Annotated in this window: 53 protein-coding genes (2 of these 53 running past the window's edge); 22 read left to right on the forward strand and 31 right to left on the reverse strand. The window is 57.6% G+C overall.

The features are described from left to right. The 4 genes in view from yihX to fabY are tightly spaced (at most 32 nt apart) and all read left to right on the forward strand, a layout consistent with a single transcriptional unit that may run on beyond the window. A protein-coding gene (gene yihX / locus ACL2XP_RS26780) for a glucose-1-phosphatase (protein ID WP_413736452.1) crosses the window boundary here: on the forward strand, window positions 1-351 show its 3' portion. 237 nt of this gene lie to the left of the window's left edge; only the last 351 of its 588 coding nucleotides appear in the window; its start codon lies off the left edge, out of view; the stop codon is at window positions 349-351. Between the two features lie 29 nt (window positions 352-380). Next, on the forward strand, window positions 381-1,250 hold the full coding sequence (locus tag ACL2XP_RS26785; protein WP_413736453.1) for a virulence factor BrkB family protein: 870 nt from the start codon (window positions 381-383) through the stop codon (window positions 1,248-1,250). Further along, window positions 1,250-1,687 (forward strand): D-aminoacyl-tRNA deacylase, encoded by a 438-nt coding sequence (dtd, locus tag ACL2XP_RS26790; protein WP_413736454.1) that lies wholly within the window; start codon window positions 1,250-1,252, stop codon window positions 1,685-1,687. Before ACL2XP_RS26785 ends, dtd begins: the two co-directional genes overlap by 1 nt. Before the next feature lie 32 nt (window positions 1,688-1,719). After that, window positions 1,720-2,661 carry a fatty acid biosynthesis protein FabY gene (gene fabY / locus ACL2XP_RS26795; protein ID WP_413736455.1) on the forward strand — a complete coding sequence of 314 codons (942 nt, stop codon included), beginning with the start codon at window positions 1,720-1,722 and terminating at the stop codon, window positions 2,659-2,661. 48 nt (window positions 2,662-2,709) lie between these two features. Here the strand turns inward: fabY and ACL2XP_RS26800 are convergent, their stop codons facing one another. The 8 genes from ACL2XP_RS26800 to ACL2XP_RS26835 all read right to left on the reverse strand — a co-directional run bounded on the left by ACL2XP_RS26800 (window position 2,710) and on the right by ACL2XP_RS26835 (window position 13,599). Continuing rightward, entirely contained in the window at window positions 2,710-4,401 is a 1,692-nt protein-coding gene (locus tag ACL2XP_RS26800) for an AsmA family protein (protein ID WP_413736456.1), read from the reverse strand. A 135-nt stretch (window positions 4,402-4,536) separates the two neighbouring features. After that, the gene (locus ACL2XP_RS26805; protein WP_413736457.1) at window positions 4,537-5,922 is read right to left on the reverse strand and encodes a nucleobase:cation symporter-2 family protein; all 1,386 of its coding nucleotides are present in this window, start codon (window positions 5,920-5,922) and stop codon (window positions 4,537-4,539) included. A 168-nt stretch (window positions 5,923-6,090) separates the two neighbouring features. Further along, the gene (gene recG, locus ACL2XP_RS26810) at window positions 6,091-8,172 is read right to left on the reverse strand and encodes an ATP-dependent DNA helicase RecG (protein ID WP_413739305.1); all 2,082 of its coding nucleotides are present in this window, start codon (window positions 8,170-8,172) and stop codon (window positions 6,091-6,093) included. Between the two features lie 114 nt (window positions 8,173-8,286). Beyond that, window positions 8,287-10,407 (reverse strand): bifunctional GTP diphosphokinase/guanosine-3',5'-bis pyrophosphate 3'-pyrophosphohydrolase, encoded by a 2,121-nt coding sequence (gene spoT / locus ACL2XP_RS26815; RefSeq protein ID WP_413736458.1) that lies wholly within the window; start codon window positions 10,405-10,407, stop codon window positions 8,287-8,289. An 18-nt stretch (window positions 10,408-10,425) separates the two neighbouring features. Beyond that, window positions 10,426-10,701, reverse strand: a complete 276-nt coding sequence (gene rpoZ, locus ACL2XP_RS26820; RefSeq protein ID WP_323479615.1) for a DNA-directed RNA polymerase subunit omega — start codon at window positions 10,699-10,701, stop codon at window positions 10,426-10,428. 55 nt (window positions 10,702-10,756) lie between these two features. Then, entirely contained in the window at window positions 10,757-11,380 is a 624-nt protein-coding gene (gene gmk, locus ACL2XP_RS26825; protein ID WP_413736459.1) for a guanylate kinase, read from the reverse strand. A 567-nt stretch (window positions 11,381-11,947) separates the two neighbouring features. Then, a complete protein-coding gene (locus ACL2XP_RS26830) occupies window positions 11,948-12,373 on the reverse strand; it encodes a MarR family winged helix-turn-helix transcriptional regulator (protein ID WP_413736460.1) in 426 nt (141 codons plus the stop codon). A gap of 731 nt (window positions 12,374-13,104) precedes the next feature. Continuing rightward, the gene (locus ACL2XP_RS26835; RefSeq protein WP_413736461.1) at window positions 13,105-13,599 is read right to left on the reverse strand and encodes a DUF523 domain-containing protein; all 495 of its coding nucleotides are present in this window, start codon (window positions 13,597-13,599) and stop codon (window positions 13,105-13,107) included. Window positions 13,600-13,767: 168 nt separating this feature from the next. Between ACL2XP_RS26835 and ACL2XP_RS26840 the strand changes: the two genes are divergently transcribed. Then, a complete protein-coding gene (locus ACL2XP_RS26840; protein WP_413736462.1) occupies window positions 13,768-14,193 on the forward strand; it encodes a VOC family protein in 426 nt (141 codons plus the stop codon). On the opposite strand, the gene ACL2XP_RS26845 is transcribed toward ACL2XP_RS26840, so the two are convergent. From ACL2XP_RS26845 to ACL2XP_RS26870, 6 genes are all read right to left on the reverse strand, one after another. Beyond that, window positions 14,177-14,650 carry an ureidoglycolate lyase gene (locus ACL2XP_RS26845; protein WP_413736463.1) on the reverse strand — a complete coding sequence of 158 codons (474 nt, stop codon included), beginning with the start codon at window positions 14,648-14,650 and terminating at the stop codon, window positions 14,177-14,179. The genes ACL2XP_RS26840 and ACL2XP_RS26845 overlap by 17 nt on opposite strands. After that, entirely contained in the window at window positions 14,650-15,567 is a 918-nt protein-coding gene (locus ACL2XP_RS26850; RefSeq protein ID WP_413736464.1) for an allantoinase PuuE, read from the reverse strand. The genes ACL2XP_RS26845 and ACL2XP_RS26850 overlap by 1 nt, the downstream gene beginning before the upstream one ends. A 36-nt stretch (window positions 15,568-15,603) precedes the next feature. Next, window positions 15,604-16,614, reverse strand: a complete 1,011-nt coding sequence (locus ACL2XP_RS26855) for an ABC transporter permease (RefSeq protein WP_413736465.1) — start codon at window positions 16,612-16,614, stop codon at window positions 15,604-15,606. An 18-nt stretch (window positions 16,615-16,632) separates the two neighbouring features. Next, entirely contained in the window at window positions 16,633-18,201 is a 1,569-nt protein-coding gene (locus ACL2XP_RS26860) for a sugar ABC transporter ATP-binding protein (RefSeq protein WP_413736466.1), read from the reverse strand. Continuing rightward, window positions 18,186-19,262, reverse strand: coding sequence for a sugar ABC transporter substrate-binding protein (locus ACL2XP_RS26865; protein WP_413736467.1), 1,077 nt, complete (start codon window positions 19,260-19,262; stop codon window positions 18,186-18,188). The genes ACL2XP_RS26860 and ACL2XP_RS26865 overlap by 16 nt, the downstream gene beginning before the upstream one ends. A gap of 364 nt (window positions 19,263-19,626) precedes the next feature. Continuing rightward, the gene (locus tag ACL2XP_RS26870; RefSeq protein WP_413736468.1) at window positions 19,627-20,364 is read right to left on the reverse strand and encodes a GntR family transcriptional regulator; all 738 of its coding nucleotides are present in this window, start codon (window positions 20,362-20,364) and stop codon (window positions 19,627-19,629) included. Window positions 20,365-20,675: 311 nt separating this feature from the next. On the opposite strand from ACL2XP_RS26870, the gene ACL2XP_RS26875 reads away from it, so the two are divergent. The 8 genes from ACL2XP_RS26875 to ACL2XP_RS26910 all read left to right on the forward strand — a co-directional run bounded on the left by ACL2XP_RS26875 (window position 20,676) and on the right by ACL2XP_RS26910 (window position 30,563). Then, complete coding sequence (locus tag ACL2XP_RS26875; protein ID WP_413736469.1) at window positions 20,676-21,620, forward strand: ABC transporter permease; 945 nt, start codon at window positions 20,676-20,678, stop codon at window positions 21,618-21,620. 2 nt (window positions 21,621-21,622) lie between these two features. Beyond that, complete coding sequence (locus ACL2XP_RS26880) at window positions 21,623-22,543, forward strand: ABC transporter permease (RefSeq protein WP_413736470.1); 921 nt, start codon at window positions 21,623-21,625, stop codon at window positions 22,541-22,543. Beyond that, window positions 22,543-23,511 carry an ABC transporter ATP-binding protein gene (locus ACL2XP_RS26885; RefSeq protein WP_413736471.1) on the forward strand — a complete coding sequence of 323 codons (969 nt, stop codon included), beginning with the start codon at window positions 22,543-22,545 and terminating at the stop codon, window positions 23,509-23,511. Before ACL2XP_RS26880 ends, ACL2XP_RS26885 begins: the two co-directional genes overlap by 1 nt. Beyond that, window positions 23,504-24,514 (forward strand): ABC transporter ATP-binding protein, encoded by a 1,011-nt coding sequence (locus ACL2XP_RS26890; protein WP_413736472.1) that lies wholly within the window; start codon window positions 23,504-23,506, stop codon window positions 24,512-24,514. The genes ACL2XP_RS26885 and ACL2XP_RS26890 overlap by 8 nt, the downstream gene beginning before the upstream one ends. A gap of 11 nt (window positions 24,515-24,525) precedes the next feature. Next, on the forward strand, window positions 24,526-26,088 hold the full coding sequence (locus ACL2XP_RS26895) for an ABC transporter substrate-binding protein (protein ID WP_413736473.1): 1,563 nt from the start codon (window positions 24,526-24,528) through the stop codon (window positions 26,086-26,088). A 110-nt stretch (window positions 26,089-26,198) separates the two neighbouring features. After that, a complete protein-coding gene (locus tag ACL2XP_RS26900; protein WP_413736474.1) occupies window positions 26,199-27,452 on the forward strand; it encodes an MFS transporter in 1,254 nt (417 codons plus the stop codon). Window positions 27,453-27,484: 32 nt separating this feature from the next. Then, window positions 27,485-29,497 carry a CocE/NonD family hydrolase gene (locus ACL2XP_RS26905; RefSeq protein ID WP_413736475.1) on the forward strand — a complete coding sequence of 671 codons (2,013 nt, stop codon included), beginning with the start codon at window positions 27,485-27,487 and terminating at the stop codon, window positions 29,495-29,497. 97 nt (window positions 29,498-29,594) lie between these two features. Beyond that, window positions 29,595-30,563 (forward strand): GlxA family transcriptional regulator, encoded by a 969-nt coding sequence (locus ACL2XP_RS26910; RefSeq protein WP_413736476.1) that lies wholly within the window; start codon window positions 29,595-29,597, stop codon window positions 30,561-30,563. 15 nt (window positions 30,564-30,578) lie between these two features. Here ACL2XP_RS26910 and ACL2XP_RS26915 read toward each other — a convergent pair whose 3' ends face one another. Both ACL2XP_RS26915 and ACL2XP_RS26920 read right to left on the reverse strand, forming a co-directional pair. Then, on the reverse strand, window positions 30,579-31,349 hold the full coding sequence (locus ACL2XP_RS26915) for a nitrilase-related carbon-nitrogen hydrolase (protein ID WP_413736477.1): 771 nt from the start codon (window positions 31,347-31,349) through the stop codon (window positions 30,579-30,581). Continuing rightward, window positions 31,349-33,367: a CocE/NonD family hydrolase gene (locus ACL2XP_RS26920; RefSeq protein WP_413736478.1), complete on the reverse strand. Its 2,019-nt coding sequence runs from the start codon at window positions 33,365-33,367 to the stop codon at window positions 31,349-31,351. The genes ACL2XP_RS26915 and ACL2XP_RS26920 overlap by 1 nt, the downstream gene beginning before the upstream one ends. Window positions 33,368-33,573: 206 nt before the next feature. On the opposite strand from ACL2XP_RS26920, the gene ACL2XP_RS26925 reads away from it, so the two are divergent. Next, entirely contained in the window at window positions 33,574-34,020 is a 447-nt protein-coding gene (locus tag ACL2XP_RS26925) for a GNAT family N-acetyltransferase (RefSeq protein WP_413736479.1), read from the forward strand. Window positions 34,021-34,083: 63 nt separating this feature from the next. Here ACL2XP_RS26925 and ACL2XP_RS26930 read toward each other — a convergent pair whose 3' ends face one another. Further along, window positions 34,084-35,127, reverse strand: a complete 1,044-nt coding sequence (locus tag ACL2XP_RS26930; protein ID WP_413736480.1) for a type III polyketide synthase — start codon at window positions 35,125-35,127, stop codon at window positions 34,084-34,086. A gap of 639 nt (window positions 35,128-35,766) precedes the next feature. Here ACL2XP_RS26930 and ACL2XP_RS26935 point away from each other — a divergent pair. Continuing rightward, entirely contained in the window at window positions 35,767-36,606 is an 840-nt protein-coding gene (locus ACL2XP_RS26935; RefSeq protein WP_413736481.1) for an AraC family ligand binding domain-containing protein, read from the forward strand. Between the two features lie 47 nt (window positions 36,607-36,653). Next, window positions 36,654-37,112, forward strand: a complete 459-nt coding sequence (locus tag ACL2XP_RS26940) for a DUF2000 domain-containing protein (RefSeq protein ID WP_413736482.1) — start codon at window positions 36,654-36,656, stop codon at window positions 37,110-37,112. A 27-nt stretch (window positions 37,113-37,139) separates the two neighbouring features. Here the strand turns inward: ACL2XP_RS26940 and ACL2XP_RS26945 are convergent, their stop codons facing one another. Then, on the reverse strand, window positions 37,140-37,955 hold the full coding sequence (locus ACL2XP_RS26945; protein ID WP_413736483.1) for a MipA/OmpV family protein: 816 nt from the start codon (window positions 37,953-37,955) through the stop codon (window positions 37,140-37,142). 264 nt (window positions 37,956-38,219) lie between these two features. Between ACL2XP_RS26945 and ACL2XP_RS26950 the strand changes: the two genes are divergently transcribed. Continuing rightward, window positions 38,220-38,930, forward strand: coding sequence for a response regulator (locus ACL2XP_RS26950; protein ID WP_413736484.1), 711 nt, complete (start codon window positions 38,220-38,222; stop codon window positions 38,928-38,930). After that, a complete protein-coding gene (locus ACL2XP_RS26955; protein WP_413736485.1) occupies window positions 38,927-40,300 on the forward strand; it encodes an ATP-binding protein in 1,374 nt (457 codons plus the stop codon). Before ACL2XP_RS26950 ends, ACL2XP_RS26955 begins: the two co-directional genes overlap by 4 nt. Window positions 40,301-40,325: 25 nt before the next feature. Here ACL2XP_RS26955 and ACL2XP_RS26960 read toward each other — a convergent pair whose 3' ends face one another. From ACL2XP_RS26960 to ACL2XP_RS26975, 4 genes are all read right to left on the reverse strand, one after another. Next, complete coding sequence (locus tag ACL2XP_RS26960; RefSeq protein ID WP_413736486.1) at window positions 40,326-41,546, reverse strand: hypothetical protein; 1,221 nt, start codon at window positions 41,544-41,546, stop codon at window positions 40,326-40,328. Continuing rightward, window positions 41,546-42,535: an iron-containing redox enzyme family protein gene (locus ACL2XP_RS26965; protein WP_413736487.1), complete on the reverse strand. Its 990-nt coding sequence runs from the start codon at window positions 42,533-42,535 to the stop codon at window positions 41,546-41,548. Before ACL2XP_RS26965 ends, ACL2XP_RS26960 begins: the two co-directional genes overlap by 1 nt. Before the next feature lie 17 nt (window positions 42,536-42,552). Further along, a complete protein-coding gene (locus ACL2XP_RS26970; RefSeq protein ID WP_413736488.1) occupies window positions 42,553-43,527 on the reverse strand; it encodes a hypothetical protein in 975 nt (324 codons plus the stop codon). A 686-nt stretch (window positions 43,528-44,213) separates the two neighbouring features. Continuing rightward, on the reverse strand, window positions 44,214-45,155 hold the full coding sequence (locus ACL2XP_RS26975; protein ID WP_413736489.1) for a LysR family transcriptional regulator: 942 nt from the start codon (window positions 45,153-45,155) through the stop codon (window positions 44,214-44,216). Window positions 45,156-45,242: 87 nt separating this feature from the next. On the opposite strand from ACL2XP_RS26975, the gene ACL2XP_RS26980 reads away from it, so the two are divergent. Next, window positions 45,243-46,100, forward strand: coding sequence for an EamA family transporter (locus tag ACL2XP_RS26980; protein WP_413736490.1), 858 nt, complete (start codon window positions 45,243-45,245; stop codon window positions 46,098-46,100). A 38-nt stretch (window positions 46,101-46,138) separates the two neighbouring features. Here the strand turns inward: ACL2XP_RS26980 and ACL2XP_RS26985 are convergent, their stop codons facing one another. The 8 genes from ACL2XP_RS26985 to ACL2XP_RS27020 form a co-directional block, all read right to left on the reverse strand. Beyond that, window positions 46,139-46,855, reverse strand: a complete 717-nt coding sequence (locus ACL2XP_RS26985) for an ArsR/SmtB family transcription factor (protein ID WP_413736491.1) — start codon at window positions 46,853-46,855, stop codon at window positions 46,139-46,141. A gap of 2 nt (window positions 46,856-46,857) precedes the next feature. After that, window positions 46,858-47,250: an amino acid-binding protein gene (locus ACL2XP_RS26990; protein ID WP_413736492.1), complete on the reverse strand. Its 393-nt coding sequence runs from the start codon at window positions 47,248-47,250 to the stop codon at window positions 46,858-46,860. Window positions 47,251-47,254: 4 nt separating this feature from the next. Then, entirely contained in the window at window positions 47,255-47,566 is a 312-nt protein-coding gene (locus ACL2XP_RS26995; RefSeq protein WP_413736493.1) for an antibiotic biosynthesis monooxygenase family protein, read from the reverse strand. 249 nt (window positions 47,567-47,815) lie between these two features. Next, window positions 47,816-48,508: a TetR family transcriptional regulator gene (locus ACL2XP_RS27000; RefSeq protein WP_413736494.1), complete on the reverse strand. Its 693-nt coding sequence runs from the start codon at window positions 48,506-48,508 to the stop codon at window positions 47,816-47,818. Between the two features lie 14 nt (window positions 48,509-48,522). Continuing rightward, entirely contained in the window at window positions 48,523-49,440 is a 918-nt protein-coding gene (locus ACL2XP_RS27005; RefSeq protein WP_413736495.1) for an ABC transporter permease, read from the reverse strand. Beyond that, entirely contained in the window at window positions 49,437-50,528 is a 1,092-nt protein-coding gene (locus ACL2XP_RS27010) for an ABC transporter permease (protein WP_413736496.1), read from the reverse strand. The genes ACL2XP_RS27005 and ACL2XP_RS27010 overlap by 4 nt, the downstream gene beginning before the upstream one ends. After that, complete coding sequence (locus tag ACL2XP_RS27015; RefSeq protein WP_413736497.1) at window positions 50,525-52,072, reverse strand: ABC transporter ATP-binding protein; 1,548 nt, start codon at window positions 52,070-52,072, stop codon at window positions 50,525-50,527. Before ACL2XP_RS27015 ends, ACL2XP_RS27010 begins: the two co-directional genes overlap by 4 nt. 5 nt (window positions 52,073-52,077) lie before the next feature. After that, window positions 52,078-53,055 (reverse strand): BMP family protein, encoded by a 978-nt coding sequence (locus ACL2XP_RS27020; protein ID WP_413736498.1) that lies wholly within the window; start codon window positions 53,053-53,055, stop codon window positions 52,078-52,080. A gap of 158 nt (window positions 53,056-53,213) precedes the next feature. On the opposite strand from ACL2XP_RS27020, the gene ACL2XP_RS27025 reads away from it, so the two are divergent. Together ACL2XP_RS27025 and ACL2XP_RS27030 are read left to right on the forward strand one after the other, a co-directional pair. Next, window positions 53,214-54,032, forward strand: a complete 819-nt coding sequence (locus tag ACL2XP_RS27025) for a cysteine hydrolase family protein (protein ID WP_413736499.1) — start codon at window positions 53,214-53,216, stop codon at window positions 54,030-54,032. Continuing rightward, window positions 54,029-55,189, forward strand: a complete 1,161-nt coding sequence (locus tag ACL2XP_RS27030) for an amidase (RefSeq protein ID WP_413736500.1) — start codon at window positions 54,029-54,031, stop codon at window positions 55,187-55,189. The genes ACL2XP_RS27025 and ACL2XP_RS27030 overlap by 4 nt, the downstream gene beginning before the upstream one ends. A gap of 37 nt (window positions 55,190-55,226) precedes the next feature. Here the strand turns inward: ACL2XP_RS27030 and ACL2XP_RS27035 are convergent, their stop codons facing one another. Next, window positions 55,227-56,183, reverse strand: coding sequence for an AraC family transcriptional regulator (locus tag ACL2XP_RS27035; RefSeq protein WP_413736501.1), 957 nt, complete (start codon window positions 56,181-56,183; stop codon window positions 55,227-55,229). Window positions 56,184-56,292: 109 nt separating this feature from the next. Here ACL2XP_RS27035 and ACL2XP_RS27040 point away from each other — a divergent pair, with 109 nt between their 5' ends. Further along, window positions 56,293-56,797 carry the beginning of an SDR family NAD(P)-dependent oxidoreductase gene (locus tag ACL2XP_RS27040; protein ID WP_413736502.1) on the forward strand. 512 nt of this gene lie beyond the right edge of the window, so 505 of the gene's 1,017 nt are visible here — the first part of the coding sequence; the start codon lies at window positions 56,293-56,295; its stop codon lies off the right edge, out of view.

A 56,797-nucleotide genomic window follows, 5' to 3' on the forward strand; every position in this document is an offset into this window, starting at 1 on the left:
GCCGTCTTTGTCGGCGTGCGCCCCGAGGTGATTGAGATCATTCAGGGTCTGCGCGAGCAGGGGAACCGGGTGGTGATTTTATCCAATACCAACCGCTTACATTGCGACTACTGGCCCAGCCAGTATCCGGAAGTCCAGCAAAGCGTGGATAAACTCTATCTGTCGCAAGATCTCGGCATGCGCAAACCCGACCCGGCGATTTATCGTTATGTTCTGGAGCAGGAAGGCGTGAACGCGCAGGACGCGGTATTCTTTGATGATAACGCGGAGAATATCGCCGCCGCGAAAAGCGTGGGATTACCTGCGATACATGTTACCGATCGTGGCGTGGTGCCCGCTTATTTTGCGTGAATGGCGCGAAAATCGGGGGAGGCGCGGCGATGAAACGTCCTGGTTTTAAAAAAATGACCCGGTTTTATTCCTTCAGCAAGTTTTTGTATCAACGCAGCGATCATGATGGCCTGACCATGCTGGCCGGCCATCTGGCCTACGTTTCGCTGCTTTCCCTGGTGCCGCTGATTACCGTGGTGTTTGCGCTGATTGCCGCTTTTCCGGTGTTTTCCGATGCGAGCGTACAGCTAAAGAGCTTTATATTTAATAACTTTTTGCCGGCCACCGGTAGCGTTATCCAGCGCTATCTTGAGCAGTTTATTCTCAATACCAGCAAAATGACGGCGGTAGGCACCTGCGGATTGATCGTCACCGCCCTGCTGCTGATTTATTCGGTGGATACGGTGCTTAACAGCATCTGGCGCAGCAAAAAAAAACGGCCCATTATCTTTTCGTTCGCGGTGTATTGGATGGTGTTGACGCTGGGGCCGATACTCACCGGCGCCAGCATGGCCATCAGCTCTTATCTGTTTTCCCTGACCTGGCTGAATAATACCGGGACCACCACGATTATTACCGTGGTGCTGAGAATCTTTCCGCTGGTGCTTTCCTGCACGTCGTTCTGGTTATTATACTGCGTGGTGCCCACGGTACGCGTGCCGGGCCGGGATGCGCTGATTGGCGCGCTGGTGGCGGGCCTGCTGTTTGAACTGGGCAAAAAAGCCTTCGGCATGTATGTCACCATGTTCCCCTCCTACCAGCTGATTTACGGCGTGCTGGCGGTGATCCCCATCTTATTCCTCTGGGTATATTGGAGCTGGTGTATTGTATTGCTAGGGGCGGAGATCACCGCCTCGCTAACCGAATACCGGGCGTTGGCGCAGGAAAAACCGCAAGTACCGGACCAGGAGGCGCACTGATGATAGCCCTGATCCAGCGGGTGCTGAACGCCGGCGTGACCATCGCGGGCGAGCCGGTGGGCGCCATCGGCCCGGGGTTGCTGATCCTGCTGGGCGTGGAGCGTGGGGACGACCCGGACAAGGCCGCAAAATTGTCCGAGCGCGTATTGAGCTATCGGATCTTTAGCGACCAGCAGGGTAAAATGAACCTGAATGTCCGCCAGGCCGGCGGCAGCGTGCTGGTGGTATCGCAATTCACCCTCGCGGCGGATACCGACAAGGGGCTGCGGCCCGGCTTCTCGCGCGGCGCTCCCCCGGCGGAGGCGGAGCGCTTATATGACTATTTTACCGACTGTTGCCGTCAGGCCGACATCAGGACTGAAACCGGCCGGTTCGCGGCGGATATGCAGGTCTCGCTGGTGAATGACGGGCCGGTGACCTTCTGGCTGCAGGTCTGAAATGGTCGGGATCTTTAAAGAGAGGGTATGGCATGTATCACTTGCGCGTCCCGCAGAATGAACAAGAACTCAACGACTACTATCAGTTTCGCTGGGAAATGCTGCGCCAGCCGCTGCACCAGCCCCATGGCTCCGAACGTGATGCCTATGATGCGATGGCCCATCACCAGATGGTAGTGGACGAAGAGGGTAAGCCGGTAGCCATCGGCCGGTTGTATATCAACGCCGATAATGAAGCCGCCATCCGTTTCCTGGCGGTGCACCCGCAGGTACGGGACAAAGGCCTGGGCACCCTGGTGGCCATGACGCTGGAATCGGTGGCCCGCCAGGAAGGGGCGAAACGCGTGGTCTGTAGCGCCCGCGAGGATGCGGTGGAGTTCTTCGCCAAGCTGGGGTTTATCAACCAGGGTGAAATCACCGTGCCGTCCACCACCCCGATACGCCATTTTTTAATGATCAAACCCATAGTGACGCTGGATGATATTTTGCACCGGCCTGACTGGTGCGGGCAATTGCAACGGGCCTGGTACGAGCATATTCCCTTAAGCGAAAAGATGGGGGTGCGTATCAGCCAGTACACGGGCCAGAAATTTATGACCACCATGCCGGAGACCGGCAACCAGAATCCCCACCATACCCTGTTTGCCGGCAGCCTGTTTTCATTGGCCACCCTGACCGGCTGGGGGCTGATATGGCTGTTGCTGCGCGAACGGCAGCTGGGCGGCACCATTATTCTGGCCGATGCGCATATCCGCTACACCACCGCGGTAACCGGGCGTCCCTGCGCCGTGGCGGATCTGGGCTCGCTCAGCGGCGACCTGGACCGGCTGGCGCGCGGACGCAAAGCGCGGGTGCGGCTGGAAGTGGCGTTATACGGCAACGAGACGAAAGGGGCGATATTTAAAGGCGTGTTCCTGGTGCTGCCGCCCGCTCCCGATAAACCGCTGGAGAGCGGCGGCTCGCTGGTGAACTGAGCAAACGGCGCGCCGCCGTCATCCCCCGCCGTTGCCTGGGCGCAGTCATCATTGCGCCGGCTCGCTTACCAACTCACCCTGCGCCAGGGTTTGATTTACCGTTTGCCCGCTGGCGTTCAGCGCATGCAGCCTGCCGTTCAGGGTGGGCTTGAGCGGCGCGTTGGCGGGTAATTTCCCGGTCAGCGTCAGCTGCATATTGCCATTGCCGGATAACGGCATGGCGGGCCATCCCCAGCGCTGCAATATGGTTAACGGTACCGCCCGGCCGTTAAGGTTAAGGGAAAACCCGCGGTCGGTTTGCTGATCGATCAGGGCGGTGGCCTCAAGCAATCCTTCGCCGGTAAACGCGCTCAGTTCGGTAATATTGATTTTGCCTCGATCGGCGGTCAGCCCCAGCGACGGGCGCCGTACGTCGATTTTATTAAAGGTGGCATCGCTGCCGTTCAGGTTCAGGCTGCCGGACCAGATGCCCCATTGATGATCCCTGGCCAGCACCAATCCCTTGCCAAAAGCATCCAGCGCCGTGACCTGGAAGGGGAACGCGGGATTAATATCGATCAGCAGATTGCGGTTGGCGCTGAATTTATCCACCGCCACCTCCGAGAGCCAGGAAGGCAAGGGTTGCAGCCAGCCGGCAAGCCAATGCTCCGGCAAAGTATACTCCAGTCCGGCAACCATAAAATCATCCAGCTCCAGCCGCTGGCCGTCGCGCTGCCAGCGCCCGGAGGTGCGCATCAACCCGCCTTGCCAGCGTCCGCTGAACTGGCGGATTTCAATACCCCCGGGCGAAAACGTCAGGTTAGCGATGGGATCGTTCAAATGGACGGCGCCGTTTATCAAATCGCTGGCATTAAACGACAGGGTGCCGTCGTCCGACGACCAGTCGCCGTCCTGGAAGGTGACATTGCGTAAGGTTAAATCCAAATCGCTGAAGGCCCAGTTTTTGCCTTCCATGCGCGCATCGATCAAATCGAAACGGTGAATGGTGATTTTGGGCACTTCCGACAATTGGCGCAAAAACTCATCCAGGCTCTGCTCGGTTTGCATGCGCACGTTGCTCAGGCGCAGATTATCCACCTGCCAGGCGCCGTCTTCATCCCGGCGGGCATTGCCGGTCAGCTCCCCCTGGGATAAATCGGCACCCAGGTTATCCAGCCGCAGCCGGTTGTTATCGATTTCCCCCTGCACCAGCACATTTTCCGCCGGAATGCCGTTAAGGGTCAGCGAACGGGCGCTGATCTGGAAGCGGGAATTGCGGCCCAGCGGAAAGCCGATTTGCGGTTTCCAGGGCGTAATGCCGGCATTGACGTTTTGTCCGTTCAGCTCCCAGCCGCCGTAAGGCGACTGTATCGCCATGCCGTTTAATTGCAGGACATCCGCCTGCAATGGAAACGCCAGCGAGGCCGGGTCCAGATTTAACGTGCCGTCCTGCAGCTGAATGCGATCGAAGTGATAGGGTTCGGTGATTTGGCGCACGCTGAAGCCGGCCACCAGCCGCTTGGCCACCACGGTGGGTTTACGCTCTTTTTGACCGAAGGAGATGTTTTCGAAGTAAATTTCCGTCGGTTCGGACCAGCTATGCGCGATTTTATCCAGCGACAGCTGGTAATCGCTGTGCTGGGTGACCAGCCGGCTTACCCAACCGGCGCCCCAGGTGGTTTGCAGCAACACGTAGATCAGGATAATTATCAATATCACTATCAAAAGTATTGATAACAAAAATTTCCCAATAAATTTCATTGCTCAAATCCATCGCTGTCATAAAGGTTACAGTGTTTATGCCGTAATTAGCGAGGGTTCTCAATAGCCAATGCGCTTCCGGCAAAAAAAAGCCGCTGTATTGATACAGCGGCCTCATAAAAACATGAAAATGACTTAATGGTGTTCGGGGGGAAACAGCAGGTTAAGCACGATGGCGGTGATGCCGCCGGCGGCGATGCCGGAAGACATCAGGGTTTTCAGCCACTGCGGCGCGAACTGCAATATCAGCGGTTGCTGCGACACGCCCAGGCCTACCGCCAGCGATAACGCGATGATCATAATGGCGCGGCGGTTAAGCCGTTCGCGCGACACGATACGCACGCCTGAAGCGGCGATGGTGCCGAACATGACGATGGTCGCGCCGCCCAGCACCGGCTCGGGAATATGCTGCACGAACCCGCTGACCACCGGAAACAGCCCCAGCGCTATCAGCATCAGCGATACCACGAACCCCACATAACGGCTGGCGACGCCGGTCAGTTGGATCACGCCGTTATTTTGCCCGAAGCAAGAATTGGGGAACGTATTAAACACGGCGGAAAGCATGGAGTTCAGCCCGTTGGCCAGCACGCCCCCTTTCAGGCGCCGCATATAGATAGGGCCGCGCACCGGTTGTTCCGACACATCGGACGTAGCGGTAATATCGCCGATGGTTTCCAGCGACGTCACCATAAATACCAGCATCAGGGGCACCAGCAGATCCCAGTCAAATCCCAGGCCGTAATACAGCGGCGTCGGCACCATAATCAGCGACTGCGCCGGCGCGGGGGGAGTATCGGGCAGCATACCCATCATCCAGGCCGCCAGATAGCCCACCGCCATGGCGATCACCAGCGAAGCGACCCGCAGGTAAGGGTTGCGCTGGCGGTTGAGCAGGATGATGACCAGGAGCACTATGCCGGCCAACAGCAAATTCTTCGGCGCGCCGAAGCTATGATCGGCCATGGCGGCAAAACCGCCGCCGATGGAGGTCAGCCCCACCTGGATCAGCGAAATGCCGATAATCATCACCACGATGCCGGAAACCAGCGGCGTAATAATGCGCCGCGCCAAATGCAGCACCCGCGACAATAAAATCTCGGTGCACGATGCCACCATCAGCGTGCCGAACAGGGCCGCCATCATGGTGGGCACATCGGCGCCGCCGTTTTTCAGCGCCAGCCCGCCCATAATCAACGGCGTCACAAAGTTAAAGCTGGTGCCCTGGATCGATAACAGACCCGACCCCACCGGCCCCCAGGTTTTAATTTGCAGTATCGATGCCAGGCCGGAAGCAAACAGCGACATGCTGATAATATGCTGCGTATCCTGCGCCGGCAAACCCAGCGCCTGGCAAATCAGCAAGCCGGGAGTGATCACCGCCACAAACATCGCCAGCAAATGCTGGCAGGCGGCAAACAGCGTCTCCGCCAGGGGTGGGCGATCATCCAGATGATAAATCAGCTCGCTTTTGGCAACGGGAATCGGTGCGTCATCGACTTCGGAAGAGGGCATGGTCATGTTAAAGGACTTTCCTGGGCGGCAAAGGAGGCATTTTAATGATCCTGCTTTTAAAAGCAAACGATTGCATTCGCCGGACATCCCCGCCGGTTGATATAAGTCAATCCGGGCGCAGATTCCCGCCGACACGGTACCCACAGCGAGTCGTGTTAAAGGGAGATCGCGCCGTTATGCATTGGTATAGCGCACCCGCTCCGGCATCCAGCGTTCAATCAGCCCCGCGGCCGCGTCAGGATAATGTTCATGAATATGGCGCGCCACCCGCTGCACCTCCGGAATCATCCCCTGATCGCGCAGCAAATCCGCTACCTTGAACTCCGCATTACCGGTCTGGCGCGTGCCCAGCAGCTCGCCCGGCCCGCGAATCTCCAAATCCTGCTGCGCAATCACAAACCCGTCATTGGTATCGCGCAGCACCTGCAACCGCCGCTGCGCGGTCTTGCTTAACGGCGATTTATACAATAGCACGCAGTGCGAAGCCACCGCCCCGCGGCCCACGCGCCCGCGCAGCTGATGCAACTGCGCCAGCCCCAGCCGCTCCGGGTTCTCGATAATCATCAGGCTGGCATTGGGCACATCCACGCCCACCTCAATCACCGTGGTCGCCACCAGCAACTGCACCTCGCCGGTCTTGAAAGCCTGCATAATCTGCTGTTTTTCCTGCGACTTCATCCGGCCGTGCACCAGCCCGATGCGCAGATCCGGCAGCGCGCTCTCCAGCCCTTCCCAGGTAGCCTGCGCCGCCTGGGCCTCCAGCAAATCGGACTCGTCAATCAGCGTACAGACCCAATAAGCCTGGCGCTGCTCTTGCAAACAGGCCTGCCGTACCCGCTGGATAACATCCGCCCGGCGGGTATCCGGGATGGCCACCGTGGTCACCGGCGTACGGCCCGGGGGCAATTCATCGATAACCGATGTATCCAGATCGGCATAAGCGGTCATGGCCAGGGTGCGCGGGATCGGCGTGGCGGTCATAATCAGCTGGTGAGGATGAAAGCCCTGCGCCAGGCCTTTCTCCCACAATGCCAGACGCTGATGCACGCCAAACCGGTGCTGTTCATCGATAATCACCAGCGCCAGCCCCGCAAACAGCACGTGTTCTTGAAAAATCGCATGGGTGCCGACCACCATCCCCACGTTGCCCGCCGCAATCGCTTCCTGCTGGGCGATGCGCGCCTTGCCCTTTTGCTTACCGGCCAGCCAGCCCACTTCAATGCCCAGCGGCTCGAACCAGTGGCGAAACGTCTGCGCATGCTGCTCGGCCAGCAGTTCGGTGGGGGCCATCAAGGCCACCTGCTTACCCTGGGCGATGGCCCGCAGCGCCGCCAGCGCCGCCACCAGCGTTTTGCCCGATCCGACGTCGCCCTGCACCAAACGCATCATCGGTACCGGCTGTGCCAAATCCCGTTCGATTTCGTCCGTTACCCGCCGCTGCGCGCCGGTGGGCGCAAAGGGCAGCAACGCCAAAAACCGCTGCGTAAGACTATGATCGGCGGTCAGCGCCAGCGCCAGATCTTTACGCACACCGGCCCGTACCGCCAGCATACTGAGGTTATGAGCCAGCAGTTCTTCCAGAATCAGCCGGCGCTGCGCCGGATGTTTACCCAATTCCAGATCGGCCAGGGAAATATCCGGCGGCGGCCGATGCAGGGTGCGCAGGGCATCGGGCAGCGCGATCAGGCCGCGGGCCAGCTCCGGCGGCAGCAGTTCGCTGATGGGGCAGTTATCGAGCAGCTTCAGCGCCTGATCGGTCAGGTTGCGCAAGGTCGCCTGGCGCACGCCTTCCGTGGTGGGGTAGACCGGCGTCAGCGAGGCCGCCAGCTCAACGTCCGTTTGTTCGCCCAGCACGTGATACTCGGGATGGATGATTTCGGCGCCCAATTGGCCGCGGCGGATCTCGCCATAGGCCGTAACCCTGCGTCCGGGGGCGAGGCTATTTTTCATGGCGGCGTTGAAGTTAAAAAAGCGCAGGGTGATTATGCCGCTGTCATCGCGCATCCGGCAGGTCAACATGCGCCGCCGGCCGAAGCCGATATCGCAGCTCATGATTTCCCCCTGCACGGTGACAAACATGCCGGGCAATACATCATTAATGGCGTACAACCGGGTACGGTCTTCGTAGCGGGAGGGCAGGTGCAGCAGCAGGTCCTGCAGATTTTCCAGGCCAAGGCGGGCCAGCCGGGCCGATTGAGCGGGACCAACCCCGGAAAGCGAGCTCAGCGGTATGGTGTTCAGCAGACGGCCTTCCATCATTTCAGCACTCCGTGGCGGATAAAGTGGCCCACTATGGCGAATCGGCGGTCATGACCTACCGGCTGACGACCGGTATTTTACCTCGGGGCACCACCCGTCGGGCTCCCGGCGTTAATTGCGGTTACGGGTGACGCGGATGACATCCGGCATCACGCGGATTTTACGCATGATATTGGCCAGATGGACGCGATCGCGGGTGGTCAGGCGAATAAACGCGCTATAGACCCGCCCGTCTTTCTCTTCGGTGTTCAGGCTTTGGATGTTGGAGTCGGCAGCGTTGATGGCCGCGGTAAGATTGGCCAGTGCGCCCTGGTGGTTGAACATGTCCGCTTTGATCTCGGCGATAAACTCCTGCTCGGTATCCAGATCCCACTCCACAGCCATGAATTTTTCCGGTTCTTTCTGGTAGCCGCGGATGTTGCGACAAGATTCATGATGCACCACCAGCCCTTTGCCCGGGCTGACGTGGGCGATAATCGGATCGCCCGGAATCGGCCGGCAGCACTTGGCGAAGGTGATAAGCACCCCCTCCGCGCCTTTGATTGGCAGGGTTTTGGGGCCGGGACCGGGGCCAGGTTCCGGCGGGGTCATATTGGATTGATCCCCTTGCAGATTGCGGGCGATCACCACGCTCATGGCATTGCCCAGGCCGATTTCAGCCAACAGATCGTCCAGGCTGGCCAGTTTCATCCGTTCCAGCTCGCGCTGCATATTTTCCGGCGGCACTTCGGCCAATTTACGGCTGCCGCCCAGCGCATGGTTCAGCAATCGCCGGCCCAGGTTCACCGAGTCGTCGCGCTTGAGGTTTTTCAGCATCTGGCGGATTTTGGCCCGCGCCTTGGAGCTGACGACAAAATTGAGCCAGGCGGCATTGGGCCGCGCGCCCGGGGCGGTAATGATTTCCACCGCCTGGCCGCTGGTCAGCGCCTGCGACAGCGGATAAGGCTGCCGGTCCACCCTGGCGCCGACGCAGGCATGGCCGATATCGGTATGCACCGCATAGGCGAAATCCACCGGGGTGGCGCCCGCCGGCAATTCGACGATGCGCCCTTCCGGGGTAAATACATAAATCTCATCGGGGAACAGATCGGATTTTACGCTTTCGATAAACTCAAACGAGCTGCCGGCGCTTTGCTGTAGTTCCAGCAGGCTTTGCATCCAGCGCTGGGCGCGGATCTGCGCCGTGGTGCCGGTTTCACCCTGCTCTTTATAAGCCCAGTGCGCCGCCACCCCCATCTCCGCCATTTGATCCATGTCCTCGGTGCGGATCTGCACTTCCACCGGCACGCCGTGCGGGCCGATCATCGAGGTATGTACGGACTGATAGCCATTGGCCTTGGGAATGGCGATATAATCCTTCACCCGGCCGGGGCGGGGTTTATACAGGCTGTGCATCTGCCCCAGCACCCGGTAACAGGTGTCCACTTCGCCAACGATCACCCGAAAGGCGTAGATATCCATAATGGAATGGAAACGCTGCTCTTTCAGGTGCATTTTGCAATAAATGGAATAGAGATGTTTTTCCCGGCCGCTGACGCGACAGGGAATACCCGCTTCGGTAAGCCGTCCTTCGATTTCCGCCAGAATTTTCTGGATCATCTCTTTACGGTTGCCGCGCGCGGCTTTCACCACTTCTTTGATCACCCGGTAGCGATTGGGGTACAGCGCTTCAAAACCCAGTTCCTCAAGTTCGGTCTTAAGGTGATGGATACCCAGGCGGTGGGCCAGGGGGCTGTAGATTTCCAAGGTTTCGCGGGCAATGCGCCGGCGCTTGTCCGGACGCAGCGAGCCGAGGGTGCGCATGTTGTGGGTGCGATCGGCCAGCTTGATCAGCACCACGCGAATATCCTGCACCATCGCCATGATCATTTTGCGAAAATTTTCCGCCTGGGCTTCTTTCTTATCGCGGAATTTCAGCTTATCAAGCTTTGAAACGCCTTCCACCAGTTCGGCCACGCTTTTACCGAACAACTGTTCCATGTCTTGGTAAGTCGCCGGGGTATCCTCGATCACGTCATGCAGCAGCGCCGCCATCAGCGTTTCATAGTCGAGACGCATCTCGGCCAGAATACAGGCCACGGCTACGGGGTGGGTGATATAAGGCTCGCCGCTGGAGCGCGACTGTCCCTCGTGGGCATCACGTGCGACAAGATATGCCTGCCGGAGGAGTTTTATCTGGTCCTCGGGCAGGTAACGTTGAATCAGTAGATTCAGACTTTCAAACAGATACAAGTGAGCCGGTGTCCGAGTTTAACGACGGCCTTCAGCAATCGCGGTTACCGCTTGGATCTCTGCGGCTTCCTGCTCCTGCTGTTCCTGGCGATCCCGTAAGTCGAGGATCTGATTGGTGATCAGGCCTTCTTCTATTTCGCGCAGGGAGATAACGGTGACTTTATCGTTTTCTTCCGCAACCAGGGGATCTTTACCGCCGACTTGCAGTTGGCGAGCGCGACGGGCAGCGACCAGCACCAGGTCAAAACGGTTACCAATTTTTTCAACGGCGTCTTGTACAGTTACGCGTGCCATATGTGAGCTACTCCGCAAAATGAGGAAATGACTGGGCATCATACTGAAAGTTGTTTCAGTCCGCCAACAGTTTGGTGATTAAAGCGTCATGCCGTAGTTTTTGACGGCCAAGACGCAGGCGTTCGGCACGGATAATGGTTTTTAAATCCATTAATGCCGTATTGAATTCATCATTCACGATCAGGTAATCATACTCGGCATAGTGCGACATTTCAGCCACTGCCTGCGCCATGCGCCGGGCAATCACCTCTTCGCTGTCCTGGCCGCGCCCGCGCAGCCGGCGATCGAGCTCTTCCTTGGAAGGCGGCAGTACGAATATGCTGCGCGCCTGGGGCATCATGGCGCGAATTTGCTGCGCACCCTGCCAGTCTATATCCAGGAAGACATCCACGCCGGTGGAAAGCACCTGTTCGATAGTCTCGCGGGACGTACCGTAGTAATTGCCGAAGACATTGGCATATTCCAAAAAGGCGCCTTCTTTGATCATGCGCTCGAATTCAGCTTTGGAAACAAAAAAATAGTGTTCCCCATGCTTTTCCCCAGGGCGGATTGGACGGGTGGTATGGGAAATGGAAACCTGGGTGTCGTAAAGCGGTTGTGTTTTAAGCAACGCCTGGATCAGGCTTGATTTTCCCGCCCCGCTGGGTGCTGAGACAATGTAGAGCGTACCATGAACCATAGTGGGATTTTTTCGGCCGTAGTTGATGACGAGTAGTAGATGACTAATAAAAAGCTGATAAATCGACTCGTGAAGGCGACATCATAAGACATTATACACGGCATTGAACACCGATGCAGCTTCACTTATCACCTAAGAACAGCGATCCGCGCTCCGGGCGGTTTTTTGGCCGGATAAGGCTGGATATCCCGAACCGCATATTGGTAAATGGTTGATGGGGGGCGTTTATTTTCCACTATTTAATAAAAAAATTTAACTAATGCAATCCGTACTATTTAAACCGCCGGCCCGGCGATATAACTAAGGGGGTTTGTATAAGTTGATGCGTATATCAGCCTATACAAACCTGATTATTGAACAGCCACGCTTAATTTTTCCTTGGGCCGCCGTTGATATCTTTTCAACAAGCATTTACCCGGCATGGCATATCCGTTTAGGCACCCACAATAGTTTTCCTCATCAATAAATGAACCACTGCTGAAGAAGAATATATAATATTATTTATGTTTTTAGGTAAGGTCGTCACCTAACCCGCCGACATATTGGCTCTACCGGTTAAATTAATTATTACCGCTGATTAGCTTCAAGGGTGCCGCATATCTCGCCGAATTTTTCCAATTGCGATTCTGACAGCGGCGCCAGTATACGCTCAAGGATTGCCCGATGGGTGCGCTGGGCGATTTCCAGCTTATCCCGTCCTTTTTCGGTGATATAAACATGTTTAACGCGGCGGTCGGTCGGGCTTTGCTGGCGCTGCAGCATCTCGTCTTTTTCCAGCGCATCCAAAACGGTGACGACCGTGCGCGAAGAGAACCCCATATAGTTTTTGATATCGGTCGCACTGGTTTTGCCATGGGTTATCAGCTGCAGGATTTTCATTTTAGACAATGAAAGTCCTTCATTGACCAATTGACCATTCACTTCTTTTCTCAAACGGTGGTAGATGCGTGATAAAGATTCCACGGTTACTGAGATATCAATTATCTTTTCCATGTTCATTTCTCTCTGTGTATTTAAGGCGATTTAATCGCCGCGATGGCAGGTTAAAAAATTGTTATGCTCAATCAGGGGTTAATTTATCCCTTCGATTCTTGCTAGATGAAACACATATTCTTCATAATATTGACTATCGACACTCTTTTTACCGCCGACAGAAATTAGCGCTCAATATTGGATGTGAATGAGTCATGGAATCATTAATCAGCTCTTCGGTAAGAAGGACTATATACAATATTGATGACTTAATACCAGCGCAGTTTATATGAATATTTTCTATTTTGAAACATGACTAATAGAAAAATACGCATGTAATATTGAAATATCACCCCAGTGATACTTTATTTTATCTTATTACTTTTTTATTAACTTAATAGCCTGCTATTATTACCTCGATCGCAAAGAAAATTAATTCTTAATTAACTGAAAAGTAAGGATTATTTTTAATAATGATTAATTAACAACAATGAACTACTTACATCTTCCTATAGGAAACTAATAAAAATCTAAAAAAAATAATTTCAATAAAATACTCACAAAAAAATGATAAAGCCATATTTTTTTCTATAAGATTTTTTTTAAATTGTTGATTTTTAAGATGTTATGTTTTTATTGTCGTGTTGTTTTTAGAGGCGTTTTTTAATTTTTTCATTTTAAATCATGGAGTTAAAACGTAAAAATGACGTTTCCCACCCGCGGTGGCGTTCACCTCTTTCCATGCGCCCCGTTTATTCTCGCGCCGCGCGTAAATATGTTATGAGTTGCCCTAATTGCCGGTGGGAAAACACGGCGATGCCATGAGCGCGCAATAATTGCGCCGTTACGCCATTGCCGTTTTTCACCTGGCCGTTAAATGCCCCTGAGTATATGGTCTGGCTGCCGCAAGATGGGCTGCCGTCGGTGAGTAGCGCAACGCGACATTGATGGCGCTGGGCCATTTGCAACGTCAGATGGGCGCCGAGTAAATAGTCTTCGGTAACATCCCGCCCGGTGTTTTCAATTACCCTTGCCCCGTCGCAGACGATAGCGCTGCCTGACGCGCCGACGGTAATTTCCGCCGGCGGGCGCGGCGTGCTAAAACCTGCCGCCAGTTCCGGACAGCAAAAGACTAAACGTCCCTCTTTACGCCACAGCTCCAGAACCTCATGGCGCAGCGTTTTACTTGATCCGTTATAACGGACATTAAAACCTGCCAGGCAGGCGCTGATTAAAATTTTATTCATGTTGTTCGCCCAGATGCAAAAGCGGATTCATGATAAACCGGCAAAAGATAAGCGCAACAATCATCTGGCCCAGCCGGGATAAATCTATTGTCGCATCGCGTATCGGCAGCGATGGCGGGTAGAGATCTATAATGAAAACTTATATATCGCTATGGGGGGAAACAATCGATGTACAGCCACATCCAGATTGGCGCACGCGACCTGCCGCTATTGGTCGCGTTTTATGATCCGGTGCTCGCCGAACTGGGCCTGGTCAGGAAAACGGCGCCCGGCGACGCCGATCCCGCGGGGGTGATTTGGGCCAGGCCTGGCCAACGATGGCCGCAGTTTGTGGTCAATTACCCTATTAACCACCTACCGGCGACCTGGGGCAACGGCTGCCAGGTCGGTTTTGCCGCGCCGTCGCAGGAAGCAGTGGCCTCCGCCTGGTCGGTCGCCCTGGCCCGCGGCGCCATCGATGAAGGCCAGCCCGGCATTCGCGATATTTACGCCAGCGATTATTACGGCGCTTATTGCCGCGACCCGGAGGGCAATAAGCTGTGCTTTGTGTTTGCCGACGGCGTGAGCGACCCGGGTCCTATTCCGCGATCGTAATCGCTTCGCCGAGCGCGACGAATTGCTCATCGGTTTGCGTCCCGTCGATAAAGGTCAGCACGACAAACCGGGCGGGTTGACCGCAGGCCGTGATGGGATAATGCCAGGTATCGGCATGGTAATTAATGCCCTGGTGCGCGGGCACCCGAAAAGCGCGCAGGGTAGCTATATCGGGGAGATCGTCGCCACCGTGTTTGGCCACCATCACCATATAGCTCTCGCAATGGCACGGAATAAAGGTCTGGGATGAAAACCGGTGCCGCTCCATTTCGGTGGCGACCAGGGGAAATTCAGCGGGCCCAATTTCCACTACGCTAAGCCGGGGTTTGGCGCCGTCGCGCCCGTTATGCAGTTCCTTCATCAGTTCCAGGCGCGGCTGGTCGTGGCCCAGGGATAACAGCTGGCCGAAGGGGGCAAAGGCTTCGGCCGTAATGGGCTCAAGGGCAATAGTCGCCATTATTTTTGCTCCCGAAAAGGATGGTGTCGCAGCCAATGATCGGCTATTTCATTGCGCTTGCAGATCCAGACGCCGGGTTTGGCGCGCGCATAATCAAGAAAGCGTATCAGGCCCGAGGCCCGGCCGGGATGCCCCAGCAGGCGCATATGCATGCCCACGTTCATCATTTTGGGAGTCGTTTGTCCTTCCGCGTATAGCACGTCGAAGCTTTCGCGCAGGTAAACAAAAAAATCCTCGCCGGTGCCGAAGTTACCGGTGCCCCACTTCAGGTCATTATTGGTCAGGGTGTAAGGGACCACCAATTGCGGGCGCCCGGCAAGCGTAACGTAGTAGGGCAGTTCATCGTTATAGCTGTCGCTGTCATACACGAAGCCGCCTTCCTCCATCAATAAACGGCGGGTGTTGACGCTGGGTCCGTAACGGCAGTACCAGCCGAACGGCCGCTCCCCCATGGTTTTGCGCAGACTGTCGATGGCCAGCTGAATATGCCGCCGTTCTTCGTCCTCGGACAATTTGTAGTGCTCTATCCAGCGCCAGCCGTGGCAGCATATATCATGGCCGGCGCGTTTAATGGCCTCGGCGGCGGCGGGATTCCTTTCCAGCGCCAGGGCGCAGGCGAACACCGTCATGGGCAGTTGGCGCTCGGAAAAAATACGCATCAACCGCCAGAATCCCACGCGGCTGCCGTATTCAAACATGGATTCCGCGGCCAAATCCCGCTCGCCCCGCGCTACCGACGACGCCGGCAGTTCCACCAGCCCGGCGTCGCTTTGGCCATCGCCGTCGCCGATACTGTATTCGGAGCCCTCTTCATAATTAAGGACAAAGTTCAGCGCGATACGCGCGCCGTCCGGCCAGCCCGCATGGGGCGGATGTTCGCCATAACCGGCCATGTCGCGTTCCAGGGAAATCGCCATCGAATATCTCCATTAGGGATTGCAGCAAAATAGCGCTCAGAATTGTTGTTCCTGGCGACCGCGAATCATCTGCGATAACGTCACGGCGATCACCAGCGCGCCGCCGTAGAACATTTCCTGGATAAACGAGCTGAAACCCAGGAAAACCAAGCCGGTGATACCCGTCACCAGAAAATAAACCGCCACCGTGGTGCCCCAGGGGTTAAAACGCCCGGGTACGATACAGGTGGAGCCGAGAAAGGCGGCGGCAAAGGCCGGTAGCTGATAAGACACGCCCGAGACCGGGTCGGCCGCGCCCTGCGTGCCGGTATAAAGCACACCGGCCAGGGCGCCCAATAAACCCGACGCCATCATGCACAGCACTCTCACCCGATCGGTGTTGATGCCCGACAGCCGCGCGACCTCGCGTCCTTTGCCCACAAACAGGATGCGGCGGCCGAAGGCCGTATATTCCAGGATGTACCACAGGATCAAGGCGACGCCGATGGCGTAGTAGAACTCAAGGGGAATGCCGAACAGGCGCTGGACAATGACGGCATCAATAAGCAGGTTCGAGACGCCGCTGATGGTCATCGAATCGCTTAGCCACAGCGTAATGCCGTGCACAAAGGTGCCCACCCCCAGTGTGACAATCAGTGAATGAATGCGAAACACCGTCATCAGCAAGCCGTTAATCGCTCCTATGACGATGCCCAATACCAGCGCGGCGGCAATGGCCCAGCCAATACCGATATCATGATTGACATTCATCACCGCAATCAGTACCGATGACAGCGTCATGGTATAGGCGATCGACAGGTCGAAATCATTGGCCGTCAGTGGAATCAGTAACCCCAGGGTGATCACCACCAGCACCGCCTGCGATCCCAGGATGGTGGAAAAATTGGCCCAGGTCAGGAAGGTATCGGGCCGCAGATAGCCAAAAAAAGCCATCATCGCGATCCACACGACGATCAGGCCGAATTGTTCGGCGCGCTGAATCCATTTTTTAGCGCCCCGGGCGGTCCGCCGGGCGGACGATAGTTCATTAACCGTTTTATCTGACATGCTCGAACCTCATTATCCTCAACTGCCTTGCAGGCAGCGCTCGGCGATATGCTCTTTGGTCAGTCCGGCGCCGCTTAGCGTCGCAATAACCTTGCCCTGGGAGAAAATCAGCACGCGATCGCAGATCATCGCCAACTGCTCATAGTCGGAGCTGGCGCACAGCACCGTCGCCCCCGAGGCGGCGGCGTCGCCGATATGGCGAAATACCGTCTGGCGGGCGCCGACGTCGATGCCCTGGGTGGGCTCGTCGAGTAGTACCAGCTTGGGTGACTGTTGCAGCCATTTTGCCAGCAGGACTTTTTGCTGGTTGCCGCCGCTCAGGGCCGACATCGGTAAGGACGGGTCCGACGGCCGCACATCAAAATGGCGGCCAAGCTCGCCTGCCAGGCGGAGCATGCCGCCGCGATCCAGCTTGCCGCGCCGGAAGCTGCGGCGTAATACCGGCATGGTGACGTTATCCACCACCGGCAGCGAGCCGATGGCGCCGCTGTTCAAACGGTCGCCCGGGATCAGTACGACGCCTTGCCGGATGGCCTGGCGCGGGGTAAGGCGAGACAGATCCATTCTCTGCTGGCCCAGGCGCACCGTACCGCTCGCCGGGCGCGCGCCGTACAACAGATAAGGAACGTCGTCATATCCGGACCCGATAAGACCGGTCAGCCCAATGACTTCCCCGCCGCTGGCGGAAAGACTGAAATCGGTCAGCATGCCGCCCGCCAGGCCGGCCACGTCCAGATGTCCGCCCACCGCCGACGTGGGTAGCGGGGGGCGGTCGGCCAGCGCCAGGCTGCGGCCAATGATGGCTTCGATAATCCCCTGTTTGGTCGAACCGCCGGTGTCGATTCTGGCCGCCACCTTGCCGTCGCGCAGTACGGTGATCCGCTGCGTAATTTCAAGCACCTCGTCCACGTCATGGGAGACGAACATTACGCTGGCCCCGCCGGCCACCACGGAGCGAATCACATCGAACAGCTTGGCCACGTCCTGGCGGGGTAAAAACGGCGTCGGTTCGTCCAGCACCAGCAGGCCGTTGCCTGCGCCGCTCCCGTGGCGCATCTCTTCGGCCGCGCGGGCAATGGCCAGCAGCGCGCGCTGCACCGGCGACAAATCGGCCAGGATAGCGTCGGGATCGAGCGAAATGCCGTAGGATTCAAAGCATTTTTCGGCGGCGCGGCGTTCCCGCCGCCAATTGATGGCCAAAGATGCGCCCTGCGCCAGCCGCCCGATAAGCAAATTTTCCAGCACGGTCAACGCCGGGATTAGCGCCAACTGCTGATGGACAAAACTGATACGGTGATGGCGAAAAGCGCCGGCCGCCAGGGGCAGGGGCACGTCCGTACCGCAAATCGCCAGGCGGCCGCCCGGATCGGGGGCGTGAAACCCCGCCAGTATTTTTATCAGCGTTGATTTGCCGCAGCCATTTTGCCCCAGCAGGCCGTGCACCTCGCCGCGGGCAATCTCAAACGAGACATTATCCAGGGCGCGCTGGCCGCCAAAGGTTTTGGTTATACCCGACAAAAGCAGGGCCGGCGGCCGGCCGGGAGCGCCGGACGGCGCGGGATTAATGGCCATCAGGGCAACTGCCACAGTTGGTGGAAGCCGGCCAGATAGGCATCACCGTAGCCTTTGGATAGCTGCGGCGGCGTGCCGGCATCCTTGGCGTTATCTTTGGTGAACAGATAAAACGGGATTTTGGGGTCCGCTACCGGCGGCAGGCCGCAGGCAATCCGCATTTCCGAATCCATAATGGAATGGGCTATCCAGTCGAGGTTTTCGCCAATATCCATTTCCACCTGATTGCGCTGCACCATGCCCAGCACAAACGGAGTGCCGTTAAAGGCGTTGATTTTTACCCGGTTTTGCGCGCCGGTGATGGTGACCGCGGGCAGGACAAATTGCACCATGCTGTCATAGATGACGATAATGTAATTGATCGCAGGGTCCGCCAGCAGTGCGGCCTGTACCCCTGGAGTAATGCGGGTGGCCCAATCGGTGCCGATATAATCCAGCATTTTGACCCGGCAGTCGGCGCAGTGTTTCAGCTCATCTTTAATGCCCGCCACCATCGAGTCGGTGGATAGCGGGCCGCTGGAGATAAGCACCAGCGCGTTCAGCTTGCCCCCGGTGCTGACCACCGCGCCGTCCACCAGCAGCGCCCCGGCTTTAAAATAATCGATAGGCACATTGTAATCGGTGTACTTGCGCATGGAGTCGGATTGTTCCAGGCCGTTGTAATGGGAGGCGATAACCTTGATGCCGGCCGCCTGCGCCGCCTTGATTTGCGGGGTCAATACCCGGGGGTCGGCCCCGGCGAGCAGGTCGATAATATCAACCTTCTGGTTCAGGGCGGTATTCATCCCCTGTACCCACTGGGAACTCTGCCCCTGGTTTTCCCAGGTGGTGAATTTGAAGCCGACTTTGTCGGCCACGCCCTGCATCGCTTTTTCAATGGTGGCGGTGAAGGGATTGGCGCTGGACTGCGGCAGACTCATAATGGTTTTGCCGCGCATGCAGCTTTTGGCATCAAAGGCGGGACCGGGGGCGACAAACGCCGGTTTGGCCTGATAAGGCTTGAGCTGTGCTTCGAAATAAGCGAGATCGTCCGCCCTGGCGGCTGATTGCGCGGCCAGCATTGTCAGGTTGCTCATGAATAGGGTCATTATTATCTTTACAACTTTACGATTCATAACGTCCTCTTGCTCTCATGGGGTTCAACGCCCTGACCCAGGGCGGAGGTGTGGCCGTGGCGATAAATTGCACGCAATATTGCAGGCAATGTTTTCCTGCAAGCAAAAAATACGCCATCTCCAGATGATGAGACGAGTTATGTGGCCATCAATAAGTTAATTGTTTGTAAAATAAACTGTTTCACCCCGGCGGGGACGCAGGGCGGGGAGGACGGTTTTTGGCAAGGGGCAATTTTCTATTCCCGCCCCGCCAAGCCCTTGCCCCCTCAAACGGCATCGGCGCCTCATAACGGGGCAGCGCGTGGTGCCCCTGGACCGGAGGGGATCAATGGGAAGGGGAAATAGCGTCGTAGATATCGACTTCCGCCCGCCGGCGTTCGCTGAGATCGAGGCTTTGTTCGATATGCAGGCAATGGGTAAGCGCTTCGGCCGCCGCGCCGTCGGCGTCATTGGCTTCAATCAAGGCAATCATTTTTTCGTGTTCATGCACCAGGCACAGCACGCCGTGCTGTTTTTCATACAGCGATTGGATCAGGCAGACCCGCCGCATCAACAGGGTCAGCATCCGGGTCAGCACCGCGTTACCCGCCATTTCGGCCAGCAGCATATGGAATTCGCCGGCGACCCGGTTCATGGCGGGCAGCCGGTTATCGAACACCTGCCGCTGGGTTTCCAGATGGGCATGGAGGTTGGCGATATGCGCCTTGGTCGCCCTGGCGCAGGCCAGCCTGACGATAACCGATTCCAGATGCCGGCGCGCTTCGAAGATATCCCGGGCTTCGTCTACCGTGGGACGGCAGATAAAAGCGCCGCGGTTGAGTTGAAACTCGATTACCGCTTCGTCGCGCAGGCGTTCGAGCACCCGGCGTACCCGGGAGCGGGGCACGGCATAGCTTTTGGCCAGTTTCACTTCGTTGAGATACTGTCCCGGCCGCAGCGTCTTGTCGATAATGGCATCCACCAGGCGGTCGTAAATCAGCTGTTCTTCCGGCAATTGGCCCCGTGCGCCCAGCAAGGCTGCGGATTCCGATCCTGAAGGTAAGTCGGTGGCATTTTTTGGCATTATTCGCTCTTCATTAAACCTGTTCCCGCTAAGCATTATACCGTCATTTTAACTTTATCTAACCGATCTTATCGCGGCAAACCCCGCGCGATGACTTCGACAACCCGCTGCCATACGTCGTTCTTATATGTCGTTCTTTTGAAAAAACGTGTCGTAATTACGACGTTTATCTTCAATAAACACTGGCAAGCTGGCGTAGGTTCACTGCTCCTACCAGCAGGAACCAGCACTTTTATTTGCGCGGATCGCCCATTCCGGATGCGGGGCGACGGCGGCATTTTCTTCGCGAGAATTTTGAACAGGCTGGGCTTATGTTTTTATACCTGCTTCGCCGGCTGGTGCTGGCGGCTTCCGTGATGCTGGTTGCCATCTCGATATTATTTTGCCTGGTATTCCTGGTGCCCGGCGATCCGGCCTCGGTTGCGTTGGGGCCGCGCGCCAGCGAGGCGCAAAAACAGGCGCTGCGCGAGCATATGGGGCTGGATCGGCCGGCCATCGTACAAATCGGCCGTTTTATCGGCAATGTGGCTTCCGGCGATTTAGGCGAGGATGTGTTGACCCATCGCCCGGTAAATCAACTCATCGCCCGGGCGCTGCCCAATACCCTGATCCTGGCCCTGTCGGCCATTGCCTGGGCGATTATCCTGGGCATTCCGTTGGGCTGCTGGGCGGCGCTGCGCCAAAACAGCTGGGCCGATCGCATTATCGGCCTGTTGTCCACCAGCGTTATCGCCCTGCCGGCCTTTGTGGTGGCTATTTATGCCCTGCTGATCTTCTCGGTGACCTTGAAGTGGTTTCCCGCCATCGGCGCCGGCCAGCGCGATGATATCGGCTCCCAGATGCATGCCCTGGTGCTGCCGTCGCTGACGGTGGGCCTGAGCTGGATCGGTTATTTGTCGCGCCTGGTGCGCGCCTCGATGCTGGAAGTACTCAAGGAGAATCATATCCGTACCTTCCGTGCGTTCGGCATCGGCGACCGGCCGATCGCCCTGCGTTATGCCTTGCCCATCGCGGTGGTGCCGGTGGTCTCGGTGCTGGGCGTCGGTATCGGGTCCTTATTGTCCGGGGCGGTGCTGACGGAAATCGTATTCGCCCGGCCCGGTTTGGGCAAGCTGGCGTTTGATTCGGTTATTTCCCGTAATTTTCCCGTGGTGATGGGCACGGTGGTGGTGACTTCGGGGTTTTATGTCCTGGCCAATCTGATCGCCGATTTGATTAATACTTTTCTCGACCCGCGCGTGCGGCAGGAGCTTTGACCATGGCGCTTATCACCACCACCACCAGCCCGGCGCTGGATACCCCGCAGCCAAACGTCGCCCCGCGCGCGGGGATCGTGCGGGTCCTGCGCCAGGTTTGGGCCGGGGGCATGGGACGGTTTGCGCTGATTTGCGTCTGCGCGCTGCTGCTATGCGCGATTTTCGCCCCCTGGCTCGCGCCCCATGATCCTATTGCCATCAAGGCGGCCCTGCGGCTCAAGGGGCCGAGCATGGACTATTGGCTGGGTAACGATCAATTGGGGCGCGATGTGCTGTCGCGCCTGATTTACGGCAGCCGCATCGCGATGACGGTGGCGTTTGTGGGTACCGGCGGCGCACTGTTGATCGGGTCGATGCTGGGACTGCTGGCGGGCTACGGCCCGCGGCAAATCGATACGCTGCTGATGCTGTTTTGCGACTCGTTGATGTCGATTCCGATGATTTTATTCGCGCTGGCGGTGGTGACGCTGATTGGCTCAAGCGTCGCCACCATCATCATGATCATTATCACGTTTATGGTGCCGGGCTATTTCCGGGTGGTGCGCAGCCAGACGCGGGTGCTAAAGCGCATGGAATATATTATCGCCGCCCGGGCCATGGGCGCGTCCCCGTTAAGCGTGGTGTTCCGGCATCTGATTCCCAACCTGACCGGCACCTTATTGGTGCTGGTGGCCATGGATATCCCGGCGGTGATCGCCATCGAGTCCGGGCTGAGCTTTCTCGGCCAGGGCGTGCAGCCCCCCGACGCCAGCTGGGGCACGGTGCTTAACGATGGTTACTCGTTTATCCGGCAGGCGCCGCATATCGTTATCGCCGCCGGTTTACCCATCATCCTGGCCACCCTGGGATTCACCTTTCTCGGGGAGGCCCTGCGCGATGCGCTCGATCCCCGTACGGCCCGGCAATCAAAGGGAGATAACTGATGGCGCTGCTGGAAATTGAAGATCTTACGGTGGCCTATGACTCCGCCAAAGGCCCGCTGCAAGCGGTGCGCAATATTTCCCTGACCGTGGATAAAGGCGAAGTGCTGGGTCTGGTGGGTGAGAGCGGATCGGGTAAATCCACGCTGGTCGGCGCCATGCTTACCCTGCTGCCCGCCAACGCCCATGCCTCCGGCCAATTGCGTTATAAGGGGCGCAACCTGCTCGATTTGCCAGCGTACGCCCAACGGCAACTGCGCGGCAACGGTATCGCCACGGTGTCCCAGGACCCGTTTACCGCCTTGAACCCGGTGATTACCATCGGCAAGCAATTGCTGGCATTCCAGCACCATAAAGCCGGTTCAAAGGCGGACAAAATGGCGCGCGCCCTGGTAATGCTGGGGCGGGTGGGCATTTCCGATCCGCGGGGGCGATTAAAGCAATACCCCCACGAGCTGAGCGGCGGTATCCGCCAGCGCATCGCCATCGCCGCCGCCCTATTGACCGAGCCGGAACTGCTGATCGCCGATGAACCCACCACTGCCCTGGACGCCACCACGGAAATGCAGGTGGTGGAAGTCCTGCGGGCCAGCCGGGAACTGGTCGACGGCGCCATTATCTTTGTCACTCACGATCTGCATTTGGTCAGCGCCCTGTGCGACAAAGTGGCGGTGATGTATGCCGGCGAGATCGTAGAAGCCGGACCGATAGCGCAGATTTTCGGTTCGCCGTCCCATCCCTATACCCAGGCGTTGCTGGCGTGCGATCCCGAGCGTATCGAGGCGGCCACCCGTGAATTACCGTTTATTGCCGGCTCGGTGCCCATGCCCAGCGTCGGGCGGGTCGGCTGTCCGTTCCAACCCCGCTGCGCCGCTGCTTTCGCTCCGTGCGCCGGCCTGAATCCCGCCGATACCGTGCTGGACGACAGCGGCTGGGTGGTTCGTTGCCATAAGGTGAGCGCCCATGCTTGAAATACACGATTTGGTCGTCCGGTATAAAACCGGCAGTCTGTTCAGCCGCCTGCAACCCGGCGCGGTTAAACATGTGGATGTGCTGGCGGGCGTCAACCTGCATGTGCCGCCCGGCAAGACTCTGGGACTTATCGGTGAAAGCGGCAGCGGTAAAACCACCCTTGGCCGCACGGTGATTGGCCTGGCGCCCATCGCCAGCGGCAGCATTCAGGTCAACGGCCGGGAACCCAATGACGCCAGCGATCTGTCCTGGCGCGCTATTCGCCGGGAAACCGGGCTGATTTTCCAGGACCCGATGGCCGCGCTGGACCCGCGCATGACGGTGGAGCACCTGGTGACCGAGCCTTTCACCGTTAACGGGCGCGATATCAAGCGCCGGGCCGAAGCTTCCCGCTTGCTGGATCTGGTCGGCCTGCCGTCGCTGTTTTTGGACCGTTATCCCCATCAATTATCCGGCGGCCAGGCCCGGCGGGTGGCGGTGGCCCGCGCCCTGGCCCTGCGGCCCAAGCTGATTATCGCCGACGAACCCACCGCCGGACTGGACCTGTCGGTTCAGGGCGAGCTGCTTAACCTGCTGACCTCATTGCAGCAGGAGTTGGGCATGAGTTACCTGATCATTACCCATAACCTGGCGATTACCCGCCATGTAACCGATCGCATCGCCATCATGTACCTGGGGCGCATAGTGGAAACCGGCCCGACCGATGTGGTATTTCGCGCGCCGGCGCACCCTTATACCCAGGCGCTGCTCAGCGCTAAAAGCAAACATAAGCTGCCGGGCGCCGGCGTATTGACCGGGGAAGTGCCTACTTTGTCGCGCCGCCCGTCGGGCTGCGAGTTCCATACCCGCTGCCCGCTGGCCACCGACTACTGCCGCGCCGCGGCGCCGTCATTGCATTCACTCAGCGGGGAGCATCAGGTCGCCTGTCATACCCCGTTAATTAACGCCCAACCCCATTCGGCCCAGACCGGCCGCCTTAGCTTAACGGAGATGCATCCATGAAAGGCCCCTCGATGAACAGACGCGATCTGATTAAAACCATGGCTATCCTCGCCGCCGGGGCGTCCAGCTCTCTGATGATTGGCGGCCGGACGCTGGCCTTTGCCGCGGATAATAAAAACAAAATCCTGCGGGTGCAAAATGACCAGGACATTACCAATCTCGATCCGGCCAACCGCAGCGGCTGGTATGACGAAATGGTGATGTTCGCGGTTTACTCCGGCCTGTGCCAGTACAAGTCCGGCACCGAATGGGGATGGCAACTGGATGCGGCCGAGGTGCTGGAACAAGTGGACCCGCTGACGGTGCATTTTAAACTGAAGCCCGGGATTAAGTGGACCGGCAATTTTGGCGAAATGACGGCGGAAGATGTGAAATATTCATATGAACGTTTCCTCGATCCCAAGCTTTCGGCCATCTATGCCACCGATTGGGACGCGCTGGATCATGTGGAGGTCACCGGGACTTATGAAGGTATTATTCACCTGAAACATCCGTTCGCGCCGCTGTTTACCAGCACGCTGCCCCATGCTTCGGGCCTGATAATTTGCAAAAAAGCGGTGGAAGCCGCCAAGGACAAAAAAATCGCCGCCGACCCGCTGGCCTCATCCGGCCCGTATAAAATCGGCGAATGGCAGCCCCGCGAGCGGCTGACCCTGGTACGCAATGAAAACTGGAGCGGCGCGCATAGTTTTTATGACCAAATCCAGCTGGTGCCGATTGGCGATCTGAATACGGCGGAAATTGCATTTGAAGCCGGCGATTTGGATATGACCAAAATTAATATCAGCGCCATCCCCAAGTATCAGCAGGGTGTGGACGGCACCACCCTGACCATTCGTCCGGCGCTGGCCTATACCTGGCTGGGTATGAATGTCGATCATCCGCTGCTCAAGGATGTGCGGGTGCGCCGGGCGATTCAGCAGGCCATCGACGTACCGTCCATTCTTGACGCCGCCTTTGGCGGCGCGGTGAAACCGGCGTTCGGACTGGTGCCGCCGCCGCTGCCGGGCGCGCGCAGCAAAAATATCCATCCTTTCTCCACCGACGATGCCAAACGCCTGCTTAAGGAAGCCGGCGTCGCCAACCTGCAACTGCGGCTGGACCTGAATTCGTCCACCGACGGCGGCACGGTGGCCCAGGTGATCCAGGCCCAGTTGGCGGAGGTGGGCATCCAGCTGAAAATCAACCAGATGGATAGCGCCGCGTTTGTCGCGGCGGCCCAGGAATCCGAAGGGGACGCCTGGAAAGATTCCCAGTTGCGCATCACCACTTTTACCACCGCCCCGGACGCCAGCTGGGTGACCGCCTGGTTTACCTGCGCCCAGGTGGGTATCTGGAACACTCAGCGCACCTGCGACAAAGCCTGGGATCAATTGAGCGCCGACGCGGCCAACGAACTGGATCAGGCCAAGCGTGCCGCCATGTACGTCAAACTCCAGGATCAACTGGAGGAAACCGGCGCCTACGTTTTCCTTTATCACGGCAGCAATGCCTGGGTGACACCGAACCATATCAAAGGCGCCTGGACCCCTGACGGCCAGTGGCCTTTATTCCGCGAGATCAAGAGCGTCTGATTGTCCGGTATGACCGCCCGGGCACGCAGCGCCGGGCCTTATCACTAAAAATACGCGAATATCGGCCCCGGGGCAGTTGATGATGCCCGGAGCCGGACGTGGGAGTTTCCTTGACTACTGTCCGTATTCCCCTTGCGCCTAAAAAAGGTTTCCGCACCGCCGGAAGCGCGCTCAGGCATCCCAATTACCGCCGGTTCTTCGGCGGCCAATTGCTATCCGTGATCGGCAGTTGGATACATACCATCGCCCTTGGCTGGCTTATCTGGCGGCTGGGGGTGTCTTCGCCCGTAATGCTCGGGCTGCTGGCGTTTTGCAGCCAGGGACCCATTCTGTTGTTCGGGTTATTCACCGGGGTGATCGTCGATCGCTGCGACCGCCGCCGGCTGGTGCTCGCCACGCAAATCGGCTTGACGCTGCTGGTGTCATTGCTGGCCCTGTTAACCTTAAAACATTGGATTACCGGTGAAATCGCTATCGTGATTGCCCTGGGCCTGGGCCTGATCGGCGCCTTTGACTTGCCCGGCCGGCAATCGCTGGTGATCGATTTGGTGGAGTATAACGATCTGGGCAATGCGCTGGCGCTTAACTCGGTGATTTTCAACGGTGCGCGGCTAATCGGCCCCGCCCTGGGCGGCGTGCTGGTGGACACCGTTGGGGAAGGGTGGTGTTTTGCTTTTATCGCCGCCTCTTATATGCCGCTGATTTTGTTTTTATCCACCATGCGCATTCCCCAGCGTCCGCCGGTGACTAGCAGCGGCAGCCTGCTAATGGAAATGGGCGAAGGGCTGGGGTTCCTGCGCCACGACCCCGATGCCCTGCGGATTTTGCTGCTGGTCGGCCTGTGCAGCCTGACCAGCGTGCCTTACTTTTCTTTCTTGCCGATGCTGGCTGATACGGTGTTGAACGGCGGCCCGGCCGGGTCCGGCATTTTGATGAGCATCACCGGCGTCGGCGCGCTCATCGCCGCCCTGCGCCTGACGTGGAGCAGCGATATCGGTAATATGCGCCCGTGGCCGATGTGGGCGGCGCTAATGCTGGGCCTGTCGCAGATTTGTCTGGGCCTGTCGCATTTGTTCTGGCTCAGCGCCCTGATCGCCGCCCCCATCGGCTACGCCATCCTGACCCAGAACCTGACGTCGAATTCGCTGCTCCAGTACCGGGTGCCCGACGGGTTGCGCGGGAGGCTGATGTCGTTTTATTCAATGATGCTGATAGGCACCGTGCCCATCGGCGCCATTATCTGCGGGGGCGTGGCGCAGCTTATCGGCCTGCCGTTAACCATGATTATCGGCGGCGCGATTTGCCTGGCCGGCGTGGCCTGCATCGCCGGCTGGGACCGTTTCGGCGCCCATCGCCACGCTTAAATATTCATTTTTCTTCGCCTGGAGGCGTAACCATGTCAGATTCTGTAGCACACCCGCCGGAGGTTCCCATGGGGTCGGCGCCGGCTTTTCGCCAACTGATGATCCCGCTGTCCGACGGTACCCGCCTGGCTGCCCGCCTGTGGCTACCGGATGGCGGCGGCCGGGTGCCGCTGGTCTTGGAATGGATTCCTTATCGCCAGTCCGATAATACGGCGGTGGGCGACTCGATGATCCACGGTTTTTTTGCCGCGGGGGGCATGGCCGCCATGCGTATCGACCTGCGCGGCAGCGGTAATTCGACGGGGTTGCTGCGTGACGAATACCTGGCCCGGGAACAGGATGATGCGGTGGAGGTTATCGCCTGGATTGCGGCACAGGACTGGAGCAACGGCAGCGTGGGGATGATCGGTATTTCGTGGGGCGGGTTCGCGGCGCTGCAAATCGCCGCCCGCCGGCCGCCGGCGCTGAAAGCGATTATTACCTGCTGCTCCACCGACGATCGTTATACCGACGACGTGCATTTTATGGGCGGCGCATTGCTTACCGACGGGCTGCAATGGGGCAGCGGGTTATTTACCCAACTGGGCCGTCCGCTGGACCCGGCCCATGTGGGCGAGGGCTGGCGCGATTTGTGGCTGGAGCGTTTGCAGGGTATCGAACCGCCGCTGGGACAATGGCTGGCGCACATGGAGCGCGATGATTTCTGGCGGCACGGGTCGGTAAATGAAAACTATGGCGATATCCAGTGCGCGGTCTATGCGGTCGGCGGCTGGACCGACGGTTACTCCGACGCCATCCTGCGGATGATGCAGCATCTGGCCGTGCCGCGCAAAGGGCTGATCGGCCCCTGGACCCATATCTATCCGAACTGGGGCACCCCGGGGCCGGCCATCGATTTTCTGGGGGAGTGCCTGCGCTTTTGGCGTCAATGGCTGCTCGGCGAGGATACCGGCATCATGGACGAACCGATGCTGCATCTGTGGCAAGGGGAGCATTTACGCTCCGAACCGTCATCACTGACGTTGGACGGCCATTGGGTCACCGCGCCGGGCTGGCCGGCGGGAACGGCCACCCGGGATTTTTACCTGGCTCCAGGGCAGTTGACCACCGGCGTGCCGGCGCCGGCGCCCGCTATGATGATTGATACGCCGATGCACTGCGGCCTGATGGGCGGCGAATGGTGCCCGCTCGACGGCGGCGGCAATGCGCCGGAGTTCCAGGGCGACCAGCGCCAGGATGACGGACTGTCGGTTTGCTTCGACACCCCGGTGCTGGATGAACCGCTAATACTCTGCGGCAAGGCCGGGCTGGAAGTGGATATCGCCTTTGACAGCCCAGCGGCCATGCTGGTGCTGCGCCTTAACGAGGTGGATGCCGGCGGACGATCGTCGCGTATTACCTTTGGTATTCACCGGTTGACCCGTCCCGATGTGCCGGCCGGACAGTTCTTTCGCGTGGTATTGCCCTTGAAGGGCGTGGCATATCGCTTTTCCCCCGGCTGCCGGGTGCGTTTGGCCTTGTCCACCACCTACTGGCCGATGGCCTGGGCCGAACCGGGCCAGGGGCCGGTTGCTTTACGTCCCGCCGGCGCCGTTTTGCGCCTGCCGTCCCGCCCCGCAGGCGTGCTGGATCGGCCGGACGCCTTTGGCCCCGCCCGCTCGGCGCCGGCGCTGGAACATGAGGTGTCGCGCGCGGAAACCACCTCCCGCCAGGTGCATTGGGATGCCGGCAGTAATCTTCACCGGGTGACCATGGATGCCCTGCGTCAAAAAACCCGCATCGGCGAACTGAGTTTCGACAGTGAAGGCCATGAGATCTATGAAATCGGCGCCACGCCGGAAACCGCGCGCTGGGAGGCGATCCGCATGCAGCGTTATATGCGTCCCGGCTGGTTTATCGAGCTGCGTTGCGAAACCCGGCTGGCATGGAAAGATGGCGCCCTGCACCTGCTTTCCCGCTACGAGGCGCGGGAAAATCAACAAGTGGTATATGACCGGCAGTGGGAACATCAATTTGCCATAAGAAATAACGGTAAGCCGGCCTGATTGGGGTAGTATTAAAGCGTGGCGGGCCATGACCCGTTAAACAGCGAGGGGGAGAGGCCAGATTAAGCGTAACCAGCTACCAACGGTAACTCATGACATGTTCCCGGCTGAACCCCTCGTTTTCACGTTTCTGCTCGGGCATGATTTTTCCATGATGAGCCTGGCCTCGGCCATCGAACCGCTGCGCTCCTATAACCGGCTCTACGAGAAACAGGCCTTTGCCTGGCACCTGGCCAGCCTGAACGGGGAACCGGTGGAGGCCGCCAACGGCATTCCTTTTGCCACCCGCGCCATAAACGACGTGCTGCCCGGTTCCCATTATTTGTTTATCTGCGGCGGCGAACGCGTAGTGGCGCCTAAGTTCGAGCGCGGCTATCTCAAAGCCATGCGCCAGGCCGCCCGCGCCGGTCTGTTTATCGGCTCGCTCTCCACCGGCACGTTTTTGCTGGCCAAATGCGGCCTGCTTACCGGCTATCGCTGTACTATCCATTGGGAAAGCCGCACCGCATTTGAAGAGGCTTACCCCGATATTGAATGCACCCGTAAAATCTATGAAATCGACCGCGGCCGCCTCACCTGTTCCGGCGGCACGGCGGCCATGGATATGATGCTTAATTTGATTGCCGAGCGCCACGGCGGCGATCGCGCCACCGCCGTGGCCAATCAGTTCCATCACGAACGCATTCGCAGCGCCGCCGACGAGCAGCGCGGCGGGCGCCCGAACCGTTCTCCCATCCCCGAGACGCTGGGGACGGCCATCGCCGTGATGCAGGCGCATATCGAGGACCCGATTACGCTGCCGGAAGTATCGGCACGGGCGGGCATCGGCAAACGCCAGCTTGAACGCCTGTTCGGCCGCCACCTCGGCAAGACGCCGCAACGTTATTACCTGGAGTTGCGCCTGGAGCAGGCGCGCGAGATGCTGATCTATTCCGATTTATCGATTATCGATGTGGCGGTGTCGGTCGGTTTTAGCTCCACGTCGCACTTTGCCGGCTGGTTTCGCCGGGCTTTTGGCGTTCTGCCGTCGGAAATGCGCCGGGTCAGGCGCGCCAAGCATGGCTAGTCGCGCCCGCGGCGCCTAATAGAGGTCCGCCCGCCGATCGGCGAAATAATCATGTCGCCGCCGCCAATCCCGCAGCTTTTGGACGTCTATCTCACCCGTCAGGTAAGCGGCGCCGTCATTTGCCGACGCCGTGATACTTCCCCCGTCCGGCCCGGCAAGCCGGCTTTGGCCGATGCAGGGGAAGGCGCCAGTGGTATCGCCGCGGTTGACGAATGCGACAAAACAGCCATTTTCATAAGCGCGCGCGGGTACCACATGGCGGGGCACCACGTCGTAGCCCGCCGTGGTGGCGCTGATGCACAACAGGCAATCAAGTCCGCCGATGGCCTGGGCGCGGGCCGCTTCCGGAAAATCAAGGTCGTAGCAGATCAGCATGCCAAAGCGCAAACCCGCCAGCCCGAAGCTGACCAGGCCGTCGCCTGGGCGAAACAGCGCCGTCTCATACCCGGACCACAGGTGGGTCTTGCGGTAATTCGCCAGCACCCGGCCCAGGGGATCGATAACCTGCATCGCATTATATAAGCCCGCCGCGCCGCGTTCGGCGTAGCCAAAGGCCAGCGCCTGCCGTTTTTCCCGCGCCAGCGCGGCCAGTTTAGCCAATGTGGCCTCTCCTTGCGCCAGGGCCAGGCGGCGGATACGCGCCGGATCGTCATAACCGCACAGGGCCAGTTCCGGCAGCACTACCAGATCGGCCGCGGGCAGGGCATCCATCGCCACGCGCACCCAGCCGATCATCTCGTCTTCACTTTCAGGGGCGCCGGTAATTTGAGCGAGGCCTAGCTTCATTATTTTGTCGCTCCGCCGGAGGTAATAATGGGAAAGAAAGGGAAATGCTGCTCCCAGCGGCGGGTGAACAGGATATTATCCCCGTCAAAGGCGTCCAGGCTTGACGCCAGCCGCCAACCGGTGTCATCGGCGGTAAGCCGGCTGGTAACCTCCAGGCGCGCCCGCCAGTCGCCGCGGTGAAAGCCGGCGCTGCGCACCGCCTCGGAACTGGCCCCCGACGGATCGAGGGCGTTGATTTTATAGGTTTCCCGGCCCAGGGCATCCAAACGCAGGCCGGTTTCTTCCAGCATCAGCGCTCCCAGATTGCGCACCACCTCCAGGGTGGTGTCGCCGTCATCCATATCCCGGTTCAGGCGCAGGCGCCCGCGCTGCGGCGCCACCAAAACCCTGGCGGGAACCGCCGGCGGCACCCGGGGGCCGCCCAGATCGGGCGCGGAGCAGGGGGATATGGCGCCGTCGCGTACCGGCAGTTCGATGTTGCCGCCCCGCAGGGTCAGGCTGGCGCGAGCCGGAAGCGGCGCGGCCAGCGGCCAGTACGCGGTGGAGACCGCCACGCGCAGGCGATAACCGGCGGGGAGCTCAAACGCCGAGGCTTTTAGCGGCACCCGGATGCTATAGACCTCGCCGGGAAGCAGGGGGTCGCACCGATCGTGGCCGTTACGCTGGTTGAGATTAAGCAGGCCATAGGTGATACGTATCGACGTGCCGTCAGGCGCAACGGCGTTCAGACGTACCGCTACCATGGCCTGGGGCAGGTCGCTGGCCAGGGCCAGGGTGACTACCGGCCGGCCGACCAAGGCCAGCGGCGCGTCGGCGGCGGGGCCGTCAAAGCAGGCGGAACCGGCGTCATCTTCCCGCTGATCCCCCGGCATATCGGGGCCCCAGCCATAAGGGCACCATTCTCCGGAGGCAATGCCGGTGGTGGCCGGCGAGCAGACGGTAAGGGCAAACGGCGCCTGTGCGGTTGGCCGTAAACGGCCCGGCGCCAGGTGGAGCATTTGCCCGGCGATGGCCGGGCTGGGCCACCGGGATTCCGCGTGCCAGCGTCCGCGCCGGGTTTGGTAACGCGCCCGCGGCGGTTCCGCTTCCTGCATCCAGTAGGTCAGCATGGGTTCGTCCATAATGCCGGTCGGCTCGCCCTTAAGCCAATGATCGAACCAGCGGCCGACATACCGGATAAAATCGATTTGCGGACCGGGCGTGGCAATATGCGGGAAAGCATGGCCCCAAGGGCCGATCAGGCCCTTGCGCGGTCCCGGCAGATGTTCGAGCAGGCGCAGCACCGTATTGGTATAACCGTCCGCCCAGCCGCCGACGGCCAGTACCGGTACCTGGATTTTGGCATAGTCCTCGCATACCGAGCCGCTGCGCCAGTAGTTATCGCGCACCGGATGCCGCATCCAGCGCGCGGCGGGAGGCTGGTCCATGGCCTGGAGCCGCTCAAGCCACATCGCCCGCCAGCGATCGCCGACAATCGCGGGGTCTGGCGGCGTGGGCGTCCAGGTAAACAGCGTGGCGCCATATTGCAGGTTGTCGTTAAGCAGCGCGCCGCCCATATAATGCATATCGTCGGCAAAACGGTCGTCCGTGGAGCACGCGGTGACGATGGCTTTCAGCGCCGGCGGGCGCAGGGCCGCGATTTGCAGCGAATTAAAGCCGCTCCAGGAGATGCCGATCATGCCCACCGCGCCCGAACACCATGGCTGCTCGGCAATCCAGGCGATGACTTCGCAGGCATCGCGCCACTCCTGCGGAGTGTATTCGTCATTCATCAATCCGTCGGAATCCCCCGCTCCGCGCATATCCACCCTGATGGCGGCATAACCGCCGGCCGCCAGGGCGGGATGGAGGATGGCGTCGTCGCCGCGATGGCGATCCCGTCGCCGGTACGGCAGGTATTCCAGTATCGCCGGCACCGGCGGCGATTCCCGGCCCGCGGGGGTAGCCGGCAGCCATATCCGCGCCGCGAGCCGGCAGCCGTCCGATAACGTAATCCAGACTGTTTCCAAAATCCGCATGGCCGCTGTTCCGCAATTTAATCAATTCCCTATCTTTACATAATGCCGGCGGCGGGCCATCGGTTTTACGACCTGTTTTAGGAAAAGAACGACATCCGGCCGGCAATAGCCATTGATATCCATACGCGTGCCTGCGCCGGTTAACTACGGTAACATTGCCGGATAAGGCGGCGTCACGCTATACGCCTGAACTTCAAGGAGCGGCAATGAACCTGACCTGGTATGACTGGCACCAAAACGAACTGACGGTGCAACGCTTGTATGACATTCTGGCGCTGCGCAATGCCGTATTTATCATTGAGCAAAGCTGCTTGTACCAGGATCTGGACGGTCTGGATCTGGTGGGGGATAACCGCCACGTGGCCGGATATCTGGAGGGTAAACTTATCGCCTACGCGCGCATTCTGGACGTAGGGGGGCAACTGGCTATCGGCCGCGTGATTATTGCAACGCAGGCCCGCGGCATGAGCCTGGGCAATCAATTAATGACGCGGGCGCTGGCGGCATGTGAAACCCACTGGCCGGGCAGGCCCATCCATCTTTCCGCACAGGCCCATTTACAGCAATTCTATCGCCGGTTTGGTTTCGCGGCGGTAACGGATATCTATGACGAGGACGGCATTATGCATATCGGCATGAGCAACCGGCCCTGACCGGGGGACTTCCCGTGCCTCGCCCGTCAAGCCTGTGCGTTTTATCCTGCGGGTGGGCGGCTATCAATGCCACTGGGATAAACTCATTTCCGCGACGATGCCTGGACCGAAGCCGGCGATCACCGCTTTGCCTCCGGCTTTAAACCCGCCGGCCTCATGCATTCGCCGATAGGCCTCGAACACCACCGAACTGGCGATATTGCCGCAATTTACCAGCGTATCGCGGCTAAAGGAGAAGCTTTCCAGCGGTACGCCGAGATATTTACACAAATCATCCAGTATCCGCGGTCCCCCCGCATGGATAATATAATGATCCAACCGGTCTATGTCCCAGCCGTGGGTTTGGGCAAATGCCTGCATGACCGGGGCCAGGGGCCGCATGGTCCCCGGTACGCGCTTATCCAGCCGGAAATGAAAACCGGTATCCTTAACCGCATAGCGTATCCATTCATCCGTCTCCGGAATTAAATAACTGCTGTTATTTTGCAGTTCCAATCCGTTGCCCGGGCGTGCGGTGACCACGGCGGAGGTAATGGCATCACCAAATAATCCGTCCGACAGCAGGCTGCCGATATCGCCGTCGGTGGGTTGATAACTCAATGAGCAGAATTCGCAACTGACAATTAATACGTTGCTGCCGGGATGCGCCACGATAAAATCATGGGCCCGGTTTATGGCCGCCCCACCGGCGGCGCAGCCCATTTGTGCAATAGGGATTTGCACCGTATTGAGCGGCAATCCCATTTTATTGATAAGCCAGGCGGTTAATGACGGCATCAAAAATCCGGAGCAGGAGACATAAATTATGGCGGAGACATCTTTAGCGGTGATGTCCGCATGACTTAATGCTTCCTCAATCACGGCGGGCACCAGTCGTTTGGATTCATACTCAAAAACCGCGTTTCTATAACCGAATCCCGGATGGAGGGTCGCCAACTCAATGGGTTGAATAATATGTCTTTTCTTAACGCCGGTATTGGTAATAAGACCGATGGATTTTTCCAGGTTTGGATTATCTTTAAATTCCCGCCGCGCCAAGTCAAGCGTATCGTCGAGGGTAATAATATATTCCGGTAGATAAATTGCCGGCTTGTGTAGTGTAGCCATTTTTAACTCCATAACATCCTAAAATAAGTTAATTTTATGATTGAGTATTTTAATTTATAAAAACTAATCGATTTAAGGTTGGTAGCCATAATTCATTTTGTCAATTCATGGTAATCCGCACTTTAAACCAGTGCTTGTATGCTAAACCATATTATATTCAAAAATTTAGAGGAATAGCGGCGAAGCGATCAAGTCATAAACCCAAGGCGCTACGGGGATAAATATCAATTTAACCGAGTAGAAATAAATACCCGTACGCTTTTTTTATTTAAAGCAGACATTAGATGATAACGGCAGCGGATCTTAGGATTTTCTCTTTTTATAATATATTAGGCATTGCATCGGATTAAAGCTAGTGAATTATTCTGGCCGTCGCCGAGAAAACAGAGGATAATTCAGTGGGCGTGGCGCCAGGAGAGGAATTAGTATTGTTGGGCGCTGGCTTATAATATTATTTTGAATAATACCATTAATAATAAAAATCTTCCCGACCGACGATTGCCGGTTCGCCGTTATGCCCGGGCGTCATCAAGGCTGGGCCGCCACGGATGGTTGCAAAAAGTTTCTCCTTGGCTGGTATAATCGGGCGCGCGCCTGATAATATAAAGCCATTAGCGGGCAAAGGGCGGATATCCTTCCATGATTAATCAGCATTGGGTTGATATTGCCAGGGACGGGGATACCCAGATTGAAACCATCCGGGCGCATTTCAAAGGCCATGCTTACGATGCCCACTGGCATGATACCTACCTGATCGGCGTAACCGAAGCGGGGGTGCAGCAATTCCATTCGGGCCGGGTTAAATATCGCAGTACCCCGGGCAAAGTATTTACCCTGCAACCGGGGGAAATCCATGACGGGGATGCTATCGACGGGGCCGGGTTTACTTACCGTATGCTCTATATTCCCCCGGCACTGTTTCACACCGCGTTGCCGCACATCCTTGATCATGTCCCGGGCCGGTTTGAAATGTCATTCGCCACCACGCTTAAACAGGACGATCGGCTCGCCGCCGCGACCCTGGCGGCCTTTAATGCCCTGCATGACCAGGAAAGCAAAATCATCAGAGACCACGCCTTACTGGCATTAATGCTGCTGCTGACCCGGCAGTTTTCCTGGCGTAAAGCCGCCCGGCCGGAAGAAGCCGATACCGCCGCCATTCGCGGGGCGCGTGATTATCTGCATGATATGCTGGAGGAAGATATCGGCTTAGCCGAATTGGCCGCCGTTGCCGGGATGGATCGTTTTCGGCTCAGCCGGGAGTTTCAGGCGACCTTCGGCCTGCCGCCCCATGCCTATCTGGTACAATTGCGCCTGGTAAAGGCGCGCAGGCTGCTGGCCCAGGGGAAGCCGCCGGCGGATGTGGCGGCCCTTACCGGCTTTGCCGACCAGAGCCATTTGGGACGCTGGTTCAGGCGGGCCTATCAGTTAACGCCCGCCGCCTATCGGCAAATTTGCACAAACGTTCCAGACGCTTGAAATCATCGCGATCTATTCTCCGGGTTTAAGCCAGCAGGAGAATAGATATGAGCTCAACCAGCGCCGTAATTTCCAATAATGTTCCCGATGCCATTCCCAATCAGCCTGAACGCTGCGTGATTATTCTTAATGAGGCGCTGCCGGCGGGGAAGGCGGTCAATGCTGCGGCGGTGATTGCGCTTACCGTGGGCCAGCGGCATCCGATGCTGGTGGGGGCCCCCCTGATCGACGCGGATAATATGGAATATCCGGGCCTGATCCCCATCGGTATCCCGGTACTGAGCGCGCCGGCGCAAACCTTGAATGCGCTATCGGACCGGTGTCGGCAGCAGGGCCTGGACCGGGTGATTTTTCCGCTGGAAGGCCAGGCCACCACCGATTATGCCGGATTTTGCCAGGCCGTCCGCGCCTTGCCCTCCGGGGAGATTCAATTGCTGGGGATAGCGATTATCGGCAATAAAAAAGCCGTAAGGAAACTTACCGCGCGCTGCGCCCTGTTCGGTTAGGTTACCGGCGGATCTGCCGGCGTAACGTCAGAATCGATAGCGATAGCCCAGCAGAAATAATGGCGTGTTCCTTTCCGAAACCAGCGGGCTATCGGTGATGCCGTCGCCCAGGCGGGAATACCCGGCATTGAACATCACATCCTGGTGGGCCGTGAGCGCATAAACGGTGTCTATGCCAAACGACAGATTATAGGTGGCTTTGCCGTGGTAGGCGGGACGATCGTTCCTTGCTTCGCCCGGCGTTACGCCAAAATAATAATCGACGTTCTTATCGTTCAGCCATTCCACTCCCAGCCTGGGCGCAACGGTGAACGATCCGACGGTAAACTCCTTGCTGACATCCAGTTTTGCCTTTTGGCCGCGGTTGCCGCTGGTCAGATAGCTAAAGGAGGTTTTTACCCAGGGTGATTGCCACTGCACCACCGGGCCGTACCAAAAAGCGCCGTTGCGATCGTCCATGCCTTTAAGTATGGGGGCATCCGATGATTTATACCCGCCAAACAGGTCATACTCTCCCCGCAGGGCAAAGGATACCGAATCCCAGCGGGCTATTTTCAGGTCGGCGCGATTGCCAAAAACCTGTACCCATTTATTATCGAAATAAATTAACGGAATTGCCGAGGCGTTCCAGCCATCGCCTTGGTAGGGCGATTTTTTATATCCCGCCGCGGCACCGATGCCCCAGTGGGTGACGTTCGGCTTATCGCTAAACCCGATAAATTCGGGGCCGCTGGCGGTGCGGGGGGCAACGGCCGGCTCATCGGCTTTTATCTCGCCGGCATAAAGCGCCAGCACGCTTAGGAGAATGAAATGACGGGAATTGGCCTGCCGGGTATTTTTCACGATTTTTCCTTTGCGCTGTTAAAAATAAGCCTGTTCAAGCGATGCACTGTTTTTCTTGCAGGAGAGTTCTGCCACGGTGATGATCAAATAAGATTATCGTGACATCTCATTTATCAGGTTATGCACAGCATGCCCCAGGGATATTTCCGGCGGATGTCTGATTAATATCAGTCTGGAAACAATGTGTCTGAATTGAAATATATGATTTTAACCGTTGAATGAATTAAACTCGGTCTCCCTATTCCAGCCCGTGCCTATACCGTCATGAATACTATTCTTATCGTGGATGACGATACGGAAATACTTGAATTGCTTGATAAGTTTTTCACCCGGCACGGTTTCCAGGTGCTATTGGCCAACAACGGCGCCGCCATGGATGCCATGTTTGAGGCCCAACAGCCGCATATTATTATCCTCGACGTCATGATGCCGGGCGAGGATGGTTTGTCCTTGTGCCGGCGTATTCGCGCCGACAAAGGTATTCCCATTATCATGCTTACGGGCATGGGTGAAATAAGCGACCGCATTGTCGGCCTGGAACTGGGTGCCGATGATTATATCGCCAAACCCTTTGATGCCCGGGAACTGCTGGCGCGGGTACGCGCGGTATTGCGCCGCAGCGGCGAGACCGACACGCCTTACGCCAATGGTGCATTGCCGGTATTTGTCTTCGCCCATTGGCAGTTGAATATCGCCCGTCGCGAACTGCGTTCCAGGGAAGGGGTTTTGATCCCGCTGTCCGGCGGGGAATTCGATTTATTGTTGGTCTTGGTCGAACATCCGCAGCGCATCCTGACGCGCGATCAACTGCTGAATCTGGCGCACGGCCAGACCCATGATGTGTATGACCGCAGTATCGATGTGCTGGTCAGCCGCTTAAGGCGCAAGCTGGAGCCGGACGCGCTGCACCCCCCGATTATCCGCACCGTGCGCAATAACGGCTATTTATTTGTTCCCCGCGTGAGCCGGTTATGATGACGCGGCGGCCGGGCGATACCCTGGTGCAGTGGATTGCCCTGACCATCGTACTGGCGATGCTGATCTCGCTGGGGCTCAACGCCCTGTTTGTCCAGGGAGCCGGCGTCTGGGCCGGGCCCTCGCTGCTCAAAAATGGATTATTGGAACAGGCCGCACAGACCACGCGTATTCTTGAGTCCGCTCCCGCCGCCGCACGGCCGGCCTTGGCGCGGGCCGCGACCAATCCATCGTTCACCGTTGCGTGGTATCCCACCCGGGCGGCCACCGGCCTGCCGCCGCGCGCCGACAATATGTTTAAAGACGGCGCGCCCATTATCCGCCGGCTGTTAAGCGACCCGGCCCGGTGGGTGGAGGCCTACGAGCCCCACGAATGGCGCCAGGCCGGCGCGGATCGAGGCTACGCGATGCTGATTCGGCTTAAAGACGACAGCTGGCTGATATTTAGTACCCCCGTGCGCAGCTGGGGGCTGAACGAGGGCCTGCATAACGCTATTATCATGGCGCTCGATTTGATCGCCACGCTGGCGGTAGCCTGGTTTGCCACGCTGCGCCTGGCCAACCCGCTGCGGCGCTTTGCCAATGCGGCCACGCATTTTGGCCTAAATTTCCGCGCGCCGCCGATCCCCGAAGAAGGCCCCTATGAACTGCGCACGGCTATCCGGGCGTTTAATACCATGCAGCGGCAAATCCAGCATTTCGTCACCGATCGTACGCAGATGCTGGCCGCTATTTCCCACGATCTGCGCGCGCCGCTGACCCGTATGCGCCTGCGCGGCGAGTTTATCGAAGATGCCCAACAGCAGCGCAAACTATTTCGCGATGTGGATGAGATGCAGGCGATGATCAACGCGGCGCTGGAGTTTTTCCGGGAAAACCTGGGCCAGGAAGAGCCCACGTCCTTTGATTTAGCCGGTTTGCTGCTGCTGATCGTGGATGATTATCGCGATCAGGATATTGCGGTGGATTTCCGCGGGCCGCGCTACTACGTGTTCTGGGGGCGGCCTATGGGTCTCAAGCGGGTGCTGACCAATCTTATCGATAATGCCGTCAGCTATGCTATGCCCTCAACCGATATCCAGGACAAGGTCTGCGCCGGCGCCGTGCGCATTGAACTTTGTCCGGCCCCGGATCGGGTCACAATCAATGTCAGCGACCATGGCCCCGGTATTCCCGATGAGTTGTTGCAGCAGGTTTTCACCCCGTTTTTCCGCGTGGAGGGTTCGCGCAATCGCGCTACCGGCGGCGTCGGTTTGGGGCTGGCGGTGGCGCGGGCCATTATCGCCGAGCAGGGCGGGGAGCTGACGTTAACCAATCGCCCCGCCGGTGGGTTGAACGCCGCCATTATTTTGCCCCATCAACCGGCGTGAGCCGCCTGCCGCCGCTGGGCCGGGTCTAGTCCTCCAGAAACGATGAGCGGGTTTTTTCAAGGCCAAAAAGCGCTGTCAGCCCGATCAGCACCAGGCCGCAGGCCACCGAAAGGCTGAAATCGACGCTCCCGGTAAGCCAGAATACGCACTGCATCCCGCCTTCGCCCAGGGCGCCGGAAAAAGAGAGCAATCCGAGATACAGGGTCTTGCGATGAGGGAAGCGCGTTTGCATTGCCAGGCCGTAGAGCTGGCCAAAGGCGATATATCCCCCAAGGGCCATCATCGCCAGCGCGGTTAAGATGCTATAAAAACCATGGTTGCCCAGGACAATTAATAGCAATCCACCCAGCACCGCCGTCAGGCCGGCGGCGGCGTTGCCGGCGTTATTGTTTTCCAATCTGGAGACAAATTTAAGCGCGAAAAACAGCGCGACCACGAGCAGGGCATCAAAAGATAACCAAAGATTCACGCCGTCCTGACCCAAAAAAACCGAGTCCAGCGAGGGCAAAATAGCGTACACGATGGATGCCGCCGCCCAAACGGCAAGGGTAGCCAGCCAAATAAGGCAAAAACGCCGGTCAAACCCGCCGCCGCGCGCCGCCGGCGTGACGTTTCGATCGTGACGACTGATATTACCCAAGCGAAACATGTTAACCACCAGCGCGAATAATATTGCCGCTTCCAGAGCCGCGATGGCCTGATAGCTTTTGGCCGGCAGGAAAGCAAAGAGCGGGGCGATGAAGGCGCAAACATTAATGAGCATCAGGTGGATATTAAAAATATCATGGTTGGCTATTTCACCTCTGAGCGTCTTGGCATCCAGATCGGCCGATTCAATCAGGCTGATGAGCATGGTGGTGGACGCGCCGCCGCCGATACCGGCGAACAGCGCAAGGAGGAAAACCGTCGCGGGGTCCTGGCTGTAAACCAGCAGCATCAGGGCCGCGGCTTCAACCATCACCCCGGCGGTAAAGATCAACTCCCGCTTAATATATCGGGCAAAAAAGCCGAACAGGAGCGGGGTGCAGCGATACATGAAAAACAGCAGGAAAAAAAACAGTCCGGTTTCCGGACCGGTAATAATTCCGGCACTGACCAGTTTCAGGGGAATAACAATGCCGACACTTACAAAAAACAGACGTTCAAAAAAATGCAGGGTAAGAATATTGATTAAACGAGACCTGGCTTGCCGGCATTTTATTTGACTGGTTACATTAATATTTTCTTTATCGATTAAACGTAGCATCAGTAGTTATACACTCGCGAAATATCTTGCTCTTTACTGTAAAAATCGACTATCTGCCGATCTTCTTCATGTAACATTTCGATAAGACTGCAAATGTGTACCAGTATGGTGTTTTGTTCCTCTTCCGAAATCAGCGGGATATGTTTTAATAAATTAAGCGTTATGAGATCATGATTGCCGCCCTCATTAATATCGGAATGTTTTATCAGGGGTTGATAAAAATTCTCCGGCAAGCCATGTTCAGTGCATACTTTTATAAAGCATTCATTAAAGGCATGACTTGGGGTCTCGAAGAGAAACAGCGCGGAAAAGAAACTCAGGTAATGTTGCCTGGCATAAACCCCCAGGCTGGCATTGGCCATAAATGTTGCCGGTAATGGCTGGCGCATGAGGAGCTCGGATTCTGCGATTCCTACGGCCGCCAGGCAGTCCATCATCATCCGATCGTGATCGTATTCCTCCACAAACAGCGCTAGCAGCTGGCCTCTAATCTCTTCGCTTACCACATGGCTCAGCGCGGGCGAAATCAGTACCGGCGCCATCTTGACCAAATGGTAGTATTCCATGGCAAAACCAATGAGTTCATTTTTAGTTATCGCATTGGCGATCATTCTTTGATAAAGCGGAGATTGACCCAGTCGATATTGCCATCGATGAGCCGTGGGAATAAGTCTGGAATAATAAAAATCTTCGCCACTCATGACCTTATCAGTATTTTTTTGGGTAAATTCATTCATTAACCCAAGTTTATCAAGGTCGTTAATTATTTCATTGGGAGAAAAACCGCATTTGGAAAATAGTTTATTTAATTCGGAAAGCTCTTTTTCCCCCAATGAAAGCTTTTTGATAAATCTTAGTAGTTCTCCTTTTCGCTCAGATTCGACTTGTATATCGCATCCCTGCTCTCTGTAATCAAGAGATATGCCGGTAGCGGTGTTATTGATATGGACGCCTTTTCTTAATCCAGGTACGGAAAAAAATACAGCCATGTTATCACCCCCGATGATTAAGCTACTCTCAATAGGTTATCCGTCTGAGAGTAATAATCCCAGACAGACCGATAAAACGTATCGCAAATTTCGATGAAAAGATGTGTTTGTCTTTTCATTCTGTTAACGTCGGCTACAGCAATAGCCGGAATATTGGAAAAAAGCTGGCGTCCCAGGCTGGCATGTTTGTCTTTAATATTTATCAGCGAATGCGATTTGATAATTTCCACAAAGGATGTGCTTATTTTTCCAGAGTTTTCCATCGCGGTGACATAACCATCAACCTGGCTATCTTTACCCTCCAGCACTTCCAGAGTGCTAAAGAAAAACAGCGAATCGTTGGCCGACCAGAATGCCAGGGCGTTGGCCAACCCCAGCGTCTCGGGCAGGGGAACCGATCTGATAATGCTTTGCTCCTCAAGTCCCAGAAGCTTCAGGCCGGAAAGAATAATGTCGCAATGACCGTTTTCTCCGCAAAAAACATTATTCATGGTTTCACGGGCTTTGCGGGAACCATGGAAATACAGGGCGTGGGCGTCGAATGAGCTGCCCCGCGATAGTAAATGGTAGTTTTCAATGGCCATGCCAATATAAACATTTACCGGCACCTTGCCCGGCTCTTTGCATTTTTCCCAAAAAATATTCTTGTACAAAAGTTGATGTAATAATTTATTTTGTACATCTTCTATTTCTAATATGGCGCGTTTCCCACTGAGAAAATCCGCCTGTGTATTTTTTAAAACCAATCCATGTAGGACCATGGATTCTATTAATTGAACAGCATCTTCGGACGAAATCGCCGATGGTTTTTTTTTGATAATGTCCGCCATGGCCGTTTTCCCATCAAGCAATGCCAGGAATTTTAAGGTGTCCTCCGGTGCCGACGGTAATTCAGTAAATGAAAATTCCTCATCATCAGTAACGGCAATAATACCGTCTTCCGACAATGACGTGGTGCATTTAAGCTGCGGGAAATAATTTTTTCCATTCATGATTTATACTCCATAAAGAAAGGCATCTCCAGGAGATGCCTTATTTTTCTGGCGCTTACAGGTGCTTCGGTACCAGGACTGGACGAGTTTTTTTCGCGACGATTAAGACCTTCTTAGCTTTTATACCCATATCAAACTCCTTTCTTTAGTTAAACATACATACGCTATATATCAGCGTGCCTTTGGAAAACAGACTTACGAGGGTTCTGGGTATTTATTGAATTATTAGCTCTGCTTCTGTTTGTAGTTATTGTTGGAATGTATTTTCTTCTGACCCTATTCCCTGTTCAATGTCTATAAGCTAAATCATACCGTTTGGCATTGCAATAGCGAAATCAAATAAATAAACTAAAGTGATAATATGATAAATAAATTATTTTATCTTGATTAAATTAATACCCCAGACTATTTAGGCTTTATTTAAAATAGGTTTATCTAATAAATATGAACCTATTTTAAAAATAATCACCATGGGCGGATATAGCGGAAAACAGCGCTAACCCGATTGACCTACCGCCCGGCGGCGGGCGATGGGAGCGGCGCCTGATGGGAAACCGCCGTTTTCACATGTCATTCATTGCGGCCGACGCCGGCATAAAAAGTCATGCCGTTTATACTTTATAGATGATTCAGGACGGTCTCTTGCGCCGGTAAATAACTCAATAAAATAGGGACATCCCGGGGATTTACCGGGCAAAAACCATGGGTATTTGTCCGGCGGCCTCCAGCAATAGGTTTATCCACCTTTTAACATCATCGGTGAGAATATGACCGGGCCAAACCACCCGGAATTCATGATCTGCGGGTAATTGAAAATCCGCGCCAAACACAGCCATCAGGTTCCCCTTGGTTAACGCATCGTAAGCGACGGCGCGGCTGCCTAATACAATTCCTTTGCCCTCAATGGCATCCTGTAAAGCACTGCCGACGCTGTTATACGATAGCGTGGCAATAGGACGGGCAAGGTCAGGGGCGAAAGCGGAAAACCAGGCCGGCCAAGCGGGGATTCCGCCGCCTTCCCGCCCGGTCCAGGGTGAATCTATTAAGCGGAAAGCCGGCAAATTCCCGATGGTTATACCCGGCCCGGCCTGCTGCATTAGCGCCGGGCTTATCATCGGGTAAAAGGCGTCCGCCAATAATAAACGCGCGTTTTCGGCCGGCGCGCTGACCGGGCAGTACCGTATGGCGATATCCGCGTCCCCCGCCGCCAGATCGCGGATATTTTCACTGGCGTCGATACTCAATCCGGTCAGGTTTCCCTGGTTTTGCAGCGCCGGCAAACGATTGGCCAGCCAGTGGCTGGCGATACCCATGGTACAGGTGAGCTTCAGCAGGTTTTTGGGCGCCGGGCGGGCGCGATCCGCCGCCAGCCTGAGGATGCCAAAGGCCCGCGTCACGTCGGTGGAGAGGGCTTTACCCGTTTCATTAAGGAAAACGGCATTTCCTTTACGGGTAAACAGCGTCACGCCCAGTTCGTCTTCAAGCCGGCTTATCTGGCGGCTGACCGCCCCCAGGGTGACATTAAGTTCCCGTGCGGCCTCGGTAAAGCTGGCGTAACGTGCCGCCGCCTCGAAAGTTTTCAAAGCAATCATGGAAGGCAGACGCGCGGTATTGAGCTTGAGTTTCATGCAACCATATTGCCTGACAATCGATTTCCCGCAATGCTTTTCTCCGCTAGGCTACAGCCTTTAATCAAGCATGGGCGGGGGTTGGCAATGGACGTGGCGATGGGCCTGCTGGCGGCGGTGCTGTGGGGCGGTACGGATGTGCTGATCGGCATTAATGCCAGGCAGGCAGGAATACGCCGCGCGGTATGGTATGCACAGTTAATCGGTTTTATCTTCATCAGCGCCATGCTTGCCTGCCTGCCGTCATTATGGGATCGTGCCGGCCAGGCCGCCCCGGTTACCTGGGTGCTGGCCATGCTGGCGGCCAGCCTGACCGTTATCGGGGCGCTTTGCCTTTCCAGGGCGTTCGCCACCGGAAAAACCGCGGCGATCGCGCCGCTGGTTACCTCATATGGCGCGGTGACCGCATGGTTAAACTGGTTAAGCGGGGAAAGGCTGAGCGGCATAATGCTGGCGGGATTGCTGCTTTGCATTATGGGCGTGATGATGAGTTCGGCCGCCCGGCCGAAGAAAGAATCAGGGGTTTATGCCAAAAGCGCACCCTATTTCGCCGTTGCCGCCGCCGGGCTTTATGGCATCAGTTTTTGGCTCCAGGGCCGCTATACGCTGCCCGGCCTTGGACCGATCATGATGCTGTGGGTCGGCTACGGGGTAGGCTTAGGCATATTGAGTACATTATCCCTGCGGGTGGCCGCCCCCGTTTTTATTCCTTCCGTTACCCAGGGCCTGCTGCTGTTGGCGGCCAGTCTGTTAAATCTGGGTGGTTTTGCCGCTTTTGCGCTTGGCGCGGCGCGCGGATCGGTCTCCATCGTGACGGTGCTGAGCACCCTTTCCGGCGGCGTGGCGGCGCTGCTTGGCGCGGCGCTGCTCAAAGAGCGCCTGTCCGCCGTGCAGTTGACCGGCGTGCTCCTGGTAATGGGGGGCGCGGTTTGTTTGCATCTTTGATGCCGGCGCGGTGTCCGCTGCGGCGAAAGCCTGCGGATTCATCGGCTTATATTGAACAATCTTGTGAACGCCAGCTTGCCGCCGTTAGTGATATTAACTTCCCTGAAACCAGGCACCCGGCTTAACCACCCTTTTTGCTCACAGAGGATAAAAAAAGCAGCGCCGGCATCGCCGCCTAAATGAAATCGTCTTTCACTCCAGTCAAGACAAGCGCAACAAGCCTTACGCTTTGTTTTCGGGTCAAGCGCCAGGCCTAATTGCTGGAACTGTCTTAGGCCGGCCGGGGTAATGGCGGTTCCACCGGAATCAACCCATCCTTCGTTGATCATAAAGTCGTAAATCTTGACAGCGATTTCACCCGCTAAATGATCGTAACACGTGCGGGCATTTCTTAATTGGCGGGGCGCGCGGGTTTCTGGCGGCGAAATCCGTTTCCAGGAGACGCCCATTATCGTTTCAACGAGTTCGGCGATGTCATTTCCGGCCAGACGATAATAACGGTGCCGTCCCTGTGAAAGACAGGTAATTAATTTTCCATTTACGAGCCGGGAAAGATGAGCGCTGGCAGTTGAAGCGGCTACATCTGCGGCAGCGCTGAGTTCGGTAGCCGTCCATGCGCGTCCATCCATTAAAGCACAGAGTATTTTGACGCGAGAAGCGTCAGACATGGCAGATGCGACTGCTGCTATCGAGCGTTCAAATGAGCCGTTGTTTTCACTTGTTTCAATGCTGTTAAGTTCAGTGTTTTTAAGCATGCTTACTCTGGCAAAACCGCCCACTTTTCGGTTACTTTGGCAGCGACGATATCATTGTCCGTAATAAGTATCAGTTGATTTGCATGGTCGCTGTATTGCGTCAGGATGTTGACGCCCTTTTCAGCCAGAGTTGCGGCGATTTCGCCCAGTTCGCCCGGCTGTTCCTGCCTAAGTTTTCTGATTAACGGCTTATTGATATGTTGTACTTGAAAACCTTCCCTTTCAAGCACTGCGCGAGCCTTCTCGCCATTTTCGACCAGGAAGTGGGCGTGGCTTTCATTATCAATGGTAAATACGCCGCCACCTTCAAGACCTATGCCATTACGCCCAAGGATAGTTCCCAAGGAAGCTAGAGATCCGGGAGCATTTTTTAATACAATATGAATATCGTACATCTGTCTATCCTCGCGTTTCCGATGAATAATCCCTGACGACCTGGGCAATACGTATCCTGTAAAAGGAAAAAATCGATTCACGCCCTTCAGCCTGAGCGGCTTTGTGAGAGACATTTTTCTTCCAGGCAAGCACTGAATCCTCATCTTTCCACCAAGATAATGACAAAATTTTTCCCTGGATCGTCAGGCTTTGGAAACGCTCTATTGCAATGAAACCATCAATACCCGCCAGCAGTGGCTTGAGTTCCGTGGCTAACTGGAGGTAACGATCTTGTTTGGCAGGAACGATGTCCGCCTCGAAAAGTACCGCGATCATAATTCTTCTCTCTGATGTACGAATAAGAGTTACTTTAATGATTTCAGAATTGAATACTTCGGCAATGAGCGAAATATGAATGCAGTTCAGGCCCGCAGGTAGCGCTGCGACGTTTCGCCCAGGGTAAGCGCGCCGCGGCTTCGGCCAGGTGAAGTTGCTGACGCCATTGGGCGAAGGTCATGCCGGTTTGCTCGCGGAACAACCATCCAGCATGGCGGTGAAAACCCATAGCGGCGATGGTCGCCAGGATCAGTTAGCGATAGCGGCAGGTTTGAGATAGGCCAGGATCATATCGTGGGCCTGATGTTTATGCTGCCGCTGCCAGTCGGCGGTGAGCAAATCCGTCTCGAACATGTAGGACATCGTAAAGGCATTGGCTTTGTGAAATACGCTTAGGCTGACCAGGGTGACATACAGATGCAATGCGTCGATGCCGGGGCGGAGCGTGCCCTGTCGCTCGCCGAGCCGGATCAGCCCGGCCAATAAATCGCGGATGGGAAACGACATCGCCTGGATACGGGCGGAGTGTTTCAGGGCATCGGCCTTGTTAAGATTTTCCCATTGGAGCAAGCTTTGCAGTTCGCGGTGCCGGGCAAAATGGCTTTCGATGAAATCATATAACTGCAATATGCCGTCGACGGGGTCTATCTGATGCATATCCAGTTTCAATTTTAATTCTTCATCCCGCAACTGGCCGAGCACATATTCCAATACCTCGATATAGAGATTCAGCTTGTTGCCGAAATAGTGATAAATCATGCGGATATTGACGCCGGTCAGGGCAGCGATGGTTTCGACGCGAACCCCGCTGAATCCTTTATCGGCAAATTCATGCAGGGCAATCTCAAAAATACGCCGGCGGGTGTTCTGTGCCAACTGTTGCCGCTTGCCCGGCGTTCTGCCGCGGGTTGCGGCGGTTTCGTCCTGATTGATGTTTGACATGGTTTTCATCCTGATTAACGCTGATAAGGCTGCGTCAGGGCGGCCGGCGCGGTCTGCCGTCCGATCAACCCGGCTACGGCGATCAGCGCGAGCAAATAGGGCAGCATAATCAACAGGGCGGTGGGCACATTAATACCCAGCAGCGGCAACTGAAATTGCAGCGCGCTGGCCGCGCCGAACAGCAGGCAGGCCAAAGCGGTACGGCCGATTTTCCAGTTGCCGAAAATAATGGCGGCGATGGCCAGATAACCGGTGCCGTTGGTCATACCTTCGGTAAAAGTATGGATATCGCCAATGGAAATCAGGCAACCCGCCGCGGCCGCCGTCATGCCGGAAAAAATCACCGCGCCGTAACGCAGCCGGGTGACGGATAAACCCGACTGATCCACGGCGCGCGGCGCGGCGCCCACCGCATGCAGGGCGATACCCAACGCGGTGCGGCGCATGACCACGGCGCCCGCCAGTAAAACCAGCAGTCCGAGGTAAAACAGCCACACCTGGTTTAACACTTCGTTGCCCAGCAGCGGCACATCGCGCAACAGCGGCGGCGACCATTTTTCCAGACCCGGAATCACCGCGCTTGATCGGGCGCCGAACATCTCCCGGTAGGCCAGCGTGGTAGCGCCCAACGCCAGGATATTGATGCCGATACCGGTGACGATTTGGTTGGCCCGCAGGGTAATGCTGAGAAAAGCCTGCAGCAGCGCCAGGGGGATGACTCCGAGCACGCCGATCAGCAGACCCCATTCGGCGTTGCCGGTTACGCTGGCCCCCGCCGCGCCGAGAAACGCCCCGGTGAGCATCATGCCTTCCACGCTCATATTCAGTACGCCGGCGCGCTCGCTGATCAGCTCGCCGGTAGACGCCACGATTAACGGGGCGGCCAGCCGGATAGATGAGCCGGCGAAAATGGCCAGCAGTTCCATATTCATGCGTTTTCCCCTTTACGATCCAGCCACATGGCGCTGCCCGCCAGGGCCAGGATAACGATGGCCTGCACCACCAGCACCAGCGCTGCGGGAACCTGCGCCACCATTTCCATATTAATGCCGCCGGAACGCATAAACCCGAACAGCAGCGCGGCGATAAACACGCCGGCGACCGAGTTGCGCGCCAGCAGTCCCACCACCAGCCCGTCAAATCCGTAACCGGAGGAGAACCCCGCTTTTAGCGAGTATTGATCCCCTTGCAGCATCATCGCGCCCGCCAGTCCGCCGAACGCGCCGGCAATGACCAGGGCGGCCACCGTGGTCCGGGTGATGGCTATCCCGGCGCGTTTGGCCGCCAGCGGATTGTAGCCGACCGCCCGCAGCGCAAAACCAAAACGCGTACGCTGTATAACGATCGCCACCACAATGCCCAGTACCACCGTCACCGCTAAACCCAGATGGATGCCCAATCCGCTATCCGGCCACAGCAGGGGTAATTGTGTGGTGTCGGGAATGGTCTGGGACTCCGGCAGCGTTCCCCCGCTGGTCATCGGCTGGCGCAGCAGATCCACGGATTGGACGCACCAGTAAAGTAACCAAACGGCGATAAACGACAGCAATAAGGTGCTGATCACTTCGTTGGTGCCCAGGCGGGCTTTCAGCCAGCCGGGAATGGCGCCCCATACCCCGCCCGCCAGGGCGGCGCACAGCATCGGCACGATGTAGGCCAAGCCGTAAGGCAATCCGTCGCAGCCGCTGTATAGGCTCATGGCGGTGGCGGCGATGGCGCCGATGGCAATCTGCCCTTCGCCGCCGACGTTGGTCAGGCGGGCGCGGTTGGCCAGGACAAAACCGATACCAACCAGGGCAAACGCCAGACTGCGGTTAATGGACGCGCCGATGGCGTAAGGCGATCCCCAGGCGCCGTCGGCAAATGCCGCCAGGGCCTCCGATACCGGCACTCCGACGCTGAGGATCATCAATAGCGCCGCCAATAAGGCGGCCGCCACGGCGCCGCCCAGCACCTGCAGGGTGCGCAGATGCGTATTAACGCGCCGCGGCGGGGTTGGTTTAATTAAAATATTGGTCATGCCGCTTGTCCCGCCATCCAGGCGCCGATCGCGGCGCGGTCGTGCTGTCCGCCCCGGCTGGCACCCATGATTTTTCCCCGGTAAAACACCACTATCCGATCCGCTACCGCCAGCACTTCATCCAGTTCGGATGAGATCAGCAATACGCCGACGCCGCGATCGCGCGCGTCCCTGATATGGCGGTAGACCGCGGCCACCGCGCCGACATCCAGGCCGCGCGTAGGCTGTGCCGCCACCAACAGCACCAGGGATTCCAGCGTCAATTCACGCGCCAGCACGGCTTTTTGCTGATTGCCGCCGGACAGGCCGCCAAAGCGCGCATCGGCGCCGGCGGCGCGGATATCAAAGCGCGTTATCAGCGCCTGCGCCTGGTCGCGCATTTTGCGGCGCTGCAAAAAACCATAGCGGGAATAGCGGCCCATATGATTAAGCAGCAAGTTTTCCGTCAGGCTCATATCGGTAATGCAGCCCACCGCATGGCGATCTTCCGGCACAATGCCGACCCCGGCCCGGGTCATTTGCTGCGGCGAGGCGCCGGTGACGTCACGCCCCGCGACATAAATCCGCCCGTCGCTGGCAGGCAGCATACCGGCCAATACCGCGCCCAGTTCGCTCTGGCCGTTGCCTTCCACGCCGGCTATCGCCACAATCTCGCCGCGATTAACCACCATCGTGCAATTGTCCAGCCGGGTGACGCCCTGGGCGTCGCGCACGGTTAGCCCATTGAGCTGCAATACTTCTTCACTTAGCGCGTAGCGTTTGGCCTGCGGGGCGGCAACAGCGGGCGTTGCATTGGCGGCGCCCTCCTGCCCGGGGCGGTCGATCATGGCGCGCACCAGGCGGTCGATCTCCTGCGCCGGCCGGGTGGATTCCGCCACCACCCGGCCGTTTTGCAATACCGTGGCGCGCGAGGCGATACGCTGGATTTCGGCCAGCTTGTGGGTGACCAGCACTACCGCGCATCCCTGTTTGGCCACCCGCTCGCATACGGACAACAGCGCGCCGATTTCCGCCGGCAGCAGGACCGCGGTGGGCTCATCAAGGATCAGCACGCTGGGGTTGCGCAGCAGGCATTTGACTATCTCCACACGCTGGCGCTCCCCCACCGATAACGCGGATATTTTCGCCTGTAAATCCAGGTCCAGCCCCAGGCTTTGCAAGGTTTCCCCGATCCGCCGGCGCTGTCGGCCATAATCAATCCACCCCCGCGACTGCCCCAGCAGTAGGTTATCGAGTACGCTGACGTTATTTACCAGACTGAAATGCTGATGCACCATGGCAATGCCCGCCGCCAGCGCATCATGGGGCCGCCGGGGTTTATAAGGGGTGCCCGCGCGCAGCATAACGCCGCCGTCGGGCTGATGGACGCCAAAAATAACATTACATAACGTCGACTTACCCGCGCCGTTCTCGCCCAACAGGCAATGCACTTCTCCGGGCAGCAGATCCAGGGTTACGTGGGATAACGCCTGGAACGCGCCGAAAAATTTATCGATGCCCTGGAGCGATAGCGCGGGGATCGGCATGCTGAGATCGCCAGCCATGCGGGTTATCCTTCCAGCACTTTAATTTTGCCGCTTTGGATATCCTGCTTGATTTGCTTCAACTTGGCATCGATTTCCGGCGTGGAGCTGCATACGATCATGTCCGATGCCTGGGGACCCATGGCGAGGCCAAAGGCTTTATAGCCCGGCTGCCAGGTCTGTTTTTCCAATTGGTCGATGGCATATTGCACTTGGTAGCCCACGCCGGTGACGCTATAGCCGACATAGAGCGGGTCGGTACCGCAGCGCGCGGTATAGCTGCCGATGATATGGGTGTTTTTCTCCTTGGCCGCCTGCTCCAGACCGCGCAGCCCGAGATTAAGAATATGATAATGAATGTCCGCGCCCTGCGAGATGGCGGCCAGCGTGGCTTCGTGGGCCTTGGAAACATCGTCGAAATCACCGGTATAGCTGACCAGGTTTTGCACTTTGGGGTTGATATATTGGGCGCCGTTGCCGAATTCCTTCCCGGCGTTCACAATCGACGGAATCTCCATCCCGCCCACATAGCTGATCTTATCGGTTTTGGTCAGCATCGCCGCCGCCGCGCCCGCGACAAACGCGATTTCCGCTTGTTTTACATCATAACCCGCCACGTTGGCCGGCATGGCTTGCCCCTGATTGCCGCCGACAATGGAAAACTTCACCTTCGGGAACCGTTTGGCCACCTTTAATACCGCCGCCTGGGTTTGCCCGCCGACGCCGATAACCAACTGGTTTTTGGTCGCCAGATTGGTCAGCGCCTGTTCCATATCCGCATAATTGATATTTTCGATAATCTGGGTTTTAAGCTTGTCGCCGAAGGTCTTTTGCGAGGCCATAACGCCGTCATAACCAGACTCCATCCAGCCTTTGTCCATTTTTGAACCCGGGATCAATACCCCCACGCGCATCGCCTCGTCGGCCATGGCTTGCTGGGATACCAGCGCGCCGGCGAGCAGGGTAAAAGAAACAACCAAACGAATTGATAAGGCAGATGACATTTTGGCACTCCTATTGCGTATGAAGTGAAGTAAGTAAGTTATTACTGAACGGCTTTTGCAAATTCAGTGCCAGTGCATCCAGGTTCAGCCGGTTAAGGCTGCTGCCATCCTCTAAACCAGACAAAACGGGCCGCCGCCCGCCAAAGGAGAGACGCTTTATGCCACAGCCGACACCAGAAACCGCAGGCGTTGCCGCGCCGCTGGGGACCTTCGCCAATACCCGCTGGCATGCCGATGCGCAGCAGGTGGATATGGTGGTTCCCTACCGCGAACCGGTCATCGCTACCCTGGCCAGCGAGCCGCAAAATGTCAGAATCGACCTGCGCCATACGGCCATTATCATTATCGATATGCAAAACGACTTCTGCGCCGCCACCGGTTGGGTTGATCACATAGGGGGCAATTTTGCGGTGGATCGTGCACCCATTGCACCATTACAGCGCCTGTTGCCGGTATTGCGCGCGCAGCAGGTGCCGGTTATCTGGGTCAATTGGGGTAATCGGCCCGACCTGGCCAATATGCCGGCCAACCAGCATCATCTATATAAGCCGACCGGCGTAGGGATCGGCCTGGGGGAAGCCTTGCCGGGGCATGGCGCCCATGTGCTGGAAAAAAATTCCTGGGCGGCGGCGATAGTGGACGAACTGGCCCCGCGCCCTGGGGATATCCAGGTGGATAAATACCGCATCAGCGGTTTTTGGGATACCCCTCTGGACAGTATTCTGCGCAACCTGGGGATACGCACCATCCTGTTTGCCGGCGTCAATACCGATCAATGCGTACTGCATTCGCTGACCGACGCTAATTTCCTCGGTTATGGCTGCGTGCTGCTGGAAGATTGCTGCGCCACATCTTCGCCGGATTTCTGCGCCCAGGCCACCGTATGGAATGTTAAAAAATGCTTTGGTTTTGTCACCGACTCGGCGCGGGTGATCGCGGCGATACCGGACGACGCCGGGGAAAAGGAGGCGAAATGAGCGCTTTTATGCCCGGGCCCCGGCTGCGCGTACCGGCGATAACCGCCGGCGCGCTCGACGGGTTGTGTTTTGCGGTGAAAGACCTGATTGATATCGCCGGCAGCGTCACCGGCGGCGGAAATCCCGACTGGCGGCGTACCCACGGGCCGGCCACCAGCCATGCTCCCTGCGTCGCCGCGCTGCTGGGCGCCGGCGCCGCGGTGGAGGGCAAAACCATCAGCGATGAGCTGGCCTACAGCCTGGAGGGAAAAAATGCCCATTATGGTACCCCGTTAAACCCACGTTGGCCGTGGGCGCTGCCCGGTGGTTCTTCCAGCGGCTCGGCCAGCGCCGTGGCGGCAGGGGACGTGGATTTTGCCTTGGGCACCGATACCGGCGGTTCGGTGCGGGTCCCCGCCGCATTTTGCGGCTTATGGGGTATCCGGCCCACCCATGGACGCATTTCTTTGGCGGGGGTGCTGCCGTTCGCGCCGCGTTTCGATACGGTGGGCTGGTTTACCCGCGAAGGGGCATTGCTGGAACGGGTGGCCGACGTGCTGTTACCGCCCGAGGAGCCGGAATCCGCGGCCAAGGGCCATAAAACGCCGCTGCTGTTCGCCGAGGCCTTTGCCGCCCGCGCCGCGACCGAAGCCGACGACGCGCTGGCGCTGCGCCGCCATGCGTTGCGTCACGGACCGGCCGCAAGCATCGAACTATTCGCCGGGCAGGCCGATCGCTGGCTGGCCTGTTACCAGCATTTGCAGGATGAAGCCATTCTGGCTGCCCTGGGCGACTGGCTGCGCCGCGTCAAACCGGTATTCGGCACGGATATTGCCGCGCGCTTTGCCCGGCTTGATGAGGTCGACCCGTCGCAAACCGCGTTTTTTCTGGCCATGCGGCAGCAGCTGCAAAAAGAAATGGATGCCCTGCTGACCAATCATTGGCTGATATTGCCCACCACACCGCGGGCGTTGCTGTCGTTGCAAGCCGACGGCGGCCAGATCCAGCATTTTTACCAGCAGGCGCTAACCTTTAATGCCGTAGCGGGATTGGCCGGTTTGCCGCAGGTAACCGTACCGCTGGCCGACGGGCGGGAGGGCCCGCTGGCTATCTCGGTTATCGGCGCCCGCGGCTGCGATCGGCAATTGATCCAATGGGCCAGGACATATTTTGCCTGACGTTCGGCTAAGACTCGGCAAGTACGGCGGCGGTGCATCAAATTCCTGCGGCTGGTCCGGGGTCTGGCTGCCCGGAGGCTTTGCGCATTACCGATCTGTAATGCTTGGGGGCCCTGCCGGTGACGCGCTTGAACGCAATGCTGAATGCGCTCTCGGAAGAATAGCCCAGCGACGCCGCAAGCGTAGCCAGGGAAGCATTGCCTTCCCGCAGCGTGCGTTCGGCCAGATGCATGCGCCACTGGGTGAGGTAGGTCAGCGGCGCGACGCCGGCGACGGATTTGAAATAGATCGCGAAAGCGGTGCGCGACATGGCGCAGGCCTGGGCGAGATCGGCCAGATGACGGGCCTGGGCGGGATCGTCATGCATCAAGCGAATGGCCGGCGCGATACGCGGATCGCTGATGGCTCTCAGCCGCCCGGCCATCAAGGCATCCGTGGTGGCCAGGTAACCGCGCAGGATTTGCAGGAACATCAACTGGGCCAGCTGCGCCGACGCAAAGTCGGAGCCAGGCAACCCGGAGCTATGCTCATGTACCAGTTGATCGATCAGCCATTGCAGCGCGGTGGCCTCAGCGCGGCCGGCGCGCAAATGGATGGCCGGCGGCAGGTTATTGATAAGCAACTGACCGCCGGCCGAGTCCAACTGCACGTGCCCCCCCAAAAAGAGAAATTCGTCCCCCACGCCAATATTAATGATTTTGCGGGATACATGCGCAAAAAGATGTCTGGCATTCTGCGCAGGCAAGGAAAGGTCGCTTGCGAGGGTGAACGCGCGGGCGGCGGCCATCAGGAATACATCGCCCTCCCTGAGCCGGATGGGGGCATCCCCGCCTTCCATGGCGAGCCAGCATGCGCCCCGCGCGGCGATGAAAAATTTGACGCGATCGGGCGGTGGAAACGCAATCGCCCAATCGCCGCCGGCGCTAAAACCACCGGCGACCACCGAGCGGGCATTCACCAGCGTCAGGATATGAGAAAAGGGATCTTGGTTCATTTCTGAACTATCGCAAATGTTTTAAGCACTGGCAAGTATTCCCGGTCCACAACAAGCGCGCTATCGTGGCGGATATCGACACCGACCCATACACCAGCAGAGGTTCTTTATGTCTACACCCCAACTCCCCATTAATTCCGGTTTCACCGCCGCATCGACCACCGCCCATGTTATCAGCGGCATCAACCTGGTGGGCAAGGTGGCGATTATCACCGGCGGCTATTCCGGGCTCGGCCGGGAAACCGCCCGGACCCTGGTCTCGGCGGGCGCGCGGGTCATCGTACCGGCCCGCGACGTGGCGCGCGCCAAACACTCCCTGGCAGGCATCGGCGGTATCGAAATCGAGCCGATGGACCTGCTCGATCCCGCATCCATAGACGATTTTGCCCGGCGTTTCCTGGATTCGGGCCTGCCGCTGCATATGCTGATCAACAGCGCCGGCATTATGGCCTTGCCCGAGCGCAGCCTGGACGCACGGGGCTACGAGCTCCAATTCGCCACCAATCATCTCGGCCATTTTCAACTCACCGCGCAGCTGTGGCCGGCGCTGAAACGTACCGAAAGGGCGCGGGTTATTGCGGTTTCGTCCATGGGGCATCGATTCTCGCCGGTGA

Origin of the sequence: Sodalis sp. RH21 (assembly GCF_047324175.1) — a bacterium.
Lineage (GTDB): Bacteria > Pseudomonadota > Gammaproteobacteria > Enterobacterales > Enterobacteriaceae > Acerihabitans.

What these genes read in the sequence shown, in the direction of transcription:
- ACL2XP_RS26785 (WP_413736453.1), top strand. Translation starts at nt 381, where the DNA reads ATGAAACGTCCTGGTTTTAAAAAAATGACCCGGTTTTATTCCTTCAGC.
- dtd (WP_413736454.1), top strand. Translation starts at nt 1,250, where the DNA reads ATGATAGCCCTGATCCAGCGGGTGCTGAACGCCGGCGTGACCATCGCG.
- fabY (WP_413736455.1), top strand. Translation starts at nt 1,720, where the DNA reads ATGTATCACTTGCGCGTCCCGCAGAATGAACAAGAACTCAACGACTAC.
- ACL2XP_RS26800 (WP_413736456.1), bottom strand. Translation starts at nt 4,401, where the DNA reads ATGAAATTTATTGGGAAATTTTTGTTATCAATACTTTTGATAGTGATA.
- ACL2XP_RS26805 (WP_413736457.1), bottom strand. Translation starts at nt 5,922, where the DNA reads ATGACCATGCCCTCTTCCGAAGTCGATGACGCACCGATTCCCGTTGCC.
- recG (WP_413739305.1), bottom strand. Translation starts at nt 8,172, where the DNA reads ATGGAAGGCCGTCTGCTGAACACCATACCGCTGAGCTCGCTTTCCGGG.
- rpoZ (WP_323479615.1), bottom strand. Translation starts at nt 10,701, where the DNA reads ATGGCACGCGTAACTGTACAAGACGCCGTTGAAAAAATTGGTAACCGT.
- gmk (WP_413736459.1), bottom strand. Translation starts at nt 11,380, where the DNA reads ATGGTTCATGGTACGCTCTACATTGTCTCAGCACCCAGCGGGGCGGGA.
- ACL2XP_RS26830 (WP_413736460.1), bottom strand. Translation starts at nt 12,373, where the DNA reads ATGGAAAAGATAATTGATATCTCAGTAACCGTGGAATCTTTATCACGC.
- ACL2XP_RS26835 (WP_413736461.1), bottom strand. Translation starts at nt 13,599, where the DNA reads ATGAATAAAATTTTAATCAGCGCCTGCCTGGCAGGTTTTAATGTCCGT.
- ACL2XP_RS26840 (WP_413736462.1), top strand. Translation starts at nt 13,768, where the DNA reads ATGTACAGCCACATCCAGATTGGCGCACGCGACCTGCCGCTATTGGTC.
- ACL2XP_RS26845 (WP_413736463.1), bottom strand. Translation starts at nt 14,650, where the DNA reads ATGGCGACTATTGCCCTTGAGCCCATTACGGCCGAAGCCTTTGCCCCC.
- ACL2XP_RS26850 (WP_413736464.1), bottom strand. Translation starts at nt 15,567, where the DNA reads ATGGCGATTTCCCTGGAACGCGACATGGCCGGTTATGGCGAACATCCG.
- ACL2XP_RS26855 (WP_413736465.1), bottom strand. Translation starts at nt 16,614, where the DNA reads ATGTCAGATAAAACGGTTAATGAACTATCGTCCGCCCGGCGGACCGCC.
- ACL2XP_RS26865 (WP_413736467.1), bottom strand. Translation starts at nt 19,262, where the DNA reads ATGAGCAACCTGACAATGCTGGCCGCGCAATCAGCCGCCAGGGCGGAC.
- ACL2XP_RS26870 (WP_413736468.1), bottom strand. Translation starts at nt 20,364, where the DNA reads ATGCCAAAAAATGCCACCGACTTACCTTCAGGATCGGAATCCGCAGCC.
- ACL2XP_RS26875 (WP_413736469.1), top strand. Translation starts at nt 20,676, where the DNA reads ATGTTTTTATACCTGCTTCGCCGGCTGGTGCTGGCGGCTTCCGTGATG.
- ACL2XP_RS26880 (WP_413736470.1), top strand. Translation starts at nt 21,623, where the DNA reads ATGGCGCTTATCACCACCACCACCAGCCCGGCGCTGGATACCCCGCAG.
- ACL2XP_RS26885 (WP_413736471.1), top strand. Translation starts at nt 22,543, where the DNA reads ATGGCGCTGCTGGAAATTGAAGATCTTACGGTGGCCTATGACTCCGCC.
- ACL2XP_RS26890 (WP_413736472.1), top strand. Translation starts at nt 23,504, where the DNA reads ATGCTTGAAATACACGATTTGGTCGTCCGGTATAAAACCGGCAGTCTG.
- ACL2XP_RS26895 (WP_413736473.1), top strand. Translation starts at nt 24,526, where the DNA reads ATGAACAGACGCGATCTGATTAAAACCATGGCTATCCTCGCCGCCGGG.
- ACL2XP_RS26905 (WP_413736475.1), top strand. Translation starts at nt 27,485, where the DNA reads ATGTCAGATTCTGTAGCACACCCGCCGGAGGTTCCCATGGGGTCGGCG.
- ACL2XP_RS26910 (WP_413736476.1), top strand. Translation starts at nt 29,595, where the DNA reads ATGTTCCCGGCTGAACCCCTCGTTTTCACGTTTCTGCTCGGGCATGAT.
- ACL2XP_RS26915 (WP_413736477.1), bottom strand. Translation starts at nt 31,349, where the DNA reads ATGAAGCTAGGCCTCGCTCAAATTACCGGCGCCCCTGAAAGTGAAGAC.
- ACL2XP_RS26920 (WP_413736478.1), bottom strand. Translation starts at nt 33,367, where the DNA reads ATGCGGATTTTGGAAACAGTCTGGATTACGTTATCGGACGGCTGCCGG.
- ACL2XP_RS26925 (WP_413736479.1), top strand. Translation starts at nt 33,574, where the DNA reads ATGAACCTGACCTGGTATGACTGGCACCAAAACGAACTGACGGTGCAA.
- ACL2XP_RS26930 (WP_413736480.1), bottom strand. Translation starts at nt 35,127, where the DNA reads ATGGCTACACTACACAAGCCGGCAATTTATCTACCGGAATATATTATT.
- ACL2XP_RS26935 (WP_413736481.1), top strand. Translation starts at nt 35,767, where the DNA reads ATGATTAATCAGCATTGGGTTGATATTGCCAGGGACGGGGATACCCAG.
- ACL2XP_RS26940 (WP_413736482.1), top strand. Translation starts at nt 36,654, where the DNA reads ATGAGCTCAACCAGCGCCGTAATTTCCAATAATGTTCCCGATGCCATT.
- ACL2XP_RS26950 (WP_413736484.1), top strand. Translation starts at nt 38,220, where the DNA reads ATGAATACTATTCTTATCGTGGATGACGATACGGAAATACTTGAATTG.
- ACL2XP_RS26955 (WP_413736485.1), top strand. Translation starts at nt 38,927, where the DNA reads ATGATGACGCGGCGGCCGGGCGATACCCTGGTGCAGTGGATTGCCCTG.
- ACL2XP_RS26960 (WP_413736486.1), bottom strand. Translation starts at nt 41,546, where the DNA reads ATGCTACGTTTAATCGATAAAGAAAATATTAATGTAACCAGTCAAATA.
- ACL2XP_RS26965 (WP_413736487.1), bottom strand. Translation starts at nt 42,535, where the DNA reads ATGGCTGTATTTTTTTCCGTACCTGGATTAAGAAAAGGCGTCCATATC.
- ACL2XP_RS26970 (WP_413736488.1), bottom strand. Translation starts at nt 43,527, where the DNA reads ATGAATGGAAAAAATTATTTCCCGCAGCTTAAATGCACCACGTCATTG.
- ACL2XP_RS26975 (WP_413736489.1), bottom strand. Translation starts at nt 45,155, where the DNA reads ATGAAACTCAAGCTCAATACCGCGCGTCTGCCTTCCATGATTGCTTTG.
- ACL2XP_RS26980 (WP_413736490.1), top strand. Translation starts at nt 45,243, where the DNA reads ATGGACGTGGCGATGGGCCTGCTGGCGGCGGTGCTGTGGGGCGGTACG.
- ACL2XP_RS26985 (WP_413736491.1), bottom strand. Translation starts at nt 46,855, where the DNA reads ATGCTTAAAAACACTGAACTTAACAGCATTGAAACAAGTGAAAACAAC.
- ACL2XP_RS26990 (WP_413736492.1), bottom strand. Translation starts at nt 47,250, where the DNA reads ATGTACGATATTCATATTGTATTAAAAAATGCTCCCGGATCTCTAGCT.
- ACL2XP_RS26995 (WP_413736493.1), bottom strand. Translation starts at nt 47,566, where the DNA reads ATGATCGCGGTACTTTTCGAGGCGGACATCGTTCCTGCCAAACAAGAT.
- ACL2XP_RS27000 (WP_413736494.1), bottom strand. Translation starts at nt 48,508, where the DNA reads ATGTCAAACATCAATCAGGACGAAACCGCCGCAACCCGCGGCAGAACG.
- ACL2XP_RS27005 (WP_413736495.1), bottom strand. Translation starts at nt 49,440, where the DNA reads ATGAATATGGAACTGCTGGCCATTTTCGCCGGCTCATCTATCCGGCTG.
- ACL2XP_RS27010 (WP_413736496.1), bottom strand. Translation starts at nt 50,528, where the DNA reads ATGACCAATATTTTAATTAAACCAACCCCGCCGCGGCGCGTTAATACG.
- ACL2XP_RS27015 (WP_413736497.1), bottom strand. Translation starts at nt 52,072, where the DNA reads ATGGCTGGCGATCTCAGCATGCCGATCCCCGCGCTATCGCTCCAGGGC.
- ACL2XP_RS27020 (WP_413736498.1), bottom strand. Translation starts at nt 53,055, where the DNA reads ATGTCATCTGCCTTATCAATTCGTTTGGTTGTTTCTTTTACCCTGCTC.
- ACL2XP_RS27025 (WP_413736499.1), top strand. Translation starts at nt 53,214, where the DNA reads ATGCCACAGCCGACACCAGAAACCGCAGGCGTTGCCGCGCCGCTGGGG.
- ACL2XP_RS27030 (WP_413736500.1), top strand. Translation starts at nt 54,029, where the DNA reads ATGAGCGCTTTTATGCCCGGGCCCCGGCTGCGCGTACCGGCGATAACC.
- ACL2XP_RS27035 (WP_413736501.1), bottom strand. Translation starts at nt 56,183, where the DNA reads ATGAACCAAGATCCCTTTTCTCATATCCTGACGCTGGTGAATGCCCGC.